The organism is Bradyrhizobium sp. Tv2a-2 (assembly GCF_000472425.1).
Taxonomy (GTDB): Bacteria; Pseudomonadota; Alphaproteobacteria; order Rhizobiales; family Xanthobacteraceae; genus Bradyrhizobium.
In genome coordinates, this window is sequence record NZ_AXAI01000023.1 from 1 (window position 1) to 55802 (window position 55802).

Consider the following 55802-nt stretch of genomic DNA (forward strand, 5'->3'; position numbering starts at 1 on the left):
CACAGCCGTGCCGGACCAGCCGGGCCCGGCCGTCGGGCAGTGTCAGCTCGGACGTGCTGGCCAGAAACGTGTCGACCTCGATCTCGACCGCCCTGGCGAGCAGGTCGCGCGCCCCGGCGCGGAGGATATCGGTCAGTGGATCGTCAACCGCGGAGGGCTGACGAAAAGCAAAAACGTTGGTAGTCTCGGTCATGGCGTATCGCTCTCCTTGAGGTTCTGGCAGGCTCGACACCCGCCTCGATACGCCGCCTCTCTCAACCCGTCATCACCCAGTTTCGGCCATAGCTCAGAAAACTCCGGAGGCGCCACCAATGATAGCTTCGGTGCCGATCGTGACGTGGTCGGTGATCCGCGCGCAGCCGCCGATCCTGACCCGATCGCCGATGGTCACGCTTCCGGCGATTCCGACCTTCGCGCAGATCAGGCAGCTTTTCCCGATCGCCACGTTGTGTCCGATCTGAACCTGATTGTCGATCTTGGTGCCATCCCCGATCCGCGTTGCGCGCAGCGTTGCGCGATCGATGGTGGTATTGGCGCCGATCTCGACGTCATGGCCGATGAGAACAGTGCCCAGCGAATGAACGCGCTTGAGCTCAAGATCCGAAGAATAGGGCATGCGCGGCCCGAGTTCCGGCGCGAAGCTGAAGCCGTCTGCCCCGATGACGGCGTTGGAATGAATGATGACGCGATCGCCGATCACCACGCGGTCGCCGATGCGCACGCCCGAATGGATCAGCCCGTTGTGGCCGATGACGACACCGCCTCCCACGGAGACATGGGAAAGAATTGTCGTCCCGGAACCGATTTTCGAAGCTGGCCCGATCACAGCGAAAGGCCCGACGCTCACGCCGGTGCCGAGTTCGGTGTCCGGTGCGATCACGGCGGTCGGATGCACACCTGCCTCGCGCGGGGGCCCGCGATCGAACAGGGCCGTGAGAATGGCGAGAGCCGTGCGGCCTTGCCCGATAACGATAAGGCTTGCGAACCTGTCCGGGACCGGCATGCGCTTGGCTGATACGACGGCTGCCCTGGCCCAGGTGCTGTCTAGCGTGGTCACCGCATCGGAGAAGATTGCAACCGCCAGATCGGAGTCGTGCTCGGCATCGTCCGGATGGACGATGCGCGTAATGTCCACTGCGCCATCCCCGATCAGGGATGCTCCGAGCGCGTCAGCGATATCTTTCGTCAACATGAGCAGGCTCTCGCCATTGAAACGTCTGCCGAGAGTCACGTGAACAGCCCGGAATCCCACTGGCAGCATTGGCTCGATGGAATTCATCCATCAACTCACATTTTGGAAAGGTTATCGATCGTGCCAAAAATATCAGCATGTAAGGGCTGTACCGGCGCATATACCTGGGGTTGAGGAGCTGTCATGGCCGCCGGGCCTTGTCCAGACCGTTCCCAAGCCTATACTCGGCAGCGATCGAGCAGCATCAATGGAACCGGACACCCCAGAAGGAAAGTCCGGCGAGTTCTGGAGGGGAGCGGCGGCATGCTCAAATCGATTGATCCAATGCTGAATGCGGACGTCCTTTACGCCTTGCGCGCCATGGGTCATGGCGACGACCTCGTGCTTTGCGATACGAATTTCCCGGCCGATGCGGTTGCCCGTCAAACCGTGTTGGGGCAGCTGCTTCGCATTGATAACGTTCCGGCTTCTCGCGCGGCGCGTGCGATCCTGTCGGTGCTGCCGCTGGATTCCTTTGTCGACCAGCCTGCGCTTCGAATGGAAATCGTCGGCCAGCCCGACGAGATTCCTCCCGTCCAGCTCGAGGTGCAGCGGGAGATCGATGCGGCCGAGGGCCGCCCCTTTCCGATGGGCTCGATCGAGCGCTTTGCCTTCTATGAGCTTGCGAAGAAAGCCTACTGTGTCGTGCAGACCGGCGAGCGCCGCTTCTACGGCTGCTTTGTCTTCAAGAAAGGGGTCATAGCGCCCGACGCGACCTGAGCTCATCCGGCTGCATCGACAAGGACGCACATGGCGCTTTCACGCGGGGCGCACAGGCCGTGCGCTGCGCTCGTGCTTGCAAACAGGACCACTTTGCCCGCTGTCGTTGACTTCGATTGAAGCTGTTGCATACTGAAGCAGGCCTCTGTCACACCTCCTACCGCATCGCGCAAACCCGACAACGCGGAAGGCGCAACAAGTCCGCGAGCGCATGCCCTGGTACGGTGCTCAGTCGGCGACGAATACGAAAACACCAAAAAGACAAAAGAGGGAGGTTTCGTGATGACACATCAAGAGTTCGATCGGCATTCCCCTGCAGGACCCAACCGGCGCACCGTGCTCAAGGGCGCGGTGAGTGCTGCCGCCCTAGGTTCCACCGCCGGGCTCGGCGCGTTGACGGGGCCCGCGCTGGCGCAGGACGGCCTGCGCGCACAGATCTCGCAGATTCCGGGCATCGGCAAAGGTGCGCCCACCGACGCCGACTGGCAGAAGGTCGGCGAGCTATGTCTCGGACCCACCAAGGCGAACGTTCAGGCGGGCGAGTTCAAGGGCGTCGAGCTTTCCTTCATGGGACTCAACAACCAGAATCTCCATAACCTGCTGTTCCGCGGCTTCCTGAAGCCCTGGGAGGCCTATACCGGCGCGAAAATCTCCTGGATCGACCTCGCGCAGGCCGACTACAATCCGCGCCTGCAGCAGGCGATTGCGACCGGCACGGTCGATTTCGACGTTCTCGAAATGGGCGCGCCGTTCGAGGGCGACGTGTGCGGCAAGGGCCTCGCTTCGGAGATGCCGGACTGGGTCAAGAAACAGATCGATATTGAAGATTATGTCGATTACCTGAAGCCTCCGGTCGGCACCTGGAACGGCAAGACCTATCGCGTCACGATCGACGGCGACTGCCACAACTTCAATTACCGGACCGACTATTTTTCCGACGCCGGCCTCGCCAAGGCCTGGAAGGACGCCGGCAATCCGGGCGAGTGGGGCGTCCCGAAAACCTGGCAGCAGGTCCAGGCCGTGACCAAATTCCTCAAGGGCCAGAAATTCAAGGGCCAGAACGCCTACGGCTATCTCGATGCGCCCAAGCCGTGGGGCGGGTTCGGCTTCTATTTCCTTGGCAGCCGCGCGACGGCTTACGCCAAGCATCCGGACGACAAGGCATGGCTGTTCGACGTCGACACGATGAAGCCCCGCATCAACAATCCGGCCTGGGTGCGCGCCATTCAGGATGTCATCGATGCGCTGCCGTCCGAGCCTGCCGACCAGCTGAACGCCGATCCGAACACGACCGGCTTCCAGCAATTCCTCGCCGGCATCGGCGCGATGATTCCGTGGTGGGGCGATATCGGCCAGGTGGCGAAGGCGAGCGATACGTCCGTGGTTGGCGACGTCGTCGGCTTCGACATCCTGCCCGGGTCGGACGATGTCTACAACGCCAAGACCGGCAAATGGGACAAGCTCGCGAGCGGGCCGAACCATGCGCCGAACTGCGCCTATCTCGGCTGGGGCATCTATGTCATGGCGCGCGTCAATGGCGACGAGAAAAAGCACAAGGCGGCGTGGAGCGCGGCGGCCCATATCGGCGGCAAGGACCTGTCGCTCTGGACCGTGATGTATCCGTCGGGCTTCCAGGTCCACCGCGCCAGCCATTTCAAGATCGATGAATGGGTGGCGGCCGGCTACGACAGGAAATACATCACGTCTTATCTGAACTCGCAGCTCGGCTCCTACAATCATCCGAACCGGGCGGTCGAGCCGCGCATTCCCGGCATTTTCCAGTATTACAGCATCGCGGAAGACGAGTTGGCGAAGATCTTCGCCGGCAAGTCCAACGCACAGACCGGCGCTGACAACATCGCCGCGGCCTGGGAAAAACTGACCGACCAGATCGGTCGCGACAAGCAGATCGCGCTTTATAAGGCGTCGCTCGGCGTCTAGCCTTCCAGGCCGGGCTTGTCGGCGGATCATCGGACTTGTGGCTGGCGCCGTTCGCGGCGCCAGCCGTGGCTATCGCCGGCCGGCCTCGTCGGCAGGCAGTCAGGATCGGTTAGTCACCTTGATGCAGATATCAGCAGCCGTTGCGGATGGCGGACACCATAAGCCGGCACCGCGGCCCAACCTTGCCAGGAGGAAGGTTGCAGGACGCGCGCTCGTCGCCATCGCTTCGCTGGGCGGCCTGTTCGTCCTCCTCGTTCAGATCCTGCACACGACGGGAACAATCCGGGCCGGTTTCACGGATTGGCGCCCAATCCTCTACGCCTATCTGCTCTGGTCGATCGCGCTCGGCGTCGGCCAGGTCATGATCCGGGGTGAACGCGGCCTCCGCGCGCTGTTTCTGCTGCCGGCCGTCCTGTTCACCATCGCGGTGGTGATTTTCCCGACGCTGTTCGGGTTTTACATCGCCTCGCTCGATTGGAATCTTTCTTCGCTCGAGGGCCCGCATTTCAACGGTCTCGACAATCTCATCGCGCTGTTCAACGACACCTACTACTGGAACGCGCTCGGCAACATGCTATTCTACACGCTGGCCGTGCTTGCCGAATATGCCATCGCGTTTGGGCTGGCTTTGCTGTTGAACACGGACATCCGCGCGCGGAAATTCTTCCGGGTCGTTTTCCTGTTGCCGCTGATGCTGAGCCCCGTCGCGGTGAGCTGGATGATCGGCAAGTCGCTGATGGAGTATCGCTTCGGGCCGGCAGCGACGCTGGCGCGCTCGCTCGGCTGGGACAATCCGGCGTTCTTCGCCCATCCCTGGATCGCACGCGGGAGCATCGATGCGATGGATGCCTGGGTTTCGATCCCCTTCATCATGATCATCCTGCTCGCCGGGCTGCAGGCCCTGCCCAAGGAAGTGCTGGAAGCTGCCAAGGTCGATGGCGCCAACGGCTGGCAGTCGTTCTGGCACGTCACCTTCCCGATCATGCTGCCGGTTAGCATCACCGTACTGATCATCCGCATCATCTTCAAATTGAAGCTCGCCGACATCGTGATCAACGTGACCGCGGGCGGTCCGGGCGGCGCCACCGACACGGTGTCCAGCTTCATCTACCGCGTCTACCGCGATCGATCGAATGTCGGATACGGCACGGGACTGGCGATCTTCTATTTGCTCCTGATCATCGTTTTCCTGAGCGTGCTGTTGCGTCTGACCAGCCGCAGGATGCAGAAGGTCGCATGAGGGCGTGTGCCCGCACGGGCCATGATTTGAGGAGTTGCTGACTTGTCCACGCTTACCTCGGCATCCGCAACCGTCCGCAAGCGCCGTGGCAGTCGCCGTGCGAAGCATATTGTCGGCCGCATGCTGATCTATGGCGCGCTGCTGTTCTGGGCCTTCGTCTGCCTGTTTCCCATCTACTGGACGGTCTCGACTTCATTCAAGTCGGCGGTCGACGTGACCCAAGGTCACTTGATCCCCTGGCTCGACTTTCAGCCCGATTGGAAAGGCTGGCGCTCGATCGGTCTGTCGCCCGATTCCATCCTGCGAACCTCCAATCCGCGCGACGAGTTCATGAGCCGGTTCGAGAACAGCGTCATCACGTCAGTCGGCGCATCTCTCCTTGCGCTGGTGCTCGGCTCGCTCGCCGCGTACGGCTTGAGCCGGTTTCGCTACAAGTTCGCCTGGATGCGCAATGACGATATCCTGTTCTTCTTCATGTCGCAGCTCATCCTGCCGCCGGTTGTGCTCGCCCTGCCGTTCCTGGTTCTCTACAAGGCGCTGGCACTGCTTGACACGCGATTTGGCTTGATCCTGCTCTATACCTTGACGGTACTGCCGATCGTCATCTGGATCATGCGCGATCAGTTCAATTCGATTCCGATCGAGCTCGATGAAGCCGCATTCGTGGATGGCCTTTCAGTTTGGGGGGCATTCCTGCGCATCATTTTGCCACTTGCGGTACCTGGAATGGCCGCTGCCTTCATTCTCTCGCTCGTTCTGTGCTGGAACGAATACTTTTTTGCCGCGCTGCTGACGAGCACGGATGCCAAGACGCTGCCCGTGATGGTCGCAAGCCAGACCGGCTCGCAAGGCATCAATTGGTGGTCCATGGCAGCGCTCTCGACGGCCGCGATCGCTCCGCTGGTTCTGGTCGGGATATTCCTCGAGCGCTATATCGTCAGCGGCTTGACCACGGGTGCAGGCAAGTAGGGAGCATCACGCCGCCCGTCGGCCCCGTTTTGCGAGATAGACGCGCGCCGCGTTGCCGCCGAAGACCGCGGCCTTCTCGTCGGCAGACAGACCGGCCAGCAGGGTTTCGGCCGCGGCGAGCCACTTTTCATAGCCGCCCGCCAGATTGACCACGGGCCAGTCGCTTCCCCACAGCATGCGGTGCGGCCCGAAGGAGGTGAGCGCGTGCTCGACCGCGTCCCGGAGATCGGCGACCCGCCACTCCTTGGCCGCCTCGGTCACCAGTCCCGACAGCTTGCAGACGACATTGGGGCGCCTGGCCAGCAGCGCGATATCGCCGCGCCAATCCGCGATCTCGCCGGTGGCGAGCCCCGGCTTGCCAAAATGGTCCAGCGCGAACTGCAGCTCTTGATGGCGACCGACGACATCCAGCAGCCGCGGCAGATGGCGCGGCAGCACCAGCGCATCGAAGACGAGCCCGTGTGCCGCCATTGCCGCGAACCGGGGCGCCAGATGCGGACCAAGCAGCCAATCGTCATCGGCAATGTCCTGCACCATTGGCCGCAGGCCGACTAGGAGTTTTCGTGCCGCCAAGGCATCGATGCGGGCGAGGGCATCCCGTGCATCAAAATCGATCCAGCCGACCACGCCGCGGACCATATCGGCCTGTTCAGCGACGTCGAGCAGAAACTCGGTCTCCGCCTCGCTCGGCGCGGCCTGCACCAGGATGCTACCCTCAATGCCGGCCGCGGCGAGATGCGGTGCCAGGTCCGACAGGTGAAAGTCACGGTAGATCGGCGCCAGGGCAGGGGTCAGCCAGCTATAATCGCCGCGCGCCAGGGTCCACACATGATGATGCGCGTCGATCCGCATCAGCGAGATCCCGGAACGGGTGCGTCCGCCTCCAGCAACTGCGCGGCCTTCAGATCGGCCCACAGCGCCGCCGGCACGTCGGTGGCCAGCGCGGCCACATTGCGCTCGACCTCCTGCGGGCTCTGCGCGCCCAGCACGACACTCGCAACCGCGGGATGACCCAGGGCAAAGTGCAGCGCCGCCGTCGGCAAGGGTACGCCATGGGCCGCGCAGACGCGCTCGATCTGCACGACTTTCGCCAGAATGTCCGGCGGCGCATCCCGATAATTGTACTTGGCGCCGCTGACCGCGCCGGTCGCCAGGATGCCGGAATTGAACACGCCGCCGAGCAGCACGCCGATGCCGCGGTGCTGGGCAAGCGGCAGAAACTCTTTCAGCGCAGGTTGCTCCAGCAGCGAATAGCGGCCGGCGAGCAGCATGACATCGAAGGATCCGGTCTGCGCGAAGCGCACGCACATCTCGGCCTCATTGACGCCGACCCCAATGCCTGCGACCACGCCCTCGCTGCGCAGCCGATCCAGCGCCACATAGGCCCCGGCCATTGCTTCGCGAAACCGGTCCTCGATCGCGTCACGGCCATGAGTCCAGATGTCGACGTCGTGGATCAACAAGAGATCCAGCCGGTCGGTGCCCAGCCGCAGCAGCGACTGCTCCACCGAGCGCATGGTGCCGTCATAGGAATAGTCGACCACGGCGCGGTGCGGCTGCCCGCCGACAAAACCGGAATGGTCGCCTGCACCGTGAAGCGGGTCCATCCAGCGCCCGACCTTGGTGCAGAGCACGATCTGGTCTCGCGGCACGCGCCTGATTGCGGTGCCGCAGCGGTGTTCGGCAAGCCCGTGTCCATAGAGCGGAGACGTGTCGAGCAGGTTGATGCCGAGCTCGAACGCACGCTCCACGGTGGTGATGGCGATGCGGTCGTCGAGCTGGAGAAAGAGGTCACCGAGCGGCGCCGTTCCAAACCCCAACACTGAGACCTGAAGTTGGGTACGACCTACGGCACGGCGTGGCAGTGCGGACAGCGGACTCATCCCGGACAACTTTCTTCTTGGTTCACGATCAGTCACGCAGGCTGACGTGACGCGCTGTTTAAGGCAATTTTGCCATCTGCGGCGGTCGGTCCGCAACGATCAATCCAGTTGTCAACTGGGTCGTCGTTAGACATGTCGCAAAATCCTGATCCGTAGGCGATCATAGGCGTGATAGCGTCGGTCTTGCGACCCCTTCCAAGCCGGGCTAACGGACCCCAAATGTCGCTATTGTCTCACAACCGCGAAGTCTGGCTGCGCCGCGCCGAGGCCTTTTCCAACAGCAACTGGGGTGTCGGCCTGCTGGCGCTGATCGCCTTTGCCGACTCCAGCGTGCTGCCGGTGCTGCCGGATCTCTTGCTGGTGCCTATGCTGCTCGTGCGGCCGGACCGGTGGCTGGTGCTGTCGGTGGTTTGCGTTGTCGCAGCCTCGATCGGCGGCCTCGTCGGCTATGGCATCGGCCATCTCGCCTGGGCGGCGGTCGGACAAACGCTTGTCGACATGTACGGACAGGCCGAGCATTTCGAGCGCTATCAGCACATGGTCGAGGCGTGGGGGACGTGGATCATCATCGCCAAAAGCTTCACGCCGATCCCGTACAAATTCATCGCGATCGCCGCCGGCGTCGCGTCGATGAATCTCTTGACCTTCACCATCGCCACCGTGATCGGCCGTGCCCTGCATTTCGCCATCGTCACGGCGCTTGCGGTGTTCTGGGGTCAGCAGTTTCTCATGCTGATCGAGAGATACGAGCGCTGGCTGGTCGGCCTCGGGCTGGTCGCGGCAATCGGCTTTGGCCTGGCCTACGCCATGCGTTGAGATCGGTCGGCGGCGCTGAAGCGGAGCGGTACATCACGCGTGGCTGCGCCGGTAAAGTCGTAGTGCATTACGTGGTGATGCGGCGGCTTCCAGCCTCGTCGACCGGTAAAACCTGGAAACAACCAAGGCTGACCTCAACTCGCTCAAGAGGGCAGAGCAGGCCCGCTTCAAATCCAATCGCCTGATGGTCGAGCGCAGCCGCTGGTCCCGATTGGCCGCTCGCTCGGGATCGGACCGGCAGCGCGTCGCCCGTGGCGGCTACTGTCGCCAAAAGACTCATCTGCCCATCGGCGAGCGAGTGGTCGATGTTACGCGACCGCTGACTTGCTGCTGCGGGTAGCCTGGATAGTCTCGAATCCCTCGAACTGCGGGTGCCCAAGGTAGAGCGGCTTGTTATCGCCAGCCTTGTGATGTGCTGCGCGGAACGCCTCTGATCTGGTCCACGCTTCGAAGGCAGCACGGCTCTGCCACACCGTGTGCGACGCATACAGCGTGTGATCGTCAGCTTCCGGTCCCCTGAGAAGATGGAACTCCACGAAACCCGGGACCTTGTCGAGATGAGTGTCGCGCGACAACCAGACTTGCTCGAAGGCCGCTTCAGAGCCCTTGACGACCTTGAACCGGTTCATTGCGATAAACATTCGATGTCTCCTGGTTTCGAGTGCGATTGCAGCTGCTGTTCAATTCACAGCGACAAGCAAGCTGGCGACGCGAGAATGATATCGCCTCCTTGGGCGCCATCACGACACGTCAATGTCAATTTGTGATCTCGGTGCGCCGGTTGAAAGGCTAAAGGCGGGATGCCTGATCAATTCTTGAATTGCTCCAGAAACATCCGCAACGAGTCATGCGGGCTTTCGACGTCGGTGATCAGCCAGCCTTCGGGGCTGTTGACCAGGATGAAATTGAGCGTGACGGGCCGGCCCTGGTTATTGAAGCCGACCGAGACATAGGTCTTGTCGTATTGCTTGCGCAGGACCGAGATGGAGAGGCCCGAGAGTTGCCAGGTCGGGCTCTGCACCAGAAAATCGTAGGGCTCGTTCTTGATCTGCGTCCAGGCAACCCGCAGGTTCGGATCGAAGAAGTTCCTGGCCGTGTCGATGTCCCGCGGTAGGCCGTGGGAGAGTTCCGGCGCGCCGCGGCCGTAATGAGCATAGACATTGCGCACCAGCGATTCCGGCGAGCGGAACCCGGCCCCGGCGGACGGTGCCCCGAGAGCGGCAAGGAGGATCAGGCTGACCGGAAGGAGCCTTAGCAAGCTGGTCCCTCTTTATTCGGCGCCCTATTTATCATAATCCGCACGGGATTTCCGCGACCAAAGGAAGCTGTAAGGGAAGCCAGGAGCCGATGCGCGAATTGTTTGACGAGGTGGCCGGCCAGTCGCCGCTCGACCCGCAGGAGGCGGCGCGGCGGTCCGCCCGCGCGCCCAAGCGCAAACGCTTCTATGCGAGCGTTGGGGTGGGCGAGGCGGAAGGTGGCGGCTTTACGGTCAAGCTGGACGGCAGGCCGATCCGCACGCCCTCCGGGCGCATCGTCGCCATTCCCTCCCGCGAGATTGCGCAGGCCGTCGCGGCCGAATGGGAGGCGCAGACGGAGACCATCGATCCCCTCACCATGCCGATGACGCGCTTTGCCAACAGCGTGGTTGAGGCCGTGGTCGACCGGGTGGAGCTGGTGGCGAGCGATGTCGCGAAATATTTCAACTCGGACCTTTTATTCTACCGTGCCGGCCATCCCGAGGGGCTGGTGGCGCGCGAGGCAAAACGCTGGGACCCCGTGCTGTTCTGGGCCGCCGATGAACTCGGCGCGCATTTCATCCTCGCCGAGGGCATCGTGCATGTGCGCCAACCGGATGAGGCGGTTGCGGCTGCGCGCGCGGCGTTGCCCGGCGATCCCTGGTCGATTGCCGCACTCCATGTGGTGACCACGCTGACCGGCTCTGCGCTGCTTGCGCTCGCGCTTTCGCGTGGACTACTCGACGCCGATGCGGTCTGGGCTGCGGCCCATGTCGATGAGGACTGGAACGCCGAGCAGTGGGGCGCCGACCAGGAGGCGACCGAGCGCCGCGCGGCGCGCTCGGTCGATTTTCGCGCGGCGGCGCGGATATTGAGCGTCATGGGTGAGGCGGCCGGGCAGCGCGGTTAAGCCGGGGTTTACGCTGCTCGCCTAATGTCTCGGACTGTAGAGTTCCGAGTACCAGTACCGATGGCGTTATCCGTCAATCCGACGCTTCCCGTGATTGCCGCCCAGAGCGCAACCGCCGCAACCGGCGGGCCGGTGCTGTTGCCGGGCACTGTGGTCGATGCTGCGGTGCTGAAGGCCGCCGAGAGCCTGGTGCAGATCGCCATCGCCAACCTGGCGATGGACGTGCTCACCGAAGTCCCGCTGACCGCGGGCCAGACGCTGCAGCTTGCGGTATCGCAGACCCAGGATGGCGGCGTCAGGCTTACCATTGTCGGGCAGGGGCTGGGCGAGGCCGCCGGCACGGGTACGGCCGGCGCGACCGCGGACTATGTCAACCTCTCATCGGCGGCGCAGGTCAATGCGACCAGCCTGATCCTGCCGGGCGCGACGACATTCGACGATCCGCTGACACCGCTGCAGCGCATGGCGGTAGAGATGGAATCCGAGACGGCTGCGACGCGGCAGCAGAGCCTGAGCCCGTTGTTTGCCAACCTCGCGGCTGCGGCCGTCTCAAGCAACCTGCCGCCGGCATTGCAGGAGGCGATGACGCGGGTGCTGGCGCAGCAGGCGAGCCTCGAGCCTGGCTTGTCCGGCGACGACATCCAGGCGGCATTTCAGAAATCCGGACTGTTTCTGGAGGCCTTGCTTGCCGCGCCGCAGGCGCCGGCAGAGGCCGGCGGCGTTCCCGACCTGAAGGCTGCGCTGATCGTGCTCCGCCAGGCGCTGGTCTCGGTGGTGGAGGCCGAGGGCCCGGCTAGCGCACCGGCTGCCGCGGCAAGCACCCAGGCCGGTCCGACAAAATATACGGCGAACACGACGGCATCGCCGCCATTGGCGCCATGGCCTACGCCCGAGGCCGACGGCGCTCCGCATGGCGGGTCCCTGCCGCCGCAGCTCGCTTCGCCGCAGGGCCTGTTCCAGGGTGCCGCGGCGGGTAATCCGCAGGGCTTGTTTTCGGAAGCGCTGCAGGGCCTTGAGCCCGGCTCGGCGACCGCCGCGACCGTCTTGAACCTCCTGCAGGAATCCCTGCAGGAGATTCCGCGCGCCGGCGGCAATGCCCAGACCACCATCATCCTGCCGGACGGGCGAGCCGAGGACGTGACGCTGCGCACGCTGACCCCGCCGCCGCCGATCCGCGGCGCGCTGCCGTCAGCGCAGCCGGTGGCAGGTAGCGCGATCCCACCGGGCGCGCCGCTCGCGACCGTCGCCCGTCGTCTGCTCGAGGACACCGATGCCGCGCTGGCGCGACAGACGCTGCTGCAGGTCGCCTCGCTTCCTCAAAGCGCCGACGCACACGAAAGCCGCGCCGAGGCGGCGATGTCGCGCTGGAATTTCGAGATCCCGTTCGCGACCCAGCAGGGCACCGCGATGGCGCAGTTCGAGATCTCGCGCGACGGCAGCAGCAACAACGAGGTGGAGGCCCCCAAACGGGTGTGGCGCGCGCGTTTCACGCTGGACGTCGAGCCGGCTGGACCCGTGCATGCGCTGGTCACCTATAGCGGTCAGCGCACTTCGGTGCGGATGTGGGCCGAGCGGCCGTACACCGCGGCCCGCTTGCGCGCCGGCGCCTTTGAGCTCAGCCAGGCGCTGAGCCGCGCCGAGCTTGTTCCCGGCGACATCATCATCCGCGAAGGCACCCCGCCTCAGCCTGCCCCGGCCAAAGCCGGCTATTTCCTGGATCGCGCGCTATGAGCATCGAGGTCAAGGAAGCCAAGAAGGAGACCAGGACCGAGCCCAAGCTCGCGGTCGCGCTGCACTATGACCGCAAGGGTGCGCCGCGCGTCACGGCCAAGGGCAAGGGCGCGATCGGCAAGAAGATCATCGAGGTCGCCAAGGCCCATGATATTCCGATCGAGGAGAACGAGGTGCTGGCAGGCGCGCTCTCCAATGTCGAGATCGGCGACGAGATCCCGGTCGAGCTCTACAAGGCCGTCGCCGAGGTCTTGGTGTTCGTGCTCAGGCTCACGCGGCCGGCGCACTAAGCCTGCTTTCCTCGGCCATGCTTTCACCATGATCGCGTCCGCATCGTCCGGCCGCTCTTCTTAGCTTGGCGGAGGTCACAATTGATCCATCGTCGTCATGCGCTCGGTCTTCTGGCGGCTGCGAGCATCCTGCCGTCGAAGGGCTTTGCCGACATCGCTCCGATGAACAGTGAGATCCGCGAAGGCCTTGCCCAACACTTCAGGGACGAGGGAACGCGCGGCACTTTCGTCGGCTACAAGGTCGACGACTATCTGATCATCGCAAGCGACACGGAGCGCTCGGGCGAGGGCAGGCTGCCGGCCTCGACCTTCAAGATCCCCAATTCGCTGATCGCGATCGAGACCGGGGTGGTGCAGGACCCCGACAAGGACGTGTTCAAATGGGACGGCATCAAGCGCGCAAACGAGGCCTGGAACAGCGACCACACGCTACGCTCGGCGATCGCGGTCTCGGCCTTTCCGGTCTACCAGGAGATCGCGCGCCGCATCGGCGAGGAGCGGATGCAGAAATATGTCAACCTGTTCGAATACGGCAACCGCAATATCGGCGGCGGCATTGATACGTTCTGGGTGAGTGGCGAGTTGCGTATCGATCCGGTGCAGCAGGTCGATTTCGTCGACCGCTTGCGGCGCGGCGTGCTGCCGGTTTCCAAGCGCAGCCAGGAGCTGGTGCGCGACATCCTGCCTGTGACGCAAGTCGGCGACGCCGTCATCCGCGCCAAGACCGGGCTGACCGACCGCGAGCACGGCTCGCTCGGCTGGCTGGTCGGCTGGGCCGAGAAGGGATCGGTGCAAACCGTGTTCGCGCTCAACATGGATTGCCCCGAGCCGCGCCATGTCGCCGACCGCATGACGCTGGCGCAAGCCTGTCTCCGCGATATCGGCGCGATCTAGGTCACGTATTCACAAATCCGTTGGCGTGGCGTGACGAAGGCTGCGTCCGCTTGCCCCGTTGGCGACTAAGCTTGCGCGACGGCGCAAATGTAGCGATTGGCCAACCTCGGCCGCGCGGCGACCTAATACTTATGTGGGACAGATGCGGCATGTGCATCTGGTGACTGCAGCCGTTTCACTTCCACGGACGCGGATACCGATACACAATCCCAAGCATCGGGGCTCAGCGAGTTGATTCAGTGCCAAGTCGATCTCGTGTGTCGCGCCCGCTCCATCCGTCCGGCAAGTGACGGATCTACCCAAACCGACGCGAACTTCGCGTATCGGACAACGCGCGCCGCCCGCGACTGCAAGGGGCGTGACCGAGCGCCTCGGCGTTGCAGCCTTTCCAAGCTGACGAGTGCAAGCCTGCAACGTGGCGAAGCGAAGTTCTCTCATTCCCTTCTGCTGTAGCCAAAGGAGAGTTCAGATGGCCAGTACAAGAAAAGAGGCTGATAGCCTTGGCGTCGTGGAGGTGCCCGTAGACAAGCTATGGGGTGCGCAAACGCAGCGCTCCCTGGAGCACTTCAGTATCGGCCAGGATCTCATTCCTCGAGAGATGATCGCGGCTTATGCGACGCTGAAGAAAGCCGCAGCCATCGCCAACCATGCAAGCAAGCGGCTCGACGATGAGCGATACAGGCTTATCGTTCAGAGTTGCGATGAAATCCTGGCCGGTGGCCACCAGGACATGTTCCCGTTGCATGTGTGGATGACCGGAAGCGGCACCCAGTTCAACATGAACGTCAACGAGGTCATCTCAAATCGTTGCTCCCAACTCGCGGGCACAGCGCTTGGCAGCCACACGCCGGTTCATCCCAACGACCACGTCAACATGGCGCAGTCGTCGAACGATTCCTTCCCTTCTGCGATGTGCATCGCCGCCGCCGTCAATGTAAAGCAGCGCCTCATTCCGGCGCTGGCCGCCCTGCGCGATGCCATAGACATCAAGGCCAAAGCCTGGGACGACATCGTCAAGATCGGGCGCACCCATATGCAGGACGCGACGCCGCTGACGTTGGGGCAGGAATGGTCTGGCTATGCCGGGATGTTGTCCGATGACCTCGAACGGATCGAATCCGCGCTGCTCGGCGTGTATCGGCTGGCGCTCGGCGGCACGGCGGTAGGCACCGGCATCAATTCGGCGCCTGGATTTTCCGAAGCGGCCGCCGCCGAGATTGCAAAGTTGACCAGTCTGCCATTCGTCCCCGCACCAAATAAATTCGCAGTTCAGGGCGCGCACGATGCGCTGGTGCAGCTTTCCGGAACGCTGCGGACGGTGGCGGTCTCGCTCTACAAGATCGCGAATGACATCCGCTTGATGTCGTGCGGACCGCGGGCCGGATTTGCCGAGCTGGATATTCCCGAGAATGAGCCTGGGTCTTCGATCATGCCCGGGAAGGTCAATCCGACCCAGTGCGAGGCGCTCACCATGATCGCGGTGCAGGTGATGGCCAACGATGTCGCCGTCGGCTTCGGCGGTGCCGGGGGCTACCTGGAAATGAACGTCTACAAGCCGTTGATGATCTTCAACATCACGCACTCGATCACCATCCTGGCGGATGGCTGCTCCAATTTCCGCAAGTTCCTCATCGAGGGCACGAAGCCGAACCTGAAGAAGATCAATGAGTACGTCGAGCGCTCGTTGATGTTGGTGACGGCGCTTTCGCCAGTCATCGGGTACGACAAGGCGTCGAAGATCGCCCACTATGCCATGGACAACGATCTTACGCTGAAGCAGGCCGCGTTAAAGCTTGGTTTCGTGAGCGAGACGGAATTCGATCGCATCGTCGATCCCAAGAAGATGGTGAAGCCTTACGTGGCTGCAGCCACGAATGCCGACGCCGCCTGAAATTAGTGGTCAACTGCCAGAAAGGAGACTGAGATGACAATCAGCAAGCATGGAATCGATCGGCTCCGGGACCCCTCGCTCAACAAGTCGACGGCTTTCACCGAGGCGGAAAAGCAGGAGCTGGGAATCGTCGGCCTCGTGCCCGACATCACGGAGAAGCCGGATGTGCAGCTGCGGCGGGTGATGATGCAACTCGGCCACAAGACGACAGATCTTGACCGCTACATCTATCTCGTCAACCTGCTCGACCACGACGAAACTCTGTTCTATCGCACCATCATGTCCGATCCGGCCCGCTTCCTTCCGATCGTCTACGACCCTACGATCGGGGAGGCCTGCTTGAAGTTCGGCCACATCTACCGCCAGACACGCGGCATGTATGTGTCGATGACGCGTCGCGGCAGTGTGAAGGACATCCTGAGAAACTGGCCCCAGAGGGATGTGCGCTTCATTTGCGTCACTGACGGTGGCCGCATCCTGGGTCTCGGCGATCTCGGGGCCAACGGTGCCGGCATTCCGATTGGCAAGCTGCAACTCTACACCGCCTGTGCCGGAGTGCCGCCGCAGTACCTGCTGCCGATGTATCTTGATGCCGGCACCAACAACGAGCAGTACCTCCACGATCCCCTGTATTTGGGCATGCGCAAGACACGTCCGCCGACGCAGGAGCTTTATTCCTTCGTCGACGAGTTCGTCGACGCCGTCCAGGACGTCTTCCCGAAGTGCTGCATCCACTTCGAGGACTGGACCGGCGTAGACGCAGTCCACCTCCTCGAGCGCTACCGCGACAAGTACTGTGTCTACAATGACGACGTGCAGGGCACGGCGGGTATCACGCTTGCCGGCATGATCAATGCGGTGAAGCTCAAGGGAACCAAGCTCAGGCACGAGAAATACCTGTTCCTCGGCGCCGGTTCGGCCGCCATCGGTCTTGCCAATCTGCTGTGTTCTGCGCTGGTTCAGCAGGGCATGACGCCGAAAGACGCGCAGGCGCGAATCCATATGTTCGACGTCAACGGTCTGCTTGAGTCGACCCGCAGCGATCTCGTCGACTTCCAGAAACGCTATGCTCACAAGCACGCGCCAACGCGGGATTTCGCCGCCGCCATCGAGAGCATCAAGCCGACGACGATCATCGGCGTAAGCACTGTCGGCGGCGCGTTCACGCGGCAGGTCATCGAGGCCATGTCGCGCATCAACGAGCGTCCCGTTGTGCTCGCACTGTCAAACCCGACCGAGAAGGCCGAGTGCACGCCCGAGCAGGCCTATACCTGGTCGAAAGGCAAGGCGATCTATGCGGCCGGCGTGCAGTTTCCGCCGGTTCATCTCGACGGGCAGACATTCCTGCCGGGACAGGCCAACAACTTCTATATCTTCCCGGCCGTTGGAATGGCGATCTTTGCCACCCAGGCCTCGCGGGTCACTGACGAGATGTTCATCGAGGCCGCCGCCGGCGTGGCCGATCAGGTTGCGCCCGAACTGCTCAAGCAAGGACTGCTCTATCCGGTGCAGGCGAATATCCTGGAAACGGAAATCCAGACCGCAGCGCGAGTGGCAAAGCTGGTGTTCGACTCTGGCCTGGCCCGCGTGCCGCGCCCTGCAGACATGGTCGGGTTCATTCGGAGCCATGTCTACAAGCCCGAATACCGCGCAGTTGCGGCAGCAGAGGCCGCCCAAGCCGCGTAAGCAAGCCGCTTGCTGAGCACGGGTCCTCGCCCATGGGCGAGGACCTCGTCCGGCCAAGGGGCGTCTCCTGCAGGGGTGACTTCCATGAAGAAGCTTACACTCTGGGACGTGATTTACGCGTTCGACCTGTCAGTCGCCTGCGTGATCTCCTACGTCCTGGTAACCGAGTTGCTCGGCGGGTTCATCGACCCGGCGGACACCCTGTTGGGAGGGATGTGGGCCGCGGTCGCGACGTTGTTCGTTTTCCGTGAGACCCGCGAGGGAAGTGTCTCGGCGGGAGTATCGCGGCTGATCGCAACCAGCGTGAGCTTCGCACTCTGTTTCATCTACATCGCACTGTTTCCCGTCAATGCGGCCGGCCTCGGTGTCGTGATCGGAATCGGCACCATCGTCATGATGATGCTGGGGCGGCACGACGATATCGTCACCACCGGGATTACGACCACCGTTGTCCTGGTGGTCGCCGCGCTCGATCCCAGGCACGCCTTGGAGCAGCCCGCCCTGCGTCTGCTTGATACGGTCGTGGGAGTGGCCGTTGGCGTGCTGTTCAAATGGGCCGCGTCTTACGCCGTAGCCCTGGCCGGGCTTGCCCCGGTTTCCAGTGAGTCGGCGGGGCCAGCAGAAAACGGGTGAGTGCTGGTCTGCTCCAGCCGCAGCTGCTCGACCGGCACCACCGCGATTGTCACGTCGATGGTAGACGCCCTCAAGTCTGGTCCTTGGGTCGGCCAATGCGCCCGAGATGGGTGAAGCCGAACCCGGCCTGGTATTTCAGGCCATAGCCCAGCGCGCGGTCAATTCCAATATGGGCCAACCAGATCATGGCAATGGAGAGCACCAGCGGCTCGCCGATGGCAAATCCGCTCGTCAGCAGCGCCACCGGCGCCATATAGGAATGGGCGGCGTTATATACGACGGCGCCGGTCCTGGGGTCGGAGAGGTAGGCGATGAAGCTCAAATCGGGAACGAGAAACAGCACCGCAAACACCCACCACGAGCCGCCCCAGACTGCGTAAAGCAGCACCATGCCCGCAAACAGCGTGAGGCCCTCCAGCCGGAGCAGGACCTTGACCCCGCCGGTGACGCTACCTGCCGGGGCCGAGGTGACGCCAGCTTGGGTGATCGTTTCGCTCATGGTTGTCGCTCCCGTCTTCAGGCGATTCGTGCGGCGATTCTGGGCCCGCCTTTTAACGCGCCGAGGTAACGAGCCAAGGGCCGTTCGGAGCCGGATTTGCGGCTTTTGGTTTGTGAAATGACCGTGTTAGAACCCCCCGCGACGACCTCTATTCTTGGACGGGCGAAAGGCCAATGAAGGACATTCTTGACACCCTTGAAGAACGGCGCGCCGGCGCAAAACTCGGCGGCGGCGAGAAGCGCATCGAGGCGCAGCACGCCCGTGGCAAGCTGACCGCGCGGGAGCGCATCGAGCTTCTGCTCGACAAGGGCAGTTTCGAGGAGTTCGACATGTTCGTCGAACACCGCTCGACGGAATTCGGCATGGAAAAGACCAAGGTGCCCGGCGACGGCGTGGTCACCGGCTGGGGCACCGTCAACGGCCGCAAGACCTTCGTGTTCGCCAAGGATTTCACCGTGTTCGGCGGTTCGCTGTCGGAGACTCATGCGCTGAAGATCACAAAACTTCAGGACATGGCAATGAAGGCGCGCGCCCCGATCATCGGGCTTTATGACGCAGGCGGCGCGCGCATCCAGGAGGGCGTCGCGGCGCTCGCCGGCTATTCCTATGTGTTCCGCCGCAACGTCGTGGCCTCCGGCGTGATCCCGCAGATCTCCGTCATCATGGGCCCCTGCGCCGGTGGCGACGTCTATTCGCCCGCGATGACCGATTTCATCTTCATGGTGAAGAACACGAGCTACATGTTCGTCACGGGCCCTGACGTCGTGAAGACCGTTACCAACGAGGTGGTCACGGCCGAAGAGCTCGGCGGCGCCTCGGTGCATGCGACGCGCTCATCGATTGCCGACGGCGCCTTCGAGAACGATGTCGAAACGCTGTTGCAGATGCGCCGGCTGATCGACTTCCTGCCGGCGAACAACAGCGACGGCGTGCCGGAATGGCCGAGCTTCGACGACATCGAGCGGGTCGACATGTCGCTCGACACACTGATCCCCGACAATCCGAACAAGCCCTACGACATGAAGGAATTGATCCTCAAGGTCGTGGACGAGGGCGACTTCTTCGAGATCTCGGAGGCCTTTGCCAAGAACATCGTCACCGGCTTCGGCCGCATCGCCGGCCGCACCGTCGGCTTTGTCGCAAACCAGCCGATGGTGCTGGCGGGCGTGCTGGACTCCGACGCCTCGCGGAAAGCCGCGCGCTTTGTCCGTTTCTGTGATGCTTTCAACATCCCGATCGTCACCTTTGTCGACGTGCCGGGCTTTTTGCCGGGCACGAGCCAAGAATATGGCGGCCTGATCAAGCACGGCGCGAAGCTCCTGTTCGCCTATTCGCAATGCACGGTGCCGCTGGTGACCGTGATCACGCGCAAGGCCTATGGCGGCGCCTTCGACGTCATGGCGTCTAAAGAAATTGGCGCCGACATGAACTATGCCTGGCCGACCGCGCAGATCGCGGTGATGGGCGCCAAGGGCGCGGTCGAGATCATATTCCGCGCCGACCTGGCCGACCCCGACAAGATCGCCGCCCGCACCAAGGAATATGAGGACCGCTTCCTGTCGCCGTTCATTGCGGCTGAGCGCGGCTATATCGACGACGTCATCATGCCGCACTCGACAAGGCGGCGTATCGCGCGCGCGCTCGCCATGTTGCGCGACAAGCACGTCGAAATTCCCGTGAAGAAGCACGATAATCTGCCGTTGTGAGGCGTGGGGCGGATTAGCGCAGCGTAATCCGCCTTGTTCGTCCCGAGCGCGTATGGCGGTAGATTACGCTGACGCCAGTGAGCCCAATGACCGATGACGCTCCGAGCGACGAGATTGCAGAGATCGAGGCGCGGATCGAGGAGCTGGCCGAGATCGCCGAGCGCTGCCGGAAGTTCATTCTGGCTTCCAAAATTGCCATCGGTGGCGGGGCTGTGTTGCTCCTGATCACGGTGCTCGGTCTATTCGGGATAGGTCAAGCCGCGGCGCTCGGATCGATCGCTTTGGTGCTCGGCGGAATCGTCTCGCTTGGTTCGAATGTCAGCACATTGCGCCAGACCGAGAGCGCCATCGGTGCCGCGGAGGCGCGCCGCTCGGAGTTGATCGGCAGAATCGATCTTCGCCTGGTGGCTGATGCGCCGATGAAGCTGGTGTGACGTGCCGCCTCACCCGGCGGGGGCGTTCGGCCGACGGCGGTTGCCCAACAGTGCAACTTTGCGCTTCCCCGCCGCCAGCGAATCAGCTTGCCTCAGTCCCATCCTGATTGGACTGGGGGCAGGCCATGACACGGATGTTTGCTGACAGGACGCCGGTCTTCCGCTGTTTTGGAAGACCGTTTGGTGGGGTAGGCGTATTCATTTCAGTTTTGATGCTGGCCGCGGCATGGCTCACACCGGCGCATGCCATCCAGATCCCGTCCGATAACGAGCAGGATGTCCTGGTCCGGACGGCGCTGATGACGTTCAATGACGCCAACATGACCGGCAACTATGCCGTTTTGCTGGCCAAGGCGTCACGGCAATTTCAGACGCAGATCACGGCTGACAAGCTCGCGTCAGCATTCGAGCCGTTCCGGGCCAACGAGCTGTTCTTCGAAAGCGTCGTCGACGCACACCGTGACGCCTCGGAAAAGCCGATGATCGATTCCGAAGGAGCGCTGGTGCTCGTCGGCGTGTTCAAGACCGACGACATGCAGGTGAAGTACCGGCTGCGTTTCGTCCAGAACGGCAAGATGTGGAAGCTGCTCGGCATCAATGTCGACGCCAGGAAACTCTAGCCGCGTTCTCACAATCGGTGGTTTGAGGCGGACCAAGGCCATGTCCGCTGTAGCCAGGTGTGCGCGACGGCGCAACATGTCGGGATGGAGCAAAAAAAGCGAAATTAACTAACCCTGCCAGCATGTGCCGTCCTGGACGGAACGCTCGCGATTGTGAACGAGGATACTGCAACTTGAGTGATACAGTGATGGAATGAGGCTACGACACATCCCAACCGACGTCGTTATCAGCGTTTCGTTTGTCGCTGCGTTCTTACTCTCCTTTTTTCCTTCCGCGTGGCTGTTCGCGCCCGATCTATTGCTGGCTTTGAAGAAGCTGAGGCGCGCTGACGCCGAAGAGAACTCCTGCGGGTGATAAACGGGTTTAACCCTGACGACCGACATGTGAATTTGATCGAGACAGGCCAATTCCAGAACTCGCGCGCCGTTCCTCGGACGAGAACATCGTCAGCTTCATTGCAGTACGATCACGTCGTCGCCGGGAAGATCGGCATAAAGCCGTTCCACCAGCGCGGCGCGACGCTCGAGGCCGGCGCGCTGGTTGATGTAGCCCTTATCGGTGAGTTCGTTGCCGTCAATCGAGGCCGGTTCGACCATCAGCATCGCACGTGCGATCCGCAGGCTGCTGGCGCCGTGACTGGAAGCGTTATGCGCTTCCAGTCCGCGCTTCAGGCAAGCGGTCACTGCCGGATGCTTGACGACCTCTTCATAACTCGCGTCGGGCTTACCTATTATCTGGCGGCAGGCGTGGAGATTGGGCCAGGCCAGCAGCCCGATGAAGGGACGATCCTGCCCGGCCACCAGCGCGTCCTGCACGACTGGTGTCGCCGCGGCGATTGCATCGGTGCGCAATGAACCGACATGGACGAAGGTTCCAGTTGTGAGCTTGAAATCCTCCACCACGCGGCCGGCGAAGATCAGCCCGTGCGACGGATCTTCGGGATCGACGAACACACCGGCATCGCCAATGCAATAGAATCCCTCCTCGTCGAACGCCGCCCCTGTCAGATCGGGCTGGCCAAGATAGCCGGGCGTGACGTTGACGCCGCGCAGACGCAGTTCATATTTCGATCCGCAGGGCACCATTTTCAGTTCGACGCCTGGCAGCGGCAGGCCGATCAGGCCGACGCGCTCGGTGTCCCAATAGGTGCCGGTTGAGCCCGGCGCGGTCTCGGTCGAGCCCCAGGCGGTGTAAAAAACGATGCGCTCGCCGGTCGTGCGCACCGCGAGCGCTTGCATGCGGTCGTAAAGATCATCCGGCAGCCGCGCGCCGGCATAGGTCATCACGGTGAGATTCTTGAAGAAGCTGCGGCAGACTGCGTCGTCCTTCTCCATCTCCGCCGCCAGTACGGCATAGGCCGCTGGCACGTTAATGTAATTGGTCGGCGAGATCTCGCGTAAATTACGTATCGTCTCGTCGAACTGGCCCGGCATCGGCCGGCCGTCGTCGATATAGAGCGTGCCGCCGTCGATTAGCACCTGATTGAATATTGCGTTGCCGCCCATGGTGTGGTTCCACGGCATCCAGTCGAGCACGGTCGGGAGCGGGCGGTTCGGATCACGCGGCCCCCCCTGCATCAGCATCGCCGCATTGGCGCACATCATCTCCTGCGTGTTGATGACGGCCTTTGGCATGCCGGTCGAGCCCGAGGTAAACAACAGCTTGCCGATCGTCTTCGGCGTGATCTTTGCGATCGAGTCCTCGACGTCTTTTGTGACCGGCGTCGCGGCGAGATCGACAAAGCTGACGCTCTTGATACCGTCGCAGGGCCGCGCAACGTGCACGACCGTGACGCGAGTGAGATCTATCGCCCTGAGCGCCTTCTCGAAGCTCGGTCCGTCCTGCACCATCAACACGGCCGGCTTGATCAGCTCGAACAGGTATCTGAGCTTGAGATGATCGTGGCTCATCAGCGAATAGGCCGGCGAAAGCGGCGCTGCTGGAAACCGTGCCTGCATCGCGGCCTGCGTCATCAGCGCATGCTCGATCGAATTGCCGGAGAGGATCGCGACTGAACGGCCTTCTTCGATCCCGAGATTGAGCAGGCCTTGCGTCAGTGCATCGACAGTGCGCTTGGCTTCGCCATAGGAGACCCGGCACCACTGCCGGTCGGCGCCGACACGCTGCGCCAGCCAGGTACGCTCTGGCGCCTCGTTCGCCCACTTAGCGAGCAAGGCCGGGACGTGCGTCTCGTAGGACTGCAGCGGAATGCGCGACTTCAAGACGATCACACCGTCGGACCGCCGCTCGACCGCAATGTCGCGCTCCAGCCATTCGATTTTACGAAAGGGCGGCTTTCTCGGCACCGCGGCCACCACCGTGCGCCGACCGGAGGGATTGCTCATGCTGCCAGGCTCCGCAAGTTTCGAGACGAGCAGATCAGCATGCGCAGATTGCGCTTGAGCTTCGGTCGAGGAGAATGGCGTTACATTGGTAATACACGGACTGCACGCACCAGAACCGACGCTAGTCGCTACAATACCCCTAGTAGCTGATGGACGCACAAATGCGTGGCTCGGTTGCCCGTGGCGTGTCCCCGGCAGAAGACGATATTCGTCTTGCGCAACCGATCCTGCGGCCTATCCTCCGCCACAAACATAAGCCGGAGGAAATCCATGCCCGCAGCCTTTTTCGTGGTCCGTGCAACCGTCCCCGATGCAGCGAAACGCGCCGCCTTCGACAAATGGTACGAGAACGAACATCTGCCGGATGCCGTCAAGTCGTTCGGCGTGACAAAAGCCTGGCGCTTCTGGAGCCTGACCGATCCGTCCTTGCATCAGGCAACTTATCAATTCAACGATGAAGCATCGCTCGAGCGCGCGATGAAAGGCGAGGATCTCAAGCGCCTCGTTGCCGATTTCAACCGCGACTGGCCCGAGATCAAGCGCACGCGCGAGACGTTCGTGCTGGCGCAGGAGTTTGGTGCTTAGCGGGGGCACGCGCCTCGCCGTCACTCACATCTCGGCCATCACCGCCTCGACCTTGCTGACGATGTCAGGCGCGCGCAGTGCGCTGTGGGGCTTGAGGAGGTGGCTCACCTCGGCGAGCGTGCGGTGCACGGCCGCGTCCTGGGCCGCGACCTTCTGCAGCGCGGCGGAAAACTGCATGCGCTGCTGGAAATCGCGCGGGCATGGTCCGCGCGTCTTGCCGTAGATGAAATCATTCTCGGCGACTGACCATGGTGCAGCGAGCACGCCCTGGATCGCCTCGAAATAGGCCGGTGCGAGCGCATCGAGGCCTTCAGCGTTCTTCGCCCGCGCTTCCAGCAAGTGCTTAAGGACCCGCGCCTCCTGCGCGGCCACTGTCATGCCCTGTCCGTAGGCCGGATTGAAACGGCAGATCGCGTCGCCGATCGGAATGAGCCGTTGCGGAAAGCGTCGCAGCGCCTCGAAGCGCCGTCGCACGCTGGCGGGCAGATTGAAGCGATGGATTGCGCCGACAGCTTCGGCGTTCTTGATCGCGTCATGAATGGTCGGCGTGCGTAAACCTCCGGCGAAGGCGATGAACTCGTCAAGCTGATCGGACGGGGCCTCGCCGTGCACGCCGTTGAGGCCGACATGCCAGCAACGATCTTCAATCGGAAATATGAATCCGCCGCGGCCGCTGCTGGCACTCGGCCGGTGGAACACGGCGCGCCAGTTGCGGGGCGCATGCCGCGGAATCCGGAACGTCGCAGTGGCGTACGCTAGATCGACGCCGATCTCGGTTTCCTCGGGACGCGCCAGGTTCAAGCGGTCGAGCAGTTCCAGAGTGAGGGTGCCACGCGATGAGGCGTCGATCACGAGATCGGCGGCAAGTTCGACGCTGTCGCCGCTGGCAACGTCGTAGCGAACCCCAGTTACCACGGTGCTACCAGGTGATGCGAGCAGGCGGGTGACGCGACAGCCGGTCTGAAACGCGATGTTGGGCTCCTGCTCGACAAATCGCCGCACAACCAATTCGATCAGGGGGCGCGTCATCGACAGCGAGTCGATTCCAAGATCGCGCTGTGGAAATGGATCGAACCCGGGTGCCTCGACCAGAGTTTCGGAACCGACGCGGACCCTGATGGCGCCGGCTTTTTCGAGCGCGGCTTCGAAGGAGGGAAAGAACTCGCTCAACGTATCGAGGCCGCCACGCAGCAGCACATGAAGCTGCCGGCAATGCGGCGTACCGATGCGTGGATCGGCGGTCGCAGGCAGCACATCGCGCTCCAGCACGGTGACCTTGTCAAAATAAGGAGAAAGTGCCTTGGCGGCGGCGAGGCCGCCCATGCCGGCGCCGATGATGATGGCGTGTCGTCCAAATGAATTAAGCATCGCAATTCCCTGCTGAAACGGTCGCAACCGGAGACAATCAAGAACGGGACTATCAAGAACGCGAAACGATCAAGAGGTGGCAGGCGGCGGCACAATAAGTGCGCGGGCCGAAAAAGTCTGCATCATGCGGCAGGCGCAATCAATGACCGCAAACATGGCACTCGGCCGCCGCTCCGGCAAGCGCGGAATTTGCGGCAAAGGCCTTCTGATTTGCCCGCCGGGCTTGCGTGGGCCGATTTCGCGTTGTCTCGATGCGCCCGACGAGCATTGTCACGCGACAGATTGCGTGCGCCAAAAATTGAATTTCGCCTTGCGGTTCAAGCCGATTTGGGTTGTCCAGTGCCGCGCGCAAAGATTTTATAATTTCGGAGTGTTTTTGATCAAGTCAACCGGCCCGAGTTATTTTGCGAGGAAGTCGAGCACGAGCTGGTCATACTTCTCCGGTGCTTCCAGGAAAACGAGGTGTCCGGTGTTCGGGATCACCTCGGCGCGCGCATTTTGCATTTTGGCGGCGAAGGCCTGGGCGAGCTCGGCGTTGTGGCCCATCTTGGAGCGCAACGCTTCAGGCGCGTTCGGCCGGCCCGGCGCGTTGTGGTCGTCGGCGCCCATGATGAACAGCGTCGACTCGGTGATGAGCGGAATCTCGTGCGCTACCGGCTCGCGATAGATCATCTGGTAGGAGGCGACGAAGGACCGCAGCCAGCGCGGATAATCGGCGCTGCCCTTGATGTTGAAGCGTGCGTCGATGAACGGCGTCACCTGGTCGGGCGGCAGGTGAATCGCATAATTGGTCTCAAGCTGCTTGCGGTAGCCCTCCGCGGTGAGCTTGTCCTCGGTGTCGATGATCTTCTCCGTGGGCGCCGGTGGCACGTAGAGCCGGTAATCCTCCAGACCGATCGGCGCGGTCAGCACGAGATGATTGACGCGGTCGGGATAAGCGCGGGCAATGCGCACCGCGAGCATGCCGCCCATGGAGTGTGCGACGACATCGGCCTTGGCGATCTGTAGATGATCGAGCAGCGCGATGGTGTTGCGCGCCAGGTTGTCGAAGTGCAGGTCGCCTTGCTGCTTGGAGGATTTGCCGAAGCCGATCTGGTCCGGCACCACGACGCGATAGCCGGCGCCGCCCAGGACCTTGATGACCGGCGCCCAGTAGCTCGCCGGAAAATTGCGGCCGTGCAACAGCACGACGGTGCGGCCGTTCGGCTGCGCGGGCTGCACGTCCATATAGGCCATGCGCAGCTCCTCGCCGTCATTGATGACCGGCAGGAAGCTCACGGGATAAGGATAGGGGAAGCCTTCCAGCGCGATGCCATAGGGCTCGCGGGGCGCATCGGCGGCGAAGCTCGACGTGAAGGGAGCGAGGAGGACGGCGGCGAAGATGGAGGCAATGACGGTGTGGCGCATGCAACAATGAGCTCGGCGGGTTCGGTACCGCCCGGCTTAAACGCGCGGGCCGCCGGGTCAAGCCCGGCTGCGACGCGCAGCGCGCCTCACACGCGATTGTTATTCGCCGCCTCCGAACAGCGCCGCAAAGCGCTTCTCGCCAGTTCGCGAAAAATTGACCACGCGGCTGCCCGGAGCGGGATCGCGCGCCGCCCACTTCAAGTCGGCAAAGCGGGTCATCAGGGCCGCACCGAGCGTGCCCGCCAGGTGATGCCGCCGCTCGCTCCAGTCGAGGCAGGCCTTGCACACGGGCCGGCGCGGATGGGCGAGCATGTCGGGCGAGATCTGCAGGTTCCTTTCCAGGAAACGTTCGCCCTCGGCGGTCAGCTCGATCTCCTGCTTCTTCTGCCGCACCAGTCTTTGCGTCTTCATGCTTTCCAGCATCTGCACGCCAAGATCACCGGCCAGGTGATCGTAGCAGACGCGGGCGCGGCGCAGCGCGGGATCCTTCGGCCCCGTGCGCACGCGCATGTGGCCGGCGCGCGCCGCAAGACCAGCGAGGCCTTCGAGGACACCGGCGACATCGGGATCGGTGAGGCGGTAATAGCGGTGGCGGCCCTGTTTTTCCAGCTCGACCAGCCCGCCGGCATCGAGCTTGGCAAGATGCGAGCTTGCGGTCTGCGGCGTGATGCCGGCCTCCTGCGCGAGCTCGCTCGCGGTGAGCGCGCGGCCGTCCATCAAAGCGGTCAGCATGTTCGCGCGAGCGGGGTCGCCGACCAGCGAAGCGACCATGGCGATATCGGGTCCTGCTTTCATGCTTCGATGATAACCGAAGCATTGGCGACGGGCAAGGGGGTAGCATGTCCGCAATCAGTCGGGGTTCGATGCTCTCGCATCGCCCGGAATGACAACCGGAGGCTCCCATGACCATCACCGTCTTCATCCGCTACCAGATCGATCCCTTCAAGCGCGCGCAGTTCGAGGTGTACGCGAAACGCTGGATGTCCGTCATTCCGAAATGCGGCGGTGACCTGATCGGCTATTTCATGCCGCATGAGGGTACCAACAACATCGCCTACGCCCTGATCTCGTTCGAGAGTCTGGCCGCTTATGAAGCCTATCGCGCGCGGTTGCGCAGCGACGCGGAAGGTATGGCGAATTTCAACTTTGCCGAGGAGGGCAAGTTCATCCTCGCGGAGGAGCGCACGTTCCTGCGCAAGGTTGTCGCGTGAGGGTCGCAACGTTATGTTGATCTCCCGCAAGAACAACAAGGGAGCGAACCAATGCCGCTGACAGCTGCTGACAAACGCGCCACGTTTCACAACATGCACGAAAGCGGCTGCTTCGTGCTGCCGAATCCGTTCGATGTCGGCAGCGCGAAAGCGCTGCAGCATCTCGGCTTCAAGGCGATCGCCTCGACCAGCGCCGGATTCGCCTGGACCATCGGCAAGGCGGACAACCGCGTCACTGTGGACGACGTCTGCGACCATCTCACCGCGCTGTGCGCCTCGGTGGACATTCCCGTCAACGCCGATTTCGAGGGCGGGTTTGCGATCGAGCCCGCGAAGGTCGCCGCCAATGTGACGCGGGCGGTGAAGACCGGCGTTGCCGGCCTCTCGATCGAGGACTCCACCGGCGACAAGGCGAAACCTCTCTATGAGCGCGGGCTGGCGGTCGAGCGCATCAAGGCGGCGCGTACCGCAATCGATGCCGACAAGAGCGGCGTGATGCTGGTCGGGCGCTGCGAGGCGTTTTTGTGGGGGCAGAGCGACCTCAAGCTCGTGATCGATCGGCTGCTCGCCTATGCCGAAGCGGGCGCGGACTGTCTCTATGCGCCGGGCATCAAGACCAGGGAGGAGATATCGGCTGTCGTAAAGGCGGTGCATCCCAAGCCGGTGAACCTCCTGATCGGTGCCTCCGGTCTCTCGCTTGCGCATGCGGCGGAGCTTGGCGTGCGCCGGATCAGCGTTGGCGGCTCGCTGGCGCGGATGGCCTGGGCCGGCTACATGCGCGCCGCGCGCGAGATGGCCGAGAAGGGGACATTCACCGAGCTCGCCGGCGGCTATCCCGGCGGGGAGCTGAACAAGATGTTCGGATGACAGTGTTTGGATGACAGGAGCTAGGCAGATGAGGCGGGCATGGCCCGCCGCATCTGGAGATCGCCGAGGCCTCAGCGGTTGTCGTTGGTCTGGCCGGCGGTTGGGTGATCAGTGCGGTCGACCTCCGATCCTGTCGGGGAGGATTGCGGCGGGGTCGTGCGGTTCGGTGCGGATCCCGTGGTCATGCCGGGCTGGCTGTTGGGGTTGGCGGGCCTGGTCTGCGCGGTCTGTGCCGGCGGGGCTGTCGAGGCATCGTGGACGCTGGAATTATTCAGGCCGTAGAACACGGCCCCTAACACCAGCGCGATACCGAGCGCGAACAGCGCCATCTTGCCTGCGCTGGCCGGGCCTTCGGCGAGCTCCGGATCGAACTGCGCTTCGCGTTCAAGCCGGGCTTCCCGGTCGAGGTCATACTCGCTCATGGTGGGACGATAGGGGTCATAAGGATCATTCGGACTGCGTGCCATGGTGGCTCCTTCGTTCGCCTCCGTTGCCCCCTAGACAATGGTCTAGCAGGGTGCGCCGTTCCGCACGGAACAAGTGGTTTGCGCGGGACTGTTCAGCGCGGAACCCGGGCTTTAGGTTCCTGCAAACGGCCATCTCCCGGAGCACACCATGTGGAACTTGCCGCCAAGCGATTCCGTCCTGCACTTTCTGTCGTTTGTCGCGCTGGCAGCCCAAGCCATGACCGCGGCGCTGGCGGCGGGGCGGCGCAGCATGGACTGGCTCGGGGTGTGCCTGCTCGGCTGCATCACCGCGCTTGGCGGTGGCACCATCCGCGACCTGCTGCTCGGGCATTATCCGCTGGTGTGGGTGCAAAACCCCTTCTACCTCGAGCTGACCGTGATGGCGGCCTTCGTCACCATTCTGTTGGCCCGCCTGGTGCATCGGCTTTACCTCGCCTTCCTCGTGCTGGATGCGATCGGGCTGGTCGTGTTCACCATGACTGGCTGCGATGTCGCCTGGCAGATGGATGCGTCGCTGCCGATCGTGATCGTTTCCGGCATGATCACGGGGTGTGCAGGCGGCGTGTTGCGCGACATCCTTTGCAACGATGTGCCGCTGCTGTTTCGCGCCGAGCTCTATGCCAGCGTCTCGGTCGTCACCGGCCTGTTCTATGCCACAGCCTTTGGGCTGAAGCTGAACGCCGAGCTGTGGACGATCCTGACCTTCGCGCTGGGCCTGTCGCTGCGGCTGCTCGCCATTCGCTACAAATGGGAGATGCCGAAATTCGTCTTCACCGCGGACGAACGGTAACGGTAAGGGCTCTACCTGGTCTTGCGGGCTTGGGCGACCTGTTCCGCCGTGACGGCCGACCCTGCGTTGCCCCAGGCGTTGCGAATATAGTTGGTGACGTCGGCGATCTGCTGGTCGGATAGTTGACTGGCGTAGGCCGGCATCGATCCCGTGTTGGGGGCGCGCGGCGTCGTCACGGTTTGCGCGCCGTCGAGGATGACGCGCAGCGTCGATGCGGGGTCGGCGGATTGCAGCAGCGGATTGCCGGGCAGCGGCGGGTAGATGCGTGGCGCGCCGGAGCCATCGGCCTCATGACAGGCGATGCAGGCATGGGCGTAGACCGCTTCTCCCGCCTTCATGCTGGTCTCCGGCGGCGGCAGCACCGCCGGTTCCGGCGGGCCCGACGGCAGGCTTTTCAAATAGACGGCGATGGCGTGGATATCGGCGTCGCTCATCTTCGAGGTGGAGTCGACGATGACTTCGGCCATCGGCCCGTCGGCATGGCTTCTCCCATTGCGGCCGCTTGCGAGGTATTCCGCAATGTCATCGACGCTCCAGGATTTAAGCCCGCCGCGCTCGGCGCCATCGAGCCTTGGCGCGAACCAGCCGCCGACCAAGCCGCCCGAGAAGGCGCGGCCGCGCCTGTCGGCGCCGAATATGTTTTTCGGGGTGTGGCAGACGCCGCAATGGCCGAGACCCTCGACGAGGTAGCGGCCGCGATTCCAGTCAGTGCCTTTCTGCTGCTCCGGCTGCAGAATGCCGGGCCGGAAGAACAGGTAGTTCCACAGCCGCATCACCACGCGGTGGTTCAGTGGAAAGCGCAGCTCGGGTGGGGGTGCCTTGTTCGCAAACGGCGTGAGCGTCGAGAGATAGGCGCGGATCGCCAGGATGTCGGGCCGCGTAAGCCTGGTGAAGTTGGGGTAGGGGAAGGCGGGATAGTAACGCGAGCCATCGGGCGCGACGCCAAAGCGCAAGGCGCCATGGAAATCCTGGTCGCTCCACGCGCCGATCCCGGTCTCGCGATCCGGCGTCAGATTGGGCGAATAGATCGCGCCAAAAGGCGTGTCGATCCGCTTGCCCCCGGCGAAGGGTTTTGCGGGATCGGCCGTATGGCAGCCTGCGCAGTCGCCGGCTTCGACCAGAGCCTTGCCACGCTCGATGGTTTCCTCCGAGGGCTCGGCGGCAAACGCATGCGCGGCGAATGCGCCGCACAAAAACAGACAAGCCAGAATCGCCCGCATGGATCGAGTTCTTCCCTGCACCATTCGCTGTTGCGGCATTATAGGGGTGTTACGTCATTTCGCGAGCCCGGTAGGGGACGACACAAGCTGAAAATGGGGCGGCCCGCCGAGCCATGAAATTGCGAATTGGAGGGGAGGCTGCCCACGCTCCAGATTTGTGATGCGTTGGCGCAAAAATCCGCCCTAGAGTGGCAATCGCGTCCGGGGCGATTACCTAATTCGGTAGTCAAGAATGAGCCGGGACGACCGAAAAGACGAGCAAAGCGACGGCCAGAGGGCTTCAGTGAGGGTGGAATGGGAATCAACCAGGGTGCGATCAGCCTCGACCAGAAATACACCGCGAGCTCCGGCCATGTTTTCCTGACCGGTATCCAGGCGCTGGTCCGCTTGCCGATGGCGCAAATCCGGAGGGATCGTGCCGCGGGCCTCAAGACCGCGGGCTTCATTTCCGGCTATCGCGGCTCGCCCCTTGGCGGCTACGACCAGCAGCTCTTCGCAGCCCGCAAGCATCTCGAACAATACAACATCAAATTCCAGCCCGGCGTGAACGAGGATCTCGCGGCGACCGCGATCTGGGGCTCGCAGCAGCTCAATCTCTCTCCCGGCGCCAACCATGATGGCGTGGTCGGCATCTGGTACGGCAAGGGCCCCGGCGTCGACCGTTGCGGCGACGTGTTCAGGCATGGCAATGCGGCGGGCTCTGCGAAAAACGGTGGCGTGCTTTGCCTGGCCGGCGATGACCATGGCGCTAAGTCGTCCACGGTCCCGCATCAGTCGGACCACGCCTTCATCTCAGCGCTGATGCCCTACCTCTATCCGTCCAGCATCCACGAAATGATCGAGATGGGGCTTCTGGGTATCGCGATGTCGCGCTACTCGGGCTGCTGGGTCGGCATGAAGGTAATCACCGAGGTGGTGGAGACTACTGCCGAGGTCGATCTCACCGACGAGATGAAGCCTTTCATCATCCCGTCCGATTTCGAGCTGCCGCCGGGTGGCTTGAATCTGCGCTGGCCCGACGATCGCTTCCAGCAGGATCTGCGCCTGCAGGACTACAAGGGCTATGCGGCGATCGCCTTCGCCCGCGCCAACAAGGTCAACCGCATCACCATGGACAGCCCGAACGCGCGTTTCGGCATCATGGCGTCCGGCAAGAGCTACGAGGATGTGCGCCAGGCGCTGCGCGAACTCGGCATCACCGAGGAGGTCGCCGCCAAGATCGGACTGCGGCTCTACAAGATCGGCATGCCCTGGCCGCTCGAGCCGGAAGGCGTGCGCAATTTCGCGGTCGGGCTGGAAGAGATTTTCATCATCGAGGAACGGCGCGAGATCGTCGAGAATCAAGTCAAGCAGGAGCTGTTCAACTGGCGTGACGATGTGCGTCCGCGAATCGTCGGCAAGATGGACGAGCACGACAAGCGCTTTTTGACCTTCGCCGCCGAGCTGTCGGTCGCCTCGCTTGCAAGCTCGCTGACCGAGCGGCTGCTGCGACTGAACCTCAATCCTGAGATCGCCGAGATGTTGCGGGCCAAGGCCGACTGGTTCAACGGCCGCGAGGCCAGCCAGGTGCAGAAGCTCCCGCCGGTCTCCCGTACGCCTTACTTCTGCTCGGGCTGTCCGCACAACACCTCGACCAAGGTCCCCGAAGGCAGCCGCGCCATGGCCGGCATCGGCTGCCATTTCATGGCGCTGTGGATGGACCGGAGCACCGAGACCTTCACCCATATGGGTGGCGAGGGCGTGCCCTGGGTCGGCATTGCGCCGTTCACCGGCGAGAAGCACATCTTCGCCAATCTCGGCGACGGCACCTATTTCCACTCCGGCCTTCTCGCCATCCGCCAGGCGGTCGCCTCCAAGGCCAACATCACCTACAAGATCCTCTACAATGACGCCGTCGCCATGACCGGCGGCCAGCGTCACGACGGTGACCTCTCGCCGCAGCAGATCACGTTCCAGCTTCATGCCGAAGGCATTCGCGAGATCTGGCTGGTGTCGGAGAATCCGCATCTCTATCCGGCCTCCGACATTGCGTCCGGCGTCAAACTCGCGCATCGCGACGAGCTCGATGCCGTCATGAAGACCTGCCGCGAGACGCCCGGCACGTCGGCCATCGTCTTCGTCCAGACCTGCGCCGCGGAAAAGCGCCGCCGCCGCAAGCGCGGCCTGATGGAAGATCCGGCGCGGCGCGTAATCATCAATCCGGCGGTGTGCGAGGGCTGCGGCGACTGCTCGGTGCAGTCGAACTGCATCTCGGTCGAGCCGCTGGAGACCGAGCTTGGGCGCAAGCGCACCATCAACCAGTCGAGCTGCAACAAGGATTATTCGTGTGTGAAGGGCTTTTGCCCGTCCTTTGTCACGGTCGATGGCGCCAAGCTGCGCAGCCGCGCGCCCGCTGATCTCGGCGAGATCGGCGAGCTGCCGCAGCCGCCGTCGTTCCCACCGCTCGATCGGCCCTACAATATCGGCGTCGCCGGCGTCGGCGGCACGGGTGTCCTGACCATCGGCGCGCTGCTCGGCATGGCCGCCCATATCGAGGGCAAGGCGAGCATGCTCCTCGACATGTCGGGCCTTGCGCAGAAGGGCGGCGCAGTGCTCAGCCATGTCCGGCTTTCCGAACACACTGCGGACGTGACCTGCTCGCGCATCGTCACCGGTACCGCCGATCTCGTACTCGCGGCCGATGAAGTGGTGGCGGCGTCGAAAGACACCATCACGCTTTGTGAGTCCGGCCGCACCATCGGCATCATCAACAGCCACGTCATTCCGACCGCCGATTTCATCCTCAACCGCGACTTCAACTTCCAGACCCGCAAGATCAATTCCGTGCTCGAAAGCGCGCTGCGCAAGGAGACGGTGTTCTTCGATTTCACCAAGCCGGCCGAACTGCTGCTCGGCGATTCCATAGCCACCAACATCATGATGCTGGGCTACGCCTATCAGAAGGGACTGCTGCCTTTGTCGGCGGAGGCGATCGAGAAGGCCATCGAGGTCAATGGCGTCTCCATCAAAATGAATACCGAGGCGTTCCGGCTCGGACGGCTCGCCGCCGTCGACCCGGCGCGGCTGGAAGGAATGATGAAGGGCCAGGACACTGTCGTCGCGCCGAAGTCGCTGGACACGATGTCGCTCGACGAGATCATCGCCCATCGCAGTGCGCTGTTGACGGACTACCAGAGCAAGCGGCTCGCCAAGCGTTACCGGGCCCTCGTCGATAAGGTGCGTAATGCCGTAGACAAAGGTGGCTATGGTGAGACCCTGTCCCGGGTAGTCGCGATCAACTACGCAAAACTGCTGGCGTACAAGGACGAGTACGAGGTGGCACGGCTCTATACCGACGGCCGGTTCGAGCAGCAGTTGCGTGACCAGTTCGAGGGCGAGTTCAAGTTCAACTTCAATCTCGCGCCGCCCATTCTCGGCGGTGGCAAGGATGCATTGGGGCGGCCGAAGAAACGCGCTTTCGGTGCCTGGATGATGTCGATGTTCCGCGTGCTGGCGAAGCTGCGCTTCTTGCGTGGCACGCCGCTCGATATTTTTGGCCGCAGCGCCGACCGCAAGCTCGAGCGCGAGCTGATTGCCTCTTACGAAAAGGACGTCGCGACCGTGCTCGATCTGTTGTCGCCGACGACGATCGAGACCGCAGTCGAACTGTTGTCGCTGCCCGATCGTATCCGCGGCTACGGCCCGGTGAAGGAGAAGGCCGCGAACGAGGCGAAGGCGCGGCACGCGCAGCTTGTCGCCGATCTCGCCAGCCCGCCGCCTGCGCCACGGCAGTTGGCAGCGGAGTAGGGGGCCTCTCGCGCGGCGGAATATTTCGCCGCTTGCCAAGGCGTCGCCGACAGGTCAAGAAATCCGCTGGATCAGGAAACGCCAGCGGAGAACGAGTTGACCATCAAGGGCAAGGCCTACATTGCCGGGATCTATGAGCATCCGACCCGGCACGCACCGGACAAATCCACCGCGCAACTCCATGCCGAGGTCGCCAAGGGCGCGATCGAGGACGCAGGCCTCTCGAAACAGGATATTGACGGCTATTTCTGCGCCGGCGACGCTCCGGGCGGCGCCTGGCCGATGGTCGATTACCTCGGGCTGAAGGTGCGCCACGTCGATTCCACCGAGACCGGTGGCTGCTCCTACATCATCCATCTCGGTCACGCGGCCGAGGCGATCGCAGCGGGCAAGTGCTCCATCGCGCTGGTCACGTTGGCGGGCAAGCCGCGGACCGGCCCGATGCCGCCGCGCGCTGCCGGTGCGGAAGCTGATTTCGAGGCGGCCTATGGGGCTACGACTCACAATGCCTACGGCATGTGTGCCATGCGTCACATGCACGACTACGGCACCACCAGCGAGCAACTCGCCTGGATCAAGGTCGCGGCCTCACATCACGCGCAATACAATCCGCACGCCTTCCTGAAGGACGTCGTCACCGTCGAGGACGTGGTCAACTCGCGGATGATTTCCGATCCGCTGCACCTCATGGATTGCTGTGTCGTGACCGATGGCGGCGGCGCGCTGATCGTAACCACGCCGGAAATCGCCAAAAGCCTGAAGAAGCCGCTGGTGCGGTTGATCGGACACGGCGAGGCGATGAAGGGCCCGCGCGGCGGCAAGGACCTCGACCTTACTTATTCCGCCGGCGTCTGGTCCGGCCCGCGCGCGTTCGAGGAAGCAGGCGTCACGCCGAAGGACATCAAGTACGCTTCAATCTACGACAGCTTCACCATCACGGTGCTGATGCAGCTCGAGGATCTCGGCTTCTGCAAGAAGGGCGAGGGCGGCAAATTCGTTGCCGACGGCAATCTGATTTCCGGTGTCGGGAAGCTGCCGTTCAACACTGACGGCGGCGGCCTCTGCAGCAATCATCCGGTCAACCGCGGCGGCATGACCAAAATCATCGAAGCGGTACGACAACTGCGCGGCGAAGCCCATCCCAAGGTGCAGGTGGCGAATTGCGATCTCGCGATCGCTCACGGCACCGGCGGACTCCTCGGCGTTCGCCACGCGGCCTCGACTGCCATTCTGGAGCGCGTGTAATGACCGAAGCGAAAAAATATCCGGCGCCCGTCACCAATCCCGAGACCAAGGCGTTCTGGGACGCGGCAGCACAGGGCAAGTTCCTGATCAAACGCTGCACGGCGTGCGGCGAAGCGCACTACTTCCCGCGCTCGATTTGCCCGTTCTGCTTCTCCGACAAGACGGTGTGGGAGGAATCTTCGGGCGAGGGCACGATCTACACCTTCAGCCTGATGCGAAAATCCCCGACGGGGCCTTATGCCATCGGCTATGTGACGCTGAAGGAGGGGCCGTCGCTGCAGACCAATTTCGTCGATTGCGACATCGAGAAATTGAAGATCGGCCAGAAGGTGAAGGTCGTGTTCAAGCCCACCGAAGGTGCGCCCTTGCCGTTTTTCACGACGGCGTAGAGAGGTCGCGCCGCCAACGCAAAGCAATTCGGGAGGAGCCACAGGAAAATGCCGATCAAATACGAAGAGCTGATGGCCATGAAGAACCTTGGCCAGAAATACAGCTATAGCGATCGCGAGGTGATGCTTTACGCCTATGGCATCGGCTTGGGCGCCGATCCCATGGACGAGAAGGAACTCGCCTTCGTCAACGAGGCCGCTGCCACGCCGCGGCCGCTGAAGGTGGTGCCGACCTTCGCCTCCGTCGCCGCGTGGGGCGCAGGTCCCGGCGAGATGAATCTCAACCGCGTGATGGTCGTTGACGGCGAGCGCGACATCACCTTTCACAAGCCGTTTTCGACCGCAGCGCACATCACCGCCGATTCCTCCGTGCTTGCGGCGTTCGACAAGGGCAAGGACAAGGGCGCCGTGATCCGGCACCAGACCGTGTTGAAGAACAGCGACGGCGAACCGCTGGCGACGCTGGTGGCCTCGCGCTTTGCCCGCGGCGACGGCGGCTTTGGCGGGCCGTCGGATGGCCAGCCTGAGCCACACCAGGTGCCGACGCGCACGCCGGACAGGATGGTCGACATCTCGACGCGGCCCGACCAGGCCTTGATCTATCGTCTCTGCGGCGATCGCAATCCACTGCACTCCGATCCCGAATTCGCCAAGCGCGCCGGCTTTCCCCGGCCGATCCTGCACGGCATGTGCACCTACGGCATCACCTGCCGCGGCGTCCTGCAGACCTACGCCGACTATGACCCTGCCGCCTTCAGGCGCCATGCGGCGCGGTTTTCGTCGCCGGTCTATCCCGGCGAGACCGTGACGATGGAGATGTGGAAGGACGGTAACGTGATCTCGTTCGAGGCCAAGGTGAAGTCGCGCGGCGTCACCGTGATCAAGAACGGTATGACCGTGCTGGGCTAGCGATGTCGTTCCGGGGCGATGCGTCAGCATCGAACCCGGAACCTCGAGATTTCCGGGTTCGCCTCTGACGGCGCCGCGGAATGACTACAAGAGAATCCGGGAGGACAGCATGGGATTACTCGACGGCAAGGTGGCGCTGATCACCGGCGCGGGCGGCGGACTTGGTGAGGCATATGCAAGGCTGTTCGCGCGCGAGGGCGCGGCGGTCGTGGTCAACGATCTTGGCGGGCCGCGCGATGGCTCCGGCGCCGACAAGTCGATGGCGGACAAGGTGGTCGACGCGATCAAGGCCGAGGGCGGCCGCGCGGTGGCGAACGGCGCCGACATCTCGACGCTCGAGGGCGGCCAGTCGGTGTTCGACGAAGCCATCAAGCATTTCGGCCGTGCGGACATCCTCGTCAACAACGCCGGCATCCTGCGCGACCAGACCTTTGCCAAGGCCAGCGAATCCGATTGGGACAAGGTCATCAAGGTTCACCTCAAAGGCACCTTCTGCACCACGCTCCCGGTGTTTCGCTGGATGCGCGACAATGGTGGCGGTGTCATCGTCAATACGTCGTCGACCTCGGGCCTGATCGGCAATTTCGGCCAGTCCAATTACGGCGCCGCAAAGGGCGGCATCTGGGGCTTTTCCAACGTGCTGGCCATCGAGGGCCGCAAATACAACATCCGGGTCTGGACGCTTGCCCCGGGCGCGCTGACCCGCATGACTGCAGACCTGCCCCGATATAAGGAAAACCCGGGAGCCGCATTGGGACCGGACGGGATCGCGCCGGCCGTGCTATACATGGTCAGCGGTTTGTCCGGCGACCAAACCGGCAAGGTGCTCGGCGTCTCCGGCCCCCGTGGTGTGCGCGAAATGCGCATGATGGAGATGGAAGGCTGGAAGCCGCCGCACACCGGCTGGAACGCACAGGACATCGTCGAGCATGCGCGCGACATCTTTTTCTCCGACGATGAGATCAAGAAGTCGGCGCGGAGATTTTGATGGACCATCATTCCGGGCACGCGCAGCGTGAATCCGGAATCCGGAGACTCCGGGTTCGATGCTTCGCATCGCCCGGAATGACGGCGGAGATTGGAGAAGCACGTGACGAAATTGACCCCCGAGGCCGCCGGCACCTTTGCGATCGCGCCGACGCCGTTCCATGATGACGGCCGCATCGACGAGCGCTCGATCGACCGGCTGACCGATTTCTATGCCGAGGTCGGCTGCGAGGGTGTCACGGTGCTCGGCATTCTCGGGGAGGCGCCGAAGCTCGATGCCGCCGAGGCGGTGCAGGTGGCGCTGCGCTTCGTCAAGCGGGCGAAAACCATGCAGGTGATCGTCGGCGTCTCGGCGCCGGGCTTTGCCTCGATGCGGTCGCTGGCGCGCGCCTCGATGGATGCGGGCGCCGCCGGCGTCATGATCGCACCGCCGCCGAATCTGCGCACCGATGACCAGATCATCGGTTATTTCAAGCAGGCGCAGGAGGCGATCGGCGAGGATGTGCCCTGGGTGCTGCAGGACTATCCGCTGACGCTCTCGGTCGTGTTCACGCCCGCAGTCATCCGCAAGATCGTCATGGACAGCCCGTCCTGCGTGATGCTCAAGCATGAGGACTGGCCGGGGCTGGAGAAAATCACAGCGCTCCGAAACTTCCAAAAGGACGGCTCCCTGCGGCCGCTCTCGATCCTGGTTGGCAATGGCGGCCTGTTCCTGGATTTCGAGATGGAGCGCGGCGCCGACGGCGCGATGACGGGCTATGCCTTCCCCGAACTCCTGATCGACGTCGTCAAGCTCTCGAAGGCTGGCAAGCGCGACGCGGCCCACGATCTGTTCGATGCGCATCTGCCGCTGATCCGCTACGAGCAGCAGCCCGGCGCGGGGCTGGCGGTGCGCAAATATGTGCTGCAGAAGCGCGGCATCATCGCCTCCAGCGCCCAGCGCAAGCCAGGTGCTGCCATCACCCCGGCGGCGAAGGCGGAGGTCGATTACCTGCTGTCGCGGGTGGCGCGGGTCGATCGCCGCGCTAACCTGCAGCCGCAATCAAGCGCGGCAGGTTAGGCCATGGCCGATATCGCCACCTCGCGTCCCGCTTCGACCACGCTGCTCCTGCGCGATAACGCAAGGACAAGCGAGGTCGAGGTCTTCATGATGGTGCGCCACCATCAGATCGAGTTCAACTCGGGCGCCCTGGTGTTCCCCGGCGGCAGCGTCGACAAGGGCGACCAGGAGATCGTGGCGAGGCGCGAACTCCATGGCGGCGGCGAAGGGCTCGACCCTGCGGCGTTGGGCTTTCGGGTCGCTGCGATCCGCGAGACCTTTGAGGAGAGCGGGATCCTGCTGGCGCACCAGCAAGGGTCGCGCGATCTGATCGATGTCAAACGGGCGGGAGAGATCGAGGCGGCGTATCGTGCGCCGCTCTGCGAGGGCAAGACGAGCTTCCTCAACGTGCTGGCCGAGAACAAGCTCTGGCTGGCGTTCGATGAACTCATCCCGTACGCCCATTGGATCACCCCTGAGGGCATGCCCAAGCGCTTCGACACCTGGTTCTTCCTCGCCGCCGCGCCCCCGGACCAGCTTGGCGCCCATGATGGCAAGGAATCGACCGATTCGATCTGGGTATCGCCCCGCGAGGCGCTCGCGGGCGGTGAGAGCGGGCGGTTCAAGCTGCCGTTCCCGACCACCCGCAACCTGATCAAGCTCGGCAAGCAGGGGAGCGTGGCCGCAGCGCTTGACGACGCCCGCGGCAGGCCGATCGTCACGGTCATGCCGGTGATGACCCGCCACAATGGTGGCCGGCAACTAGTGATCCCGCGCGAGGCCGGCTATGATGGCGAAATATTCGAGGTCGGCGCGCTTGGTTAAAGGCGCGGCGCTTCCGCCCCGAACTCCGCGAATCCGGCGGATTGCGGGCGAGGCCCGGTGTTTCCGACTTGTTCGCATGGCCGAAATCCATCTTATAATGGGCTTTTAGGTTCGAGCCCGTACTGTCATGCCACCTGCCTTCGCGGCGCTTCTGCAACGAGCCCGATCGTTCTCGCTCTCGATCGGGCAATTGACCTTTGGCAGCTTTCTCTTGCTGCTGGTCATCATTGCCGCGACCTCGATGGCGAGCGTCATCGCCATCCGCCACATCGACAGCACCTTCAGCGAATTGCGGCGGCTGCAGGACGTCGGTGACCTCGCCGAGGGCATCGACCGCCAGATGAACGAGCTCAGGCTCGCCGCGCGCGATTTCGTCACCGACCCCTCGGACCAGTCCGACCGGGTCGCGGAGGCGGCGTCCGAACTCAGCGCGCTTCTAAAGAAGACCCGGCTGCAGCTCGCGCCCGACCAGCAGGCCATGATCGACGGGGTCAGCCAGCGGCTTGCGAACTACCGCGAGGGCATCGAGCGCGTCTCGGCGTTGATCTCGCGTCGCGCCGACCTGCTTGCCGCGCTGCCGCCGGTCCGCGCCGGCTTCGAGCAGGCGGTCGCCGATCAGCCGGACCGCATTGTCGCGCGAACCCTGTTCCGGACCCAGAACGAGATCGCGGCCGCGCTTCTTGCCAACGATCCGGCCGGCGCCGAGCAGGCAGCGAAGCGGATGAAGGCGCTGATGATCGCGGATCCGACCCTGCGTGCGGCCGCCGACGCCTATGCGCAGGCCATCATTGCCATTGCCGGAACCGAAAGCGAGATCTCCTCCCTCGACAAGGATGTGCTCGGCACCGAGGGCCGGCTGATCGGCCGCGTGACCGAGTTGTTGCGTGAGCTCAGCGCGCAGCAGGGGCGGGTGCTTGGCCGTGATTTCGCCCGGACGCTAGCGGAAGCCAAATGGCAGAGCATCATCCTCTCGACCATCGGCGTCTTGATCGGCACCTTTGCGGCCTCCTTCGTGGTCCGCCGCACCGTGCGCCCATTGGTCGCAATCGCAGGCTCGATTCGGGCGCTTGCCGCCGGCGAGAAACATGCCTCGATCCCGGCGACGGACGTGGCCAACGAGATCGGCGACATCGCCCGTGCCGCCGAGGTGTTCCGGCGTACGCTGGTCGACGCCGATGCGGCGCGCGAGGCGGCGGTGCGGGCGTTGACCGAACAGCGGCTGGCGGAAGAGAGCTATCGCAAGCTGTTCGAGGCCTCCATCGACGGCATCTACGTGACCACGCCCGGCGGCCAGTTGCTCAATGCCAATCCGGCGCTGGCGCGCATGATGGGCTACGAGACGCCGAGGCAGCTGATCACCGACATCGGCGACGTCAGTACCAATGTCTACGTGCATCCCGAAGCGCGCGAGGAATACAAGCGGCTGATGCAGCGTGATGGCATGGTGCGCGACTTCGAATACCAGGTGCGCCAGCGCAGCGGTGGCATCCTCTGGCTCTCTGACAGCGCGACCGTGGTACGCGACGAGCATGGTGAGGTTGTGCGCTATGAAGGCACCTTGCGCGACATCACCGACCAGAAGCGCGCCGAAGACGCGATCGCCGAAGGCCGACGGCTATTGCAGCAAGTCATCGACACCGTGCCCGCTGTGATCAACGTCAAGGACAGGAACCTGCGCTATGTGCTGATGAACCGCTACATGGCCGGTATTTTCAGCGTCGAGCCGGCGGAAGCGATCGGCCGTACCACGAGCGAGCTGATGTCGCGCTATGGCGCGGCAAAGACGGACGAGAACGACAAGCAGGTGCTGAAGACCAGGAAGGGGCTGGGCTTCTATGAGGAGGAGTACCTGGATTCCAAGGCCAACATGCGCCACTGGCTGGTCAACAAGCTGCCGTTGCTCGATTCCGACGGCGAGATCGAGCGTATCGTCACGGTGGCGCTGGACATCGGCGAGCGCAAGCGCGGCGAGCAGGAGATGCGAAAGGCGCGCGATGCCGCCGAGACCGCGCTGCGAAACCTGCGTGAGACCCAGGCCTCGCTGATCGAGGCGGAGAAGCTTGCTGCGCTCGGGCGGCTCGTTGCCGGCGTTGCCCATGAGGTCAACAATCCCGTCGGCATCAGCCTGACAGTGGCCTCGGCCCTGGAGCGCAAGACCGCGAATTTCGGCGCCGAGGTGGCGCGAGGCGAGTTGCGGCGCTCCAGCCTGAACGATTTCCTGGCAACCAGCCGCGACGCCTCCTCGCAGCTCGTCGCCAACCTCAACCGTGCCGCGGAACTGATCCAGTCGTTCAAGCAGGTCGCGGCCGACCGCAACTATTCGGACCAGCGCAGCTTCGATCTCGCCGACTTGACCGAGCAGGTGGTGCTGAGCCTGCGGCCGGGCCTGCGCAAGCATAACCTCACGTTACAGGTGGATTGCCAGCCGGACCTGATGATGAACTCCTATCCCGGTCCCTATGGGCAGGTACTGACCAACCTGTTCCTTAACGCGGTGGCGCATGCCTTTCCGGACGGCCGGCCCGGAATCATCGCGATTTCCGCGCGCGAGTCCGGCAAGGACAATGTCGAGATCATCTTCTCCGACAATGGCGTCGGCATGAGCCTCGATGTGCGCCGCCGCGCCTTCGATCCCTTCTTCACCACCCGCCGCGACCAGGGCGGCACCGGCCTCGGCCTGCATATCGTCTACAGCATCGTCACCAACCGGCTCGGCGGCCGGCTCGATCTCGACTCCGAGCCCGGCGGCGGCACCCGCATCCAGATGATCCTGCCGCGCACCGCCCCGCTGGAAATGGCCGCAGAATAGGGTTGTTTTCTCCTTCGCAGCCTAGGTCGTGAACAATGGACCCATCGTTGATTTTCGGTTTCGCGGCATTGTCCGGAGCAGCGATCGGCGGCCTCACCTCGGCGGTGGCTGTCTGGTTCACGCAGCGTGAAATGGCGCAGTCGCAGTGGTTCACCACGGAGACCTTGCGCCGGCAGGACATCTATCGCGACTTCATCGAAGTCGCTTCGAGGTGCTATATCGATGCGCTCCAGCATGGAAACCCCGACTATCCCGGCCTGATCGGACTCTATGCGAAAATCTCGCGCATGCGGGTTCTGTCGTCAGGTGAGAAAAGGCCGAACGGGTGGCTCAGAAAATCATGGATACCTATTCCGAGCCCGACAAGAGCTTTGCCGATCTGCGCGATATGGCCAAGGGCCATTCCATCGATCTCTTGCACGATTTCAGCGGAGCATGTCGCCTCGAGTACGAGACCCGCCGCGCGCGGCCACTCTAGCGGCGAGCCCGTCGGGACTGGGTCGTGTTCTAAAGCATGATCCGGAAAAGTGTGTAGCGGTTTTCCGAAAAGATCATGCTCAATCAAAGACCTGAAGCGCTATGACGATTCAACCAAATCTCATCGTGCTTTAGTCGATATCTGAGAGCTTGCGCAGCGTGGCGCCGAACAGCTGGCTTGAATTGCCGACCAGCGCGGTGCCGTTCATCACGGCGTCCTTGTCGGTGAAGGTGCCGGAGACCCCGACGCCGACCGGACTCGGTCCGCCGAACAGAGGATTGTCGTCCTTGCTCGAGGTGTGTCGGCGGATCAGCACCTCACCTTTGAAGGTGTTGTCCTTCACCGAATAGGTGCCGGTGTAATAGAGGTAAGCGTCGCCGCCGACGATCTTGCCGTCGCGGAACACCACCACGCCGCTGCCCTTGCCGACGCGCCCATCCAGCAGGCTCACATGGATGGAATACAGACCGTTCTTCATGCCCCAAGACCGGTTTGCCATTGATCGACAGCATTGTGGCGGTCGCAAGCGACAGCGTCAACGCGACAGGTTGAAAGGCACGGACTGCGCAAACTTCACGCTTGCGCAAATACCGTTCGGTGGTCTCGGCGGCTTGCAGGCGATTCTCTGGCCGGCCTTCGATGGGGATGCAGTCTCCACCTCCCGTAGTCCTCCGTATTGAGCGAATCTCGGATTGGCCCGCTTAATGCATGGCTATCGATGCACCCTGGGGTAGGTGCTGGAGCATGACGAAATGAGCAACTGGATTGATTCCGGCGGCCATGAGCCGCGTCAGTTTAGTGACGCGTATGCATATCAGAATGACTCACACCGATGTGATGGCCGCTGGAAACTGCCGCTTCGATTGGCCTGCGCCGCTCTGCTTGTGATACTGACGGCGCAAGCTTCGCAAGCGCGCGATCCGGACGGACGCTATGCGGCGCAGAATCCCGAGTTGCACCAATGGTTCGAGAGCTTGCGCAGCGGCAAGGGGCCGTGCTGCTCGGATGCGGACGGAACCGCGGTCTCCGATGTCGACTGGGAGACCGCCAACGGTCATTACCGGGTGCGCCTCGACGGTGAATGGGTCGAGGTACCGGACGAGGCAGTCATCACCGAGCCCAACCGAATCGGCCGCACCATGGTCTGGCCGATTCGCGGCTATCTCGGTATCTCGATCCGCTGCTTCATGCCGGGAAGCATGACTTAATCCCTCGAAAGCATCAGTAGCCCGCATGAGCGCAAGCAACGTGCGGGAGGCTGGACAGGCGCGGTTCCCGGATATCGCTTTCGCTCATCCGGGCTCTGCCTCGTACTCATCGTGCTTCAGGCCTCACGCATATTTCGCGTCGCGCTCCAGAAGCTCGATCGAGATGCCCTGCGGTCCGCGGATGAAGCAGATGCGTACGCCCGGGCGGATGGTGGTCGGCTCCTTGGTGAATTCGACGCCCTTGGCGCTGATCTCTGCGGCGACGGCGTCGATGTCCTTCACCGTCAGCCCGAAATGGTCGAGGCCCCGATAGGGCGTCGTGGGCGGCGCATTGACGCCGTCGCCGGGCTCGACCTTGGCGATGAACACATTGGCGCCGCCGAGCTTGACGTCGATGCGGCCGGGGCCACGGATGACGACGCCGCCGAGCACGTTTTCGAGCCAGGCTGCCATCGCCTCCGGATCGGGAGTGCGCAGGTGAACGTGATCCCAGGTAACGATCGGCATTGGCTTTCCCCATCAGACTTCTTGAATGCGGCGCGCCTTCAGCTTGACGTAAGCTTGGTTGAAAAGCCGCGCCGCTTGGTGCGCAATCTTACCGGCCGCGTCCTGTTCTTTCCATCCCTTGGTCTTGGTGCAGCGCGCCTCGCGCCTTCCAATAGTCGGGATTTGAGGGAACTATTTGCCGCGCAATTCATTGGTCGAGTGCGGGTCGACAGGCTCGCAGTCGATGGTGCTGCCATGAGCACTAGGCTTGGTCGTATCGGATTTGATCGGATTGGCTGGGGCGGGCTCGATTGGACTCGAGTGGGCTTGTCGCAATCGTCCGAGCCGTCGCCGACACGGCTTTTCAAGACAAGGTTTCTGCTGTTGCCGCTGGCGCTGGTAGTGGGTGCCGGGGCTTGGCTCGTGATGTCGGGGTCACGCGGAGGCGTTGCTGGGGGTGAGGTGGTAAACTCCACCCTTGCGGCGGTTGCAGTGCCACCGGCCGACGATCCGGCGCAGCGCGCGGTCGCTTACGATCCCTTCACCTCGGAGGCCGTTGCCCCCCAACAGCCGACGCCGCTCGACAGGTTAAGACTGTCGGGACAGTCCTTCCGCCGCGGCGGGCTCGGCTCGAATGCGCAGGTGAGCTTCACGCTGCGTAACGGGAACGATTACGCGGTGAAGGATGTCGCGATCGCCTGTGCCTTCATCCGGCGGGACGGCCGCCATCTGACCGATCGCATCCGGCTGGTTCCCGGCACCGTCGAGATGCGCAGCCGCAAGAGCTTCGAGCGGCTGCATATTGGCTTTGTCAACGTTAATGCCAGCAAGGCTAAATGCGCGCTGGTGTCGGCAAGCAGGTCTTAGCATAAGACTGCGCACAGGCAGGCGCCCATGGCTGGCTGATGGTGGCTGGCTGATGGCGAAAAAGTTACCGCCGCCGTTGAACCGGCACCTCTGCCAAGGAACAAACCGATATACCACCTGTTACCGGGGTAGTTCCCGCGCATCCGCGCGGTTGGAGTGTTACTCAATGCTGGTGCTTCGGTACTTCATGTATGTCGGCGGGACGCTGCTCGCACTGCTGTTGCTGTGCGCCGCGGTACTGCCAAAGCCGCCGGTTGACGACACGGTTGCGTCCGCTTCGGATGTGCCCTCAATCCGGATCCATTCTCAGCAGAAATGGCCCGAGCGCGTTGTGCTCGATACCAATGCCCAGATGCCCGCGCCCGTAAACGTTGTGCAGGCCGTTGCGCCAGCGGAGCAGTCCGCCTCGGCCAAGGCGCGGGTGCGCGAGGCTTTCGCCCAGCTGCCTGCCGACCAGGCCAAGGAACAGGCGGTCGCAGATGTGAAGAAGGCGGAACCGAAGCCGCCGGTCAAACGCAGGGTCGCCAGGGCGCGCCCCGCACCGCAACCGTATTATCAGCAGGGCTATTACGGCTATCCGCCGCAATATTATCCTCAAGGCCGGATGCAGGTGGCCCAGCAGCCCCGTTTTGGCTTCCTTTGGTAGTTTCCTCGGGGGCGAAGCCCCCGAGATTAATCAGCAGCCGTGGCAGATGCTCTTGATCTTGGTATCGAGGAGCTTGTCCTCCTGTTCGGCTGCTGCCTTCACATAATCGTCATTGGCGTGCCGCTGGTCGCTCGCGAGGTTGTCACCGCCGTGCGAACCGCTGCTCATAGTGTGACGGTGGCCAAATCCGCCGTGGTGGCTGCCGCGTGCGTCAGCCGGGGGAAGGGCGGCGAGTCCCAGAACTGCCAGCGTCAATATTGTCAGTTGCATTGCAAGCAATCCTCAACACTTTCAACGTCTTGCCATGTTACGATGGTAACCGCGAAGGGCGAAATCGGGGCAGGGTCCCTTCACAATTTCGCGCGTTGGCGGCTTTTGCACCGTTTCTCCGGATCTTGATTGCGCGACTGTGCCGTCGCGGCCCGGACAGTTGTATAGTTGCGAAAGAGGGGGCTGTGCTGCGTTGCATTCGTTCCAGTTGAAACTCAAGCAACGGAGATCGGCCATGAAAGTGAAGGACGTGATGCACAAGGGCGTCGACTGGGTCGCGCCGGATACGCCTGTCACTGAGCTCGCGAAATTGATGAAGGCGCATGACATCGGCTGCATTCCGGTCGGCGAGGACGATCGGCTGATCGGGATGGTGACTGATCGCGACATTGTCTGCAAAGGGCTTGCCGCCAAGAATTTCGATGCATCGCGCGCGATGGCAAAGGACGTGATGACAGAGGGCATCCATTGCTGCCGCGATGACGACGATCTTGCCAAGGCGGTGCATCACATGGAGCAGCTGCACATCCGCAGGCTGCCGGTCATCAACAAGAGCAGGCGCATGGTAGGCATGATCAGCCTCGGCGATGTCGGCCAGTTCGCCGGCGCCGAGCTTGTGACGGAATGGGTCAGGAGCGTTTCAGCGCATCACTGAACCTGCGCGGGCTCCGATGTCTGGCGGGCAAGTGATGTCGGAGTCCTTGCTTTGCGCGCGGCGCCTGACCACGCTGAGGCGGGCATTCATTTTCCGTTCAGGCCTTACATCCTTAATCTGGCCGGTCATCGGCGATGGAGGGGAGCGATGAGACATCTGCTGGGCGGCCTGCTTGGGGCAGGCTGCTTGATCCTCGCGATCGATGCGCTGGCCCAGTCGGCGATACCTTCGGCAAACCCTCCTTCGACGAACACGCCGTCCGTGCCTGTTGTTCAGAACGTGACGGCGCCCGCAGCCCCGGTCAATCCCTCCAGGCGTTTCGTCTGCCGCGCGGCTGCGCAGAAATTTCAGGGACAGGAACGCGCCGACCAGATGCAGCTGTGCGTCGAGCAGGTTCGCCTCGACTGCCTGAGGCAGGCGATCGACCAGAAGGTCGTCGGCCCGCAGCGCAGGGATTTTGTACAGGATTGCATCGGTGAGTAGCGCAGGGTTCACTGTGCCGGATGTTGTGCGACATAGCCGGCGCGCAATCCGCCGATAAATCCGCAGCTTGCATAGAAAGCGTGGACCCGCGGGTCCTTGCGCCCGGTCTGCAACAGCACGTGATGACAATCCCTGGCCCAGGCCGTCGCCAGCGCAGCCTCAACGACCGCGCGCCCATAACCCTTGCCGCGGAAGTCGGGGTGCGTGACGACGTTTTCGAGAAAGCCGTGTCCCCGTCCGCCGCGCAATAGATTCGGCGCGGTGACCAGCATGCAGGTCGCAACAATCTGTCTCGCGACACTGGCGACGAAAACATCAACGCCGGGATGCCCCAGCATGTCGGCCCAGATCCGCGCGGCATGCTCGGCCGGTTCTGCTGCGGCGCTGACCTCCGAGGCGCGAAACAGTTCGAGCAGCGACGTCAGATCAGACGCGATGGCAGGCCTGGCCGCTTGCATCCCCCGCACCCCCCATGGTGAGATGCCGATCAATCTATCCTTGATCGTGCCGGGCTCTTAAGGCTTGTTCGATGCACCGCTCATTTGCCCACAGGAAGCCGCGTGAACCCGCCCGACGGGTTAAGGGGGCCTGTTCGAGCTTTGTGGCGGCGATCGAAGCGGCCGGGCCGGCTGGTCCCGTGGCAAGCGGTCCGAGGGTTGCGTCCCCGTCCGGGCCGACGCATAGTCGCTGCCATGCATCTCTCAAAACTTACGTCCCTGCTGATCGGCCTTGCCATGGCGGCGGCGGCCGCGTTATGGCTGGCTAATCTCGCCCACAACGATTTCGGCGTTCCCCGCCACATCATCCGCGCCGATGCGCTGCTGTCGGCCTTGCTCGTGTTCGGCCTGCTCGTGATCGGGCTGTTCTCGCGCCGACTGGGAAATCGCGGTTGACTTGTCAGCGGCTTTATTCCGTCCGGTTCTGGCCGCCGCCGGGTGGAAGTTTCCGCACAAGTCTGCTATCCGGGCAGCCCTTGCGCGCTCGTAGCTCAGCTGGATAGAGCATCGGATTTCGATTCCGAGGGTCGGGAGTTCGAATCTCTCCGAGCGCGCCAATAAAATCAATTGCTTAGAGCTGCCTTTGAAGAGAACGGAATGAGTAGTTTGCAATTCGGTTTGGAACTTACGTTTCACTAATTCTGCTCGCGGTTTTCACGCTTCCGCATTGCCTGCACTGCCAATTCGAATTTGCCGCCGAGATAATGCGCCTGAAGGATTCGATCGACTTCCTTTAAGCTGTGCCCGGTAATCGACGCGATTTCCGCAGTGCTGCAGCGGCGAGCGCTAGGCAAGTGACAGAAATGCGGTCTCGCGGTTTGCCGAGCCGTGATACTGCGGATGCGCTCGTGTTGACGCTGGCGTTCGGCGACGACGTATCCGCCATGCGAAGCGCCCCACGCGGATTCGAGCGCCGACACTCGATCAATTTTCCGAGGCACGGAGTGGCATGAAAATCATCCACTACATCACGGGTGCCGGTCGAAAATTGCAGCTCACGTCACCCGAAGGCGAGGCGCCCCGCGCCGTTGCGTCGGCGCTGTTGCGCAAAAGTGGCTCGCGGCCGAAGGTCCGGATTTCGATCGGCCGCTGTCATACCAGAAGTGGAGCTACTAGCTTCCGCGATTCAGCAGGCCGGGGTGAATGCGGACGCCTGATTGCGACGGCGATAAGCGAGGAAGCCGACGCCTGCGAAGCCCAAGATCATCATCGCCCAGGTGGAGGGCTCGGGGGCGGCCGTTACTGAAAGATTTGCGGAGCCGTCACTTGAACTCGTTGCAGAAGAATATTCCGTTACAGGATAGCTGGCCCAGTACGACGTGTCGTGCCACTCCGAGCAGGTCTCCAAGAAACCGCAAGAATAATAAGTGTAATAACCCTGTTGAACGTAATAATATTGGGTAGTCGTATACTCGTCGTAATATTGAGCGGTGAAAGAAAATCCAGGAGTAAGATTTCCGGGGTTTAGATAATTAAAGGTTTGTGAGAACGATTGGAGAGAGTTTCCGTATGCGATTGATTGAGTTTGCGTCTGCCCGTCGCCAGACGTGAATGTTACCGTTCCGCCTGTGAAGAATGCCCCCCAGTACCCGGGATCGGGGCTAACCTGAAGAGTCAAATTTTCCGTAATCGAACCGCCCTGTATGACGGTTGAGTCCGATATCGAGAAGTTATCCAACACGCTGGCGAAGGCTTCAGACGAAAGCAAACCAGCTACCGTGGGCAGGGCCGCCAGCAAAGTCATTAATCTACGATTCATTTTGCTACCCCCTTAAATAATCATTTAAAGTTCCAAATGAGTCTGGTTTTGTCAACCGCCGCAGTTGCGGAATCTTTGGGGAGCGACCCAACCCAAATGGGGTAGATCCAATAGCGCCAATTAGCGCTCACGCACCAGCAGGGTGCGGCCAGGACAATGCGCTACGAAGCGGATCATTCCAGCGGGCATCCCAAGGCGAAAAAGCCGCGCCATGTACTCTGACCGGCTGCCGCCGTGCTTGAACGCTTCCACCGCATCCTCAAACGCAACCATGCTGGTGACGGTCGGAATGTTAAGCCATCCACTATCGCAGATTAGGCTGCTTTGACGCTGTCTGACGCATCCGGTCTGACCCAAATCCCAATGCCGGGGGGCATGTTAGCGCTGACTTGCTTTCCGTTATGCGCGACCGCGGAGCTGGTAGTTCAGCACCCGGGATATTTCACGAACTGATTGCCGGAATGGGAGGAGCGAGAGGGCCCGGTGCGCTAACGGCAACGTGTCGGGCCTTTTCCTCTCGACGCCGAGGTTGCGCCATGCCTCTCTCGAAGAACGTGCCGATAAGGGCACCCAACGGGATCTGCAGCGCGAGCCACACGATGATGATTGTCAAAACCATGTAACCAAACCCAAGGGTGTCCCTGCCCGAGGCCGTGAAGTAAACGCGGAAGTGGATTTGGAGGTTCCACCGGGGAAACCGATAGCGCCTCATGTAGGCGGAAAGGAGCCTTTTTTCTGGATTTCCACTTGATTTTCGTACCGGGCGCCACGTTGGTCCAATTTGGAATGCCCTGACGGAACTAGCCTACAGACTGGTTTGAAAATCATATTGATGGCCCTAAATGAGCCAATGGTATGGAAACCAGCTTATTGAACCGGAGGGTTTCCGGATGTGCCTTATCAGAGCCTATTTGCGGGCCAGCACCGATGGGCAGGATACCAGCGGCGCCCGCCAGCAGGTCGAGAAGTTCGCCGGAGATCGCGGCATGCAGATTGCCGCTTGGTATCTGGAAAACGAGAGCGGCACCAAGCTGGCGCGTCCGGAACTGTTCCGCCTGCTCGCCGCCTCCCATCCCGGCGACGTGCTCCTGGTTGAGCAGGTCGACCGCCTGTCACGCCTCGGTGCGGCCGACTGGGACCGCTTGAAGGTCGAGCTGGCGGCCCGCAAGGTCCGCATCGTCGCGCTCGACTTGCCGACGAGCTGGATGATGGCAACCGGCGAGGTCGACGACTTCACCGCACGGATGTTCGACGCGATCAACGGCATGATGCTGGACATGCTCGCCGCGGTCGCGCGCAAGGATTACGAAGATCGGCGCCGTCGTCGGATGGAGGGACAAGAAAGAGCGAAAGCCGAGGGCAAGGACGTGGGCCGCCCGGAAAACAAGAAGCGGAACGCGAAGATCTTGGCGATGCTCAAGGGCGGCGCCTCCTACTCGGCGGTGCAGGAAGCGACCGGATGCAGCCGAGCGACGGTCGCCAAGATCGCGAAGCGCGCAAAGGCTGCCTAGCGCGTTGGCCGCTCGGCGTCTGCAAGCAATTGTCTCACCTGCCCGTATTACGCGATGAATCTGCACCTGTTGCGACACGTCGCGATGCCGCCTGTGCGACGCGATGCGCGCGTCTTCAACAAACGTTTCTGCTGACATTCAAACCGTTGCGCACTTCGCTGTGCAGTTATCCAATCGATTGATTGGAAACGGGAGTTTCGCGTGCGCTTACGGACCGCGTGCTCCGCCGTCGCATCAATGTCATTCGCGTGTAAGAAAGCTGCCAGAAATCGGCAACAACGCGTCGCTAAGTTTTGAATCGTTCAAATCGTTGGCGGCCGGGGTCGCAGGGGCAGGTTCGGAGTAACCCGGACCCTGGCGTGCGCCTGCTTTTGCCTGCCGGCGGTGCAAAAACAGGCTGGGCGTGTTGCGACGATTTTCATTTTTTTTCTGCGTCATCGCAGCCGTTTCTCTGGGGCTAGCGATCAACAGCGTGACAGCGTTTCTTGGCGCGGCGGGCCTGTCGGCGTCAAGAGACGTGGGGCGCGACGTATGCGCGCGGCCCACGGTGGGCAGCGCCGTTGCCGAACCGCAGGATATGCGCAGCCATGACGGCGTGCTCGAGCTCGATCTGTCCGTGCATGACGAGAAGCTGCCGGATGGCTCGAGCCGCTACTGCTATTTGACATCGGACCGAAAGCCGTCGCCGAACCTGCGGCTCAAGCCCGGCGATCTCCTCCTCATTCACTTCAAGAACGATCTCACCGATCTCGCCGCAGCTCAGCCGGAGATCGATCGCGCACTCATCAACGGTCCGATCTGCACGGCAAAGAAGCCGGTCGATGCGTGCGCGAGCGGTGCGATGACGCCCGTTTCAACCAATCTGCATTTCCACGGCCTCTCGGTGCCGCCGGTCTGCCACCAGGACGACGTGTTGCATACCTCGATCCAGCCCGACGATCCCGTGTTCGATTATCGCGTGCGGATTCCTGACGACGCAGCGCCCGGGCTCTATTGGTATCACCCGCATCTTCACGGTTTCAGTAAGACACAGGTGCTCGGCGGTGCGTCCGGTGCCCTGATCATCGAGGGGATCGAGCGTGCCGATCCGCAACTCGCCGGCCTGCCGGAGCGCGTGCTGGTGATCCGCGACCAGGATCTCGTCAACCCGGAGGCGCCACCTGCAATATCCGAGCCGGCGATGTCGAAGAGCCAGCTCGACAGCGACGGCGACGCCGTCAACAGCGGGACCGGCTTCGGCAAGCCGTCGAAGGATCTGTCAGTGAACTTCGTCCCCGTGCCGTATCCGGATTATCCGACGGCGCGGCTAACGATGAAGCCCGGCGAGAAGCAGTTGTGGCGTGTGCTCAACGCGTCCGCCATCACCTATCTCAATCTTGCCGTGCTCTTCGGGCGATCGCCCCAACAGCTCGGCATTGTCGGCATCGATGGCGTGCCGCTGCATTTCGACGGCTCGCCGTCGCAGGCCGTGCAGTGGGTCAGCCATATCGGGCTGCCGCCAGGCTCCCGCGTCGAATTCATCGTCGAGGGACCACCGCTCGGCGGGCCCGCACTGTTGGTGACGCGCGCGGTGGATACCGGCCCCGCCGGTGAGAACGATCCCAACCGCGCGCTGGTCGCAATCACCGCGGATGCGAATGCGCCCGAGCCGCAGACTTCACTGCCGTCGCGCACCGAGCCTTTTCCGGCGCCCACCCGGCCTTGGGTCGGCGACGTCGCTCCGGTGCACGTCAGGCGGCTTTATTTTTCAGAGCAACAGGAGAATCCGAACGATCCCAACAGTCCCACACGATTCTTTCTGACCATGGACGGCGAGACACCGAAGCCGTTCGATCCGCAATCGGACATTCCCGATATCGTCGCAAGGCAAGGCGACGTCGAGGACTGGATCATCGAGAACCGCTCGACAGAGCTGCATGATTTTCACATTCATCAGCTGCATTTCCAGCTCATCGATTGGAACGGCATAGCCGTCCACGAGCCTTTCCTGCGCGATACGGTGAACGTCCCTTACTACAAGAGCCGGATGCTGGCCTATCCCAGTGTGCGGCTGCGCATGGATTTTCGCGATCCCGCTATCGTCGGCACCTTCGTCTACCACTGCCACGTCCTCGAGCATGAGGACGGCGGCATGATGGGAAGAATCCAGGTTGTGCCGGCGAGCACTGCAACGTCCACCACACTGTCCAACCAAAACAAGAAAGGAGAGCTTTAATGCTCAACAAGCGTAAGTCACGTTTGCTACAGAGTTGCAGCCTCTGCCTGAGCGCCGTGGCGCTGGGCCAGATGACCATCACCCCGGTGCTTGCGGCTCAACCTGGTAAGCCCATCACCCCGATCAAGCATGTCATCGTCATCATCGGCGAGAACCGCAGCTTCGATCACGTCTTCGCCACCTTCAAGCCGAAGCCGGCGGGCGAGAGCGTCAACAACCTGCTGACGCAGGGCATCATCGAGCTCGATGCCAACAAGAATGCGATTCCCGGCCCGAACTTCGAGAAGGCGCACCAGCAGTCGGCCACGGACGCAGGTCCGGCGGACGCGTTCCTGCTGACGCCTGCGAAGACCAACTTCCCGAACGACCAGCTGCCGGCGCCGCTGGTGGGCGGACCCAAGGTCTCCTACATCCCGAACCAGTGCTCGAGCTCAACGCCGATCACGAGCTGCGAAGCCAGCCTCGAACTGGCCAAGCAGTCCGAAAGCGGTCTGCCCGAGGGCTATTATCAGTTCCTCTTGACCGGCGGTACCGGCCAGGCCTCGAAGACGCCCGACCAGCGTATCACCAATGTGAGCGCGCTGCCGGCCGGCCCCTTCCAGCTGACCAATGACAGCGGCATGCCCTATGACACATATGCGGCGAGCCCGGTGCATCGTTTCTACCAGATGTGGCAGCAGCTGAACTGCGGCCCCAAGCAGGCCACCCAGGACAATCCGTCGGGCTGTAACGCCAACCTGTTCGCCTGGGTCGAAGTGACCGTCGGCGCCGGCGGCAACGGCGCTCTGCCGCCGTCCAACTTCTCGACCGAGTATTCACCGACCGCGACCACGACCGGCGAAGGCTCGACCGCGCTCGGCTTCTACAACGTGCAGAAGGGCGATGTGCCTTACTTCACAAAGCTCGCGAACAACTACGCGATGAGCGACAACTTCCACCAGTCCGTCAACGGCGGCACCGGTTCGAACCACATCATGCTCGGCCACGCCGACGCGATCTGGTTCAGCGACGGCAATGGCAACGCCGCCACGCCGCCGAACAACGTCAAGGTCTTCAACGGCACGGTCGATGCCGGCATCGTCCAGATGATCGAAAACCCGAACCCGGCCCCGAACAGCAACAACTGGTACGCCGAGGACGGTTACGGC

55 protein-coding genes, 1 tRNA gene and 2 pseudogenes (1 of these 58 running past the window's edge) are annotated in these 55802 nt (G+C 62.7%); 38 read left to right on the forward strand and 20 right to left on the reverse strand.

Annotation, left to right across the window (positions count from 1 at the left end):
• A pseudogene (locus A3AI_RS43955) lies at window positions 1-193 on the reverse strand (IS256 family transposase); the annotation flags it as partial.
• A 93-nt stretch (window positions 194-286) separates the two neighbouring features.
• Entirely contained in the window at window positions 287-1192 is a 906-nt protein-coding gene (gene lpxD / locus A3AI_RS43960; RefSeq protein WP_198030289.1) for a UDP-3-O-(3-hydroxymyristoyl)glucosamine N-acyltransferase, read from the reverse strand.
• Between the two features lie 303 nt (window positions 1193-1495).
• Between lpxD and A3AI_RS0133605 the strand changes: the two genes are divergently transcribed.
• The 4 genes from A3AI_RS0133605 to A3AI_RS0133620 all read left to right on the forward strand — a co-directional run bounded on the left by A3AI_RS0133605 (window position 1496) and on the right by A3AI_RS0133620 (window position 6101).
• Window positions 1496-1951 (forward strand): RbsD/FucU family protein, encoded by a 456-nt coding sequence (locus A3AI_RS0133605; RefSeq protein ID WP_024519759.1) that lies wholly within the window; start codon window positions 1496-1498, stop codon window positions 1949-1951.
• A gap of 282 nt (window positions 1952-2233) precedes the next feature.
• On the forward strand, window positions 2234-3892 hold the full coding sequence (locus A3AI_RS0133610) for an ABC transporter substrate-binding protein (protein ID WP_024519760.1): 1659 nt from the start codon (window positions 2234-2236) through the stop codon (window positions 3890-3892).
• Between the two features lie 121 nt (window positions 3893-4013).
• Complete coding sequence (locus tag A3AI_RS0133615) at window positions 4014-5132, forward strand: carbohydrate ABC transporter permease (RefSeq protein ID WP_024519761.1); 1119 nt, start codon at window positions 4014-4016, stop codon at window positions 5130-5132.
• A gap of 108 nt (window positions 5133-5240) precedes the next feature.
• Window positions 5241-6101 (forward strand): carbohydrate ABC transporter permease, encoded by an 861-nt coding sequence (locus A3AI_RS0133620; RefSeq protein WP_051382607.1) that lies wholly within the window; start codon window positions 5241-5243, stop codon window positions 6099-6101.
• A 6-nt stretch (window positions 6102-6107) separates the two neighbouring features.
• On the opposite strand, the gene A3AI_RS0133625 is transcribed toward A3AI_RS0133620, so the two are convergent.
• A complete protein-coding gene (locus tag A3AI_RS0133625) occupies window positions 6108-6953 on the reverse strand; it encodes an amidohydrolase family protein (protein WP_245287013.1) in 846 nt (281 codons plus the stop codon).
• Window positions 6953-7984 (reverse strand): aldo/keto reductase, encoded by a 1032-nt coding sequence (locus tag A3AI_RS0133630; protein ID WP_024519764.1) that lies wholly within the window; start codon window positions 7982-7984, stop codon window positions 6953-6955. Before A3AI_RS0133630 ends, A3AI_RS0133625 begins: the two co-directional genes overlap by 1 nt.
• 219 nt (window positions 7985-8203) lie before the next feature.
• Here A3AI_RS0133630 and A3AI_RS0133635 point away from each other — a divergent pair, with 219 nt between their 5' ends.
• Complete coding sequence (locus A3AI_RS0133635) at window positions 8204-8800, forward strand: YqaA family protein (protein ID WP_024519765.1); 597 nt, start codon at window positions 8204-8206, stop codon at window positions 8798-8800.
• A gap of 308 nt (window positions 8801-9108) precedes the next feature.
• Here the strand turns inward: A3AI_RS0133635 and hmuQ are convergent, their stop codons facing one another.
• Window positions 9109-9441, reverse strand: coding sequence for a heme-degrading protein HmuQ (gene hmuQ, locus A3AI_RS0133640; RefSeq protein WP_024519766.1), 333 nt, complete (start codon window positions 9439-9441; stop codon window positions 9109-9111).
• A 167-nt stretch (window positions 9442-9608) separates the two neighbouring features.
• Window positions 9609-10058, reverse strand: a complete 450-nt coding sequence (locus A3AI_RS0133650) for a hypothetical protein (RefSeq protein WP_024519767.1) — start codon at window positions 10056-10058, stop codon at window positions 9609-9611.
• An 89-nt stretch (window positions 10059-10147) separates the two neighbouring features.
• On the opposite strand from A3AI_RS0133650, the gene A3AI_RS0133655 reads away from it, so the two are divergent.
• The 7 genes and pseudogenes from A3AI_RS0133655 to A3AI_RS0133685 all read left to right on the forward strand — a co-directional run bounded on the left by A3AI_RS0133655 (window position 10148) and on the right by A3AI_RS0133685 (window position 18070).
• Window positions 10148-10945: an ATP12 family chaperone protein gene (locus A3AI_RS0133655; RefSeq protein ID WP_024519768.1), complete on the forward strand. Its 798-nt coding sequence runs from the start codon at window positions 10148-10150 to the stop codon at window positions 10943-10945.
• A 60-nt stretch (window positions 10946-11005) separates the two neighbouring features.
• The gene (gene fliK / locus A3AI_RS0133660; RefSeq protein WP_024519769.1) at window positions 11006-12676 is read left to right on the forward strand and encodes a flagellar hook-length control protein FliK; all 1671 of its coding nucleotides are present in this window, start codon (window positions 11006-11008) and stop codon (window positions 12674-12676) included.
• Entirely contained in the window at window positions 12673-12966 is a 294-nt protein-coding gene (locus tag A3AI_RS0133665) for an EscU/YscU/HrcU family type III secretion system export apparatus switch protein (protein WP_024519770.1), read from the forward strand. The genes fliK and A3AI_RS0133665 overlap by 4 nt, the downstream gene beginning before the upstream one ends.
• Window positions 12967-13047: 81 nt before the next feature.
• Window positions 13048-13860 (forward strand): penicillin-binding transpeptidase domain-containing protein, encoded by an 813-nt coding sequence (locus A3AI_RS0133670; protein WP_024519771.1) that lies wholly within the window; start codon window positions 13048-13050, stop codon window positions 13858-13860.
• A gap of 469 nt (window positions 13861-14329) precedes the next feature.
• Window positions 14330-15751, forward strand: a complete 1422-nt coding sequence (gene fumC / locus A3AI_RS0133675) for a class II fumarate hydratase (RefSeq protein WP_024519772.1) — start codon at window positions 14330-14332, stop codon at window positions 15749-15751.
• Window positions 15752-15778: 27 nt separating this feature from the next.
• Window positions 15779-17437, forward strand: a pseudogene (locus tag A3AI_RS0133680) (NAD-dependent malic enzyme); the annotation flags it as partial.
• Between the two features lie 84 nt (window positions 17438-17521).
• Window positions 17522-18070 carry an FUSC family protein gene (locus tag A3AI_RS0133685; RefSeq protein ID WP_024519774.1) on the forward strand — a complete coding sequence of 183 codons (549 nt, stop codon included), beginning with the start codon at window positions 17522-17524 and terminating at the stop codon, window positions 18068-18070.
• A gap of 70 nt (window positions 18071-18140) precedes the next feature.
• Here the strand turns inward: A3AI_RS0133685 and A3AI_RS0133690 are convergent, their stop codons facing one another.
• Window positions 18141-18569: a DUF4260 domain-containing protein gene (locus A3AI_RS0133690; protein ID WP_036050547.1), complete on the reverse strand. Its 429-nt coding sequence runs from the start codon at window positions 18567-18569 to the stop codon at window positions 18141-18143.
• A 173-nt stretch (window positions 18570-18742) separates the two neighbouring features.
• On the opposite strand from A3AI_RS0133690, the gene A3AI_RS0133695 reads away from it, so the two are divergent.
• The 3 genes from A3AI_RS0133695 to A3AI_RS0133705 all read left to right on the forward strand — a co-directional run bounded on the left by A3AI_RS0133695 (window position 18743) and on the right by A3AI_RS0133705 (window position 21329).
• A complete protein-coding gene (locus A3AI_RS0133695) occupies window positions 18743-20275 on the forward strand; it encodes an acyl-CoA carboxylase subunit beta (protein WP_024519776.1) in 1533 nt (510 codons plus the stop codon).
• An 86-nt stretch (window positions 20276-20361) separates the two neighbouring features.
• A complete protein-coding gene (locus A3AI_RS0133700; RefSeq protein ID WP_024519777.1) occupies window positions 20362-20709 on the forward strand; it encodes a hypothetical protein in 348 nt (115 codons plus the stop codon).
• 125 nt (window positions 20710-20834) lie between these two features.
• Complete coding sequence (locus A3AI_RS0133705; protein ID WP_156928054.1) at window positions 20835-21329, forward strand: hypothetical protein; 495 nt, start codon at window positions 20835-20837, stop codon at window positions 21327-21329.
• Between the two features lie 453 nt (window positions 21330-21782).
• Here the strand turns inward: A3AI_RS0133705 and A3AI_RS0133715 are convergent, their stop codons facing one another.
• Entirely contained in the window at window positions 21783-23675 is a 1893-nt protein-coding gene (locus A3AI_RS0133715; RefSeq protein ID WP_024519779.1) for an AMP-binding protein, read from the reverse strand.
• Between the two features lie 270 nt (window positions 23676-23945).
• Between A3AI_RS0133715 and A3AI_RS0133725 the strand changes: the two genes are divergently transcribed.
• Window positions 23946-24260, forward strand: coding sequence for a hypothetical protein (locus tag A3AI_RS0133725; protein WP_024519780.1), 315 nt, complete (start codon window positions 23946-23948; stop codon window positions 24258-24260).
• 24 nt (window positions 24261-24284) lie between these two features.
• Here the strand turns inward: A3AI_RS0133725 and A3AI_RS0133730 are convergent, their stop codons facing one another.
• From A3AI_RS0133730 to A3AI_RS0133740, 3 genes are all read right to left on the reverse strand, one after another.
• Window positions 24285-25628 (reverse strand): NAD(P)/FAD-dependent oxidoreductase, encoded by a 1344-nt coding sequence (locus tag A3AI_RS0133730; RefSeq protein WP_024519781.1) that lies wholly within the window; start codon window positions 25626-25628, stop codon window positions 24285-24287.
• Window positions 25629-26027: 399 nt separating this feature from the next.
• Window positions 26028-27035, reverse strand: a complete 1008-nt coding sequence (locus A3AI_RS0133735; RefSeq protein ID WP_024519782.1) for an alpha/beta fold hydrolase — start codon at window positions 27033-27035, stop codon at window positions 26028-26030.
• Window positions 27036-27134: 99 nt separating this feature from the next.
• On the reverse strand, window positions 27135-27830 hold the full coding sequence (locus A3AI_RS0133740) for an ArsR/SmtB family transcription factor (protein WP_024519783.1): 696 nt from the start codon (window positions 27828-27830) through the stop codon (window positions 27135-27137).
• A gap of 107 nt (window positions 27831-27937) precedes the next feature.
• On the opposite strand from A3AI_RS0133740, the gene A3AI_RS0133745 reads away from it, so the two are divergent.
• Window positions 27938-28246 carry an NIPSNAP family protein gene (locus A3AI_RS0133745; protein WP_024519784.1) on the forward strand — a complete coding sequence of 103 codons (309 nt, stop codon included), beginning with the start codon at window positions 27938-27940 and terminating at the stop codon, window positions 28244-28246.
• A 51-nt stretch (window positions 28247-28297) separates the two neighbouring features.
• On the forward strand, window positions 28298-29113 hold the full coding sequence (locus tag A3AI_RS0133750) for an isocitrate lyase/PEP mutase family protein (RefSeq protein ID WP_024519785.1): 816 nt from the start codon (window positions 28298-28300) through the stop codon (window positions 29111-29113).
• A 71-nt stretch (window positions 29114-29184) separates the two neighbouring features.
• On the opposite strand, the gene A3AI_RS0133755 is transcribed toward A3AI_RS0133750, so the two are convergent.
• Window positions 29185-29580 carry a superantigen-like protein SSL4 gene (locus A3AI_RS0133755; protein WP_024519786.1) on the reverse strand — a complete coding sequence of 132 codons (396 nt, stop codon included), beginning with the start codon at window positions 29578-29580 and terminating at the stop codon, window positions 29185-29187.
• 148 nt (window positions 29581-29728) lie between these two features.
• On the opposite strand from A3AI_RS0133755, the gene A3AI_RS0133760 reads away from it, so the two are divergent.
• Entirely contained in the window at window positions 29729-30370 is a 642-nt protein-coding gene (locus tag A3AI_RS0133760) for a trimeric intracellular cation channel family protein (protein WP_024519787.1), read from the forward strand.
• A gap of 11 nt (window positions 30371-30381) precedes the next feature.
• Here the strand turns inward: A3AI_RS0133760 and A3AI_RS0133765 are convergent, their stop codons facing one another.
• Window positions 30382-31590, reverse strand: a complete 1209-nt coding sequence (locus A3AI_RS0133765; protein ID WP_024519788.1) for a c-type cytochrome — start codon at window positions 31588-31590, stop codon at window positions 30382-30384.
• A gap of 294 nt (window positions 31591-31884) precedes the next feature.
• Here A3AI_RS0133765 and A3AI_RS0133770 point away from each other — a divergent pair, with 294 nt between their 5' ends.
• From A3AI_RS0133770 to A3AI_RS48970, 9 genes are all read left to right on the forward strand, one after another.
• A complete protein-coding gene (locus tag A3AI_RS0133770; RefSeq protein ID WP_024519789.1) occupies window positions 31885-35376 on the forward strand; it encodes an indolepyruvate ferredoxin oxidoreductase family protein in 3492 nt (1163 codons plus the stop codon).
• Window positions 35377-35472: 96 nt separating this feature from the next.
• Complete coding sequence (locus A3AI_RS0133775; RefSeq protein WP_024519790.1) at window positions 35473-36621, forward strand: thiolase family protein; 1149 nt, start codon at window positions 35473-35475, stop codon at window positions 36619-36621.
• Complete coding sequence (locus tag A3AI_RS0133780; RefSeq protein ID WP_024519791.1) at window positions 36621-37010, forward strand: Zn-ribbon domain-containing OB-fold protein; 390 nt, start codon at window positions 36621-36623, stop codon at window positions 37008-37010. Before A3AI_RS0133775 ends, A3AI_RS0133780 begins: the two co-directional genes overlap by 1 nt.
• Window positions 37011-37058: 48 nt before the next feature.
• Complete coding sequence (locus A3AI_RS0133785; protein WP_024519792.1) at window positions 37059-37919, forward strand: MaoC family dehydratase; 861 nt, start codon at window positions 37059-37061, stop codon at window positions 37917-37919.
• Window positions 37920-38028: 109 nt separating this feature from the next.
• Window positions 38029-38907 carry an SDR family oxidoreductase gene (locus A3AI_RS0133790; RefSeq protein WP_024519793.1) on the forward strand — a complete coding sequence of 293 codons (879 nt, stop codon included), beginning with the start codon at window positions 38029-38031 and terminating at the stop codon, window positions 38905-38907.
• Window positions 38908-39009: 102 nt separating this feature from the next.
• Window positions 39010-39966: a dihydrodipicolinate synthase family protein gene (locus A3AI_RS0133795; protein ID WP_024519794.1), complete on the forward strand. Its 957-nt coding sequence runs from the start codon at window positions 39010-39012 to the stop codon at window positions 39964-39966.
• Between the two features lie 3 nt (window positions 39967-39969).
• Entirely contained in the window at window positions 39970-40770 is an 801-nt protein-coding gene (locus tag A3AI_RS0133800) for an NUDIX hydrolase (RefSeq protein WP_024519795.1), read from the forward strand.
• A gap of 127 nt (window positions 40771-40897) precedes the next feature.
• Window positions 40898-43579 carry a PAS domain S-box protein gene (locus A3AI_RS0133805; protein ID WP_024519796.1) on the forward strand — a complete coding sequence of 894 codons (2682 nt, stop codon included), beginning with the start codon at window positions 40898-40900 and terminating at the stop codon, window positions 43577-43579.
• Between the two features lie 340 nt (window positions 43580-43919).
• A complete protein-coding gene (locus tag A3AI_RS48970; RefSeq protein WP_198030291.1) occupies window positions 43920-44057 on the forward strand; it encodes a hypothetical protein in 138 nt (45 codons plus the stop codon).
• Window positions 44058-44187: 130 nt separating this feature from the next.
• Here A3AI_RS48970 and A3AI_RS0133815 read toward each other — a convergent pair whose 3' ends face one another.
• The gene (locus tag A3AI_RS0133815; protein WP_024519797.1) at window positions 44188-44535 is read right to left on the reverse strand and encodes a GrlR family regulatory protein; all 348 of its coding nucleotides are present in this window, start codon (window positions 44533-44535) and stop codon (window positions 44188-44190) included.
• Between the two features lie 274 nt (window positions 44536-44809).
• Here A3AI_RS0133815 and A3AI_RS0133820 point away from each other — a divergent pair, with 274 nt between their 5' ends.
• Window positions 44810-45265 carry a hypothetical protein gene (locus tag A3AI_RS0133820; protein ID WP_024519798.1) on the forward strand — a complete coding sequence of 152 codons (456 nt, stop codon included), beginning with the start codon at window positions 44810-44812 and terminating at the stop codon, window positions 45263-45265.
• 123 nt (window positions 45266-45388) lie between these two features.
• Here the strand turns inward: A3AI_RS0133820 and A3AI_RS0133825 are convergent, their stop codons facing one another.
• The gene (locus A3AI_RS0133825; protein WP_024519799.1) at window positions 45389-45772 is read right to left on the reverse strand and encodes a VOC family protein; all 384 of its coding nucleotides are present in this window, start codon (window positions 45770-45772) and stop codon (window positions 45389-45391) included.
• 234 nt (window positions 45773-46006) lie between these two features.
• Here A3AI_RS0133825 and A3AI_RS0133830 point away from each other — a divergent pair, with 234 nt between their 5' ends.
• Window positions 46007-46618, forward strand: coding sequence for a flagellar basal body-associated FliL family protein (locus A3AI_RS0133830; protein WP_036050577.1), 612 nt, complete (start codon window positions 46007-46009; stop codon window positions 46616-46618).
• A gap of 166 nt (window positions 46619-46784) precedes the next feature.
• The gene (locus A3AI_RS0133835; protein WP_024519801.1) at window positions 46785-47264 is read left to right on the forward strand and encodes a hypothetical protein; all 480 of its coding nucleotides are present in this window, start codon (window positions 46785-46787) and stop codon (window positions 47262-47264) included.
• A gap of 30 nt (window positions 47265-47294) precedes the next feature.
• Here the strand turns inward: A3AI_RS0133835 and A3AI_RS48205 are convergent, their stop codons facing one another.
• Window positions 47295-47534 (reverse strand): hypothetical protein, encoded by a 240-nt coding sequence (locus A3AI_RS48205; protein WP_156928055.1) that lies wholly within the window; start codon window positions 47532-47534, stop codon window positions 47295-47297.
• A 235-nt stretch (window positions 47535-47769) separates the two neighbouring features.
• On the opposite strand from A3AI_RS48205, the gene A3AI_RS0133845 reads away from it, so the two are divergent.
• Together A3AI_RS0133845 and A3AI_RS0133850 are read left to right on the forward strand one after the other, a co-directional pair.
• A complete protein-coding gene (locus tag A3AI_RS0133845) occupies window positions 47770-48189 on the forward strand; it encodes a CBS domain-containing protein (RefSeq protein ID WP_024519802.1) in 420 nt (139 codons plus the stop codon).
• 147 nt (window positions 48190-48336) lie between these two features.
• On the forward strand, window positions 48337-48672 hold the full coding sequence (locus tag A3AI_RS0133850) for a hypothetical protein (RefSeq protein WP_024519803.1): 336 nt from the start codon (window positions 48337-48339) through the stop codon (window positions 48670-48672).
• Between the two features lie 8 nt (window positions 48673-48680).
• On the opposite strand, the gene A3AI_RS0133855 is transcribed toward A3AI_RS0133850, so the two are convergent.
• Complete coding sequence (locus A3AI_RS0133855; RefSeq protein WP_024519804.1) at window positions 48681-49130, reverse strand: GNAT family N-acetyltransferase; 450 nt, start codon at window positions 49128-49130, stop codon at window positions 48681-48683.
• A gap of 234 nt (window positions 49131-49364) precedes the next feature.
• Between A3AI_RS0133855 and A3AI_RS0133860 the strand changes: the two genes are divergently transcribed.
• Window positions 49365-49565 carry a hypothetical protein gene (locus A3AI_RS0133860; protein WP_024519805.1) on the forward strand — a complete coding sequence of 67 codons (201 nt, stop codon included), beginning with the start codon at window positions 49365-49367 and terminating at the stop codon, window positions 49563-49565.
• Window positions 49566-49649: 84 nt separating this feature from the next.
• Window positions 49650-49726, forward strand: a tRNA-Arg gene (locus A3AI_RS0133865).
• Window positions 49727-49804: 78 nt separating this feature from the next.
• On the opposite strand, the gene A3AI_RS0133870 is transcribed toward A3AI_RS0133865, so the two are convergent.
• Entirely contained in the window at window positions 49805-50089 is a 285-nt protein-coding gene (locus A3AI_RS0133870) for a hypothetical protein (RefSeq protein WP_024519806.1), read from the reverse strand.
• Between the two features lie 206 nt (window positions 50090-50295).
• Window positions 50296-50913 carry a PEPxxWA-CTERM sorting domain-containing protein gene (locus A3AI_RS0133875; protein ID WP_024519807.1) on the reverse strand — a complete coding sequence of 206 codons (618 nt, stop codon included), beginning with the start codon at window positions 50911-50913 and terminating at the stop codon, window positions 50296-50298.
• A gap of 905 nt (window positions 50914-51818) precedes the next feature.
• On the opposite strand from A3AI_RS0133875, the gene A3AI_RS0133890 reads away from it, so the two are divergent.
• Complete coding sequence (locus tag A3AI_RS0133890) at window positions 51819-52439, forward strand: recombinase family protein (RefSeq protein ID WP_036050556.1); 621 nt, start codon at window positions 51819-51821, stop codon at window positions 52437-52439.
• A gap of 240 nt (window positions 52440-52679) precedes the next feature.
• Here the strand turns inward: A3AI_RS0133890 and A3AI_RS48210 are convergent, their stop codons facing one another.
• On the reverse strand, window positions 52680-52877 hold the full coding sequence (locus tag A3AI_RS48210; protein ID WP_156928056.1) for a hypothetical protein: 198 nt from the start codon (window positions 52875-52877) through the stop codon (window positions 52680-52682).
• 34 nt (window positions 52878-52911) lie between these two features.
• Here A3AI_RS48210 and A3AI_RS0133900 point away from each other — a divergent pair, with 34 nt between their 5' ends.
• Together A3AI_RS0133900 and A3AI_RS0133905 are read left to right on the forward strand one after the other, a co-directional pair.
• Window positions 52912-54654 (forward strand): multicopper oxidase family protein, encoded by a 1743-nt coding sequence (locus tag A3AI_RS0133900; protein WP_024519810.1) that lies wholly within the window; start codon window positions 52912-52914, stop codon window positions 54652-54654.
• A protein-coding gene (locus tag A3AI_RS0133905) for an alkaline phosphatase family protein (protein WP_051382601.1) crosses the window boundary here: on the forward strand, window positions 54654-55802 show its 5' portion. Its footprint extends 990 nt past the window's final position; 1149 of the gene's 2139 nt are visible here — the first part of the coding sequence; its start codon is at window positions 54654-54656; its stop codon lies off the right edge, out of view. The genes A3AI_RS0133900 and A3AI_RS0133905 overlap by 1 nt, the downstream gene beginning before the upstream one ends.

Excerpts from the sequence above, each read along its gene's own strand:
- A3AI_RS0133755 (WP_024519786.1), bottom strand. The coding sequence starts at position 29,580 with ATGGCACGCAGTCCGAATGATCCTTATGACCCCTATCGTCCCACCATG.
- A3AI_RS0133725 (WP_024519780.1), top strand. The coding sequence starts at position 23,946 with ATGCCCGCAGCCTTTTTCGTGGTCCGTGCAACCGTCCCCGATGCAGCG.
- A3AI_RS48210 (WP_156928056.1), bottom strand. The coding sequence starts at position 52,877 with ATGACGCAGAAAAAAAATGAAAATCGTCGCAACACGCCCAGCCTGTTT.
- A3AI_RS0133785 (WP_024519792.1), top strand. The coding sequence starts at position 37,059 with ATGCCGATCAAATACGAAGAGCTGATGGCCATGAAGAACCTTGGCCAG.
- A3AI_RS0133845 (WP_024519802.1), top strand. The coding sequence starts at position 47,770 with ATGAAAGTGAAGGACGTGATGCACAAGGGCGTCGACTGGGTCGCGCCG.
- A3AI_RS0133740 (WP_024519783.1), bottom strand. The coding sequence starts at position 27,830 with ATGAAAGCAGGACCCGATATCGCCATGGTCGCTTCGCTGGTCGGCGAC.
- A3AI_RS0133825 (WP_024519799.1), bottom strand. The coding sequence starts at position 45,772 with ATGCCGATCGTTACCTGGGATCACGTTCACCTGCGCACTCCCGATCCG.
- A3AI_RS0133690 (WP_036050547.1), bottom strand. The coding sequence starts at position 18,569 with ATGAGCGAAACGATCACCCAAGCTGGCGTCACCTCGGCCCCGGCAGGT.
- A3AI_RS0133700 (WP_024519777.1), top strand. The coding sequence starts at position 20,362 with ATGACCGATGACGCTCCGAGCGACGAGATTGCAGAGATCGAGGCGCGG.
- A3AI_RS0133685 (WP_024519774.1), top strand. The coding sequence starts at position 17,522 with ATGAAGAAGCTTACACTCTGGGACGTGATTTACGCGTTCGACCTGTCA.
- fumC (WP_024519772.1), top strand. The coding sequence starts at position 14,330 with ATGGCCAGTACAAGAAAAGAGGCTGATAGCCTTGGCGTCGTGGAGGTG.
- A3AI_RS0133815 (WP_024519797.1), bottom strand. The coding sequence starts at position 44,535 with ATGAAGAACGGTCTGTATTCCATCCATGTGAGCCTGCTGGATGGGCGC.
- A3AI_RS0133860 (WP_024519805.1), top strand. The coding sequence starts at position 49,365 with ATGCATCTCTCAAAACTTACGTCCCTGCTGATCGGCCTTGCCATGGCG.
- A3AI_RS0133695 (WP_024519776.1), top strand. The coding sequence starts at position 18,743 with ATGAAGGACATTCTTGACACCCTTGAAGAACGGCGCGCCGGCGCAAAA.
- A3AI_RS0133705 (WP_156928054.1), top strand. The coding sequence starts at position 20,835 with ATGACACGGATGTTTGCTGACAGGACGCCGGTCTTCCGCTGTTTTGGA.
- A3AI_RS48970 (WP_198030291.1), top strand. The coding sequence starts at position 43,920 with ATGGATACCTATTCCGAGCCCGACAAGAGCTTTGCCGATCTGCGCGAT.
- A3AI_RS0133625 (WP_245287013.1), bottom strand. The coding sequence starts at position 6,953 with ATGCGGATCGACGCGCATCATCATGTGTGGACCCTGGCGCGCGGCGAT.
- A3AI_RS0133760 (WP_024519787.1), top strand. The coding sequence starts at position 29,729 with ATGTGGAACTTGCCGCCAAGCGATTCCGTCCTGCACTTTCTGTCGTTT.
- A3AI_RS0133780 (WP_024519791.1), top strand. The coding sequence starts at position 36,621 with ATGACCGAAGCGAAAAAATATCCGGCGCCCGTCACCAATCCCGAGACC.
- A3AI_RS0133750 (WP_024519785.1), top strand. The coding sequence starts at position 28,298 with ATGCCGCTGACAGCTGCTGACAAACGCGCCACGTTTCACAACATGCAC.
- A3AI_RS0133635 (WP_024519765.1), top strand. The coding sequence starts at position 8,204 with ATGTCGCTATTGTCTCACAACCGCGAAGTCTGGCTGCGCCGCGCCGAG.
- A3AI_RS0133875 (WP_024519807.1), bottom strand. The coding sequence starts at position 50,913 with ATGACTTTGCTGGCGGCCCTGCCCACGGTAGCTGGTTTGCTTTCGTCT.
- A3AI_RS0133790 (WP_024519793.1), top strand. The coding sequence starts at position 38,029 with ATGGGATTACTCGACGGCAAGGTGGCGCTGATCACCGGCGCGGGCGGC.
- A3AI_RS0133770 (WP_024519789.1), top strand. The coding sequence starts at position 31,885 with ATGGGAATCAACCAGGGTGCGATCAGCCTCGACCAGAAATACACCGCG.
- A3AI_RS0133765 (WP_024519788.1), bottom strand. The coding sequence starts at position 31,590 with ATGCGGGCGATTCTGGCTTGTCTGTTTTTGTGCGGCGCATTCGCCGCG.
- A3AI_RS0133855 (WP_024519804.1), bottom strand. The coding sequence starts at position 49,130 with ATGCAAGCGGCCAGGCCTGCCATCGCGTCTGATCTGACGTCGCTGCTC.
- fliK (WP_024519769.1), top strand. The coding sequence starts at position 11,006 with ATGGCGTTATCCGTCAATCCGACGCTTCCCGTGATTGCCGCCCAGAGC.
- hmuQ (WP_024519766.1), bottom strand. The coding sequence starts at position 9,441 with ATGTTTATCGCAATGAACCGGTTCAAGGTCGTCAAGGGCTCTGAAGCG.
- lpxD (WP_198030289.1), bottom strand. The coding sequence starts at position 1,192 with ATGTTGACGAAAGATATCGCTGACGCGCTCGGAGCATCCCTGATCGGG.
- A3AI_RS0133715 (WP_024519779.1), bottom strand. The coding sequence starts at position 23,675 with ATGAGCAATCCCTCCGGTCGGCGCACGGTGGTGGCCGCGGTGCCGAGA.
- A3AI_RS0133665 (WP_024519770.1), top strand. The coding sequence starts at position 12,673 with ATGAGCATCGAGGTCAAGGAAGCCAAGAAGGAGACCAGGACCGAGCCC.
- A3AI_RS0133830 (WP_036050577.1), top strand. The coding sequence starts at position 46,007 with ATGAGCACTAGGCTTGGTCGTATCGGATTTGATCGGATTGGCTGGGGC.
- A3AI_RS0133800 (WP_024519795.1), top strand. The coding sequence starts at position 39,970 with ATGGCCGATATCGCCACCTCGCGTCCCGCTTCGACCACGCTGCTCCTG.
- A3AI_RS0133890 (WP_036050556.1), top strand. The coding sequence starts at position 51,819 with ATGTGCCTTATCAGAGCCTATTTGCGGGCCAGCACCGATGGGCAGGAT.
- A3AI_RS0133605 (WP_024519759.1), top strand. The coding sequence starts at position 1,496 with ATGCTCAAATCGATTGATCCAATGCTGAATGCGGACGTCCTTTACGCC.
- A3AI_RS0133630 (WP_024519764.1), bottom strand. The coding sequence starts at position 7,984 with ATGAGTCCGCTGTCCGCACTGCCACGCCGTGCCGTAGGTCGTACCCAA.
- A3AI_RS0133820 (WP_024519798.1), top strand. The coding sequence starts at position 44,810 with ATGAGCAACTGGATTGATTCCGGCGGCCATGAGCCGCGTCAGTTTAGT.
- A3AI_RS0133615 (WP_024519761.1), top strand. The coding sequence starts at position 4,014 with ATGCAGATATCAGCAGCCGTTGCGGATGGCGGACACCATAAGCCGGCA.
- A3AI_RS0133835 (WP_024519801.1), top strand. The coding sequence starts at position 46,785 with ATGCTGGTGCTTCGGTACTTCATGTATGTCGGCGGGACGCTGCTCGCA.
- A3AI_RS48205 (WP_156928055.1), bottom strand. The coding sequence starts at position 47,534 with ATGCAACTGACAATATTGACGCTGGCAGTTCTGGGACTCGCCGCCCTT.
- A3AI_RS0133805 (WP_024519796.1), top strand. The coding sequence starts at position 40,898 with ATGCCACCTGCCTTCGCGGCGCTTCTGCAACGAGCCCGATCGTTCTCG.
- A3AI_RS0133745 (WP_024519784.1), top strand. The coding sequence starts at position 27,938 with ATGACCATCACCGTCTTCATCCGCTACCAGATCGATCCCTTCAAGCGC.
- A3AI_RS0133610 (WP_024519760.1), top strand. The coding sequence starts at position 2,234 with ATGACACATCAAGAGTTCGATCGGCATTCCCCTGCAGGACCCAACCGG.
- A3AI_RS0133730 (WP_024519781.1), bottom strand. The coding sequence starts at position 25,628 with ATGCTTAATTCATTTGGACGACACGCCATCATCATCGGCGCCGGCATG.
- A3AI_RS0133655 (WP_024519768.1), top strand. The coding sequence starts at position 10,148 with ATGCGCGAATTGTTTGACGAGGTGGCCGGCCAGTCGCCGCTCGACCCG.
- A3AI_RS0133850 (WP_024519803.1), top strand. The coding sequence starts at position 48,337 with ATGAGACATCTGCTGGGCGGCCTGCTTGGGGCAGGCTGCTTGATCCTC.
- A3AI_RS0133735 (WP_024519782.1), bottom strand. The coding sequence starts at position 27,035 with ATGCGCCACACCGTCATTGCCTCCATCTTCGCCGCCGTCCTCCTCGCT.